The organism is Collinsella sp. AM10-26 (genome assembly GCF_003472525.1).
GTDB lineage: Bacteria > Actinomycetota > Coriobacteriia > Coriobacteriales > Coriobacteriaceae > Collinsella.
In genome coordinates, this window is sequence record NZ_QRMC01000008.1 from 282 (window position 1) to 57,952 (window position 57,671).

The 57,671-nt window shown below is 59.9% G+C and carries 46 protein-coding genes, 1 tRNA gene and 1 other RNA gene (1 of these 48 only partly in view); 34 read left to right on the plus strand and 14 right to left on the minus strand.

Annotated elements, in window-relative coordinates; genetic code table 11:
* Window positions 1–113 precede the first annotated feature (113 nt).
* The gene (locus tag DW123_RS09505) at window positions 114–581 is read right to left on the minus strand and encodes a hypothetical protein (protein WP_117734835.1); all 468 of its coding nucleotides are present in this window, start codon (window positions 579–581) and stop codon (window positions 114–116) included.
* 275 nt (window positions 582–856) lie between these two features.
* Between DW123_RS09505 and DW123_RS07915 the strand changes: the two genes are divergently transcribed.
* Window positions 857–1,288 carry an Hsp20/alpha crystallin family protein gene (locus tag DW123_RS07915; protein WP_055251783.1) on the plus strand — a complete coding sequence of 144 codons (432 nt, stop codon included), beginning with the start codon at window positions 857–859 and terminating at the stop codon, window positions 1,286–1,288.
* Between the two features lie 81 nt (window positions 1,289–1,369).
* On the opposite strand, the gene DW123_RS07920 is transcribed toward DW123_RS07915, so the two are convergent.
* Entirely contained in the window at window positions 1,370–2,179 is an 810-nt protein-coding gene (locus DW123_RS07920; RefSeq protein ID WP_117734836.1) for an MBL fold metallo-hydrolase, read from the minus strand.
* A gap of 48 nt (window positions 2,180–2,227) precedes the next feature.
* Between DW123_RS07920 and tilS the strand changes: the two genes are divergently transcribed.
* The 5 genes from tilS (at window position 2,228) to DW123_RS07945 (ending at window position 8,975) form a co-directional block, all read left to right on the plus strand.
* A complete protein-coding gene (gene tilS, locus DW123_RS07925) occupies window positions 2,228–3,769 on the plus strand; it encodes a tRNA lysidine(34) synthetase TilS (protein WP_199406605.1) in 1,542 nt (513 codons plus the stop codon).
* Between the two features lie 147 nt (window positions 3,770–3,916).
* Window positions 3,917–4,465 carry a hypoxanthine phosphoribosyltransferase gene (hpt, locus tag DW123_RS07930; RefSeq protein WP_117734837.1) on the plus strand — a complete coding sequence of 183 codons (549 nt, stop codon included), beginning with the start codon at window positions 3,917–3,919 and terminating at the stop codon, window positions 4,463–4,465.
* A gap of 1 nt (window position 4,466) precedes the next feature.
* Entirely contained in the window at window positions 4,467–6,614 is a 2,148-nt protein-coding gene (gene ftsH / locus DW123_RS07935) for an ATP-dependent zinc metalloprotease FtsH (RefSeq protein ID WP_117763830.1), read from the plus strand.
* 189 nt (window positions 6,615–6,803) lie between these two features.
* Window positions 6,804–7,988: a pyridoxal phosphate-dependent aminotransferase gene (locus DW123_RS07940; protein ID WP_117734839.1), complete on the plus strand. Its 1,185-nt coding sequence runs from the start codon at window positions 6,804–6,806 to the stop codon at window positions 7,986–7,988.
* A gap of 165 nt (window positions 7,989–8,153) precedes the next feature.
* On the plus strand, window positions 8,154–8,975 hold the full coding sequence (locus tag DW123_RS07945; protein ID WP_117734840.1) for a phosphatase: 822 nt from the start codon (window positions 8,154–8,156) through the stop codon (window positions 8,973–8,975).
* Between the two features lie 100 nt (window positions 8,976–9,075).
* On the opposite strand, the gene rlmD is transcribed toward DW123_RS07945, so the two are convergent.
* Entirely contained in the window at window positions 9,076–10,524 is a 1,449-nt protein-coding gene (gene rlmD / locus DW123_RS07950) for a 23S rRNA (uracil(1939)-C(5))-methyltransferase RlmD (RefSeq protein WP_117763828.1), read from the minus strand.
* 337 nt (window positions 10,525–10,861) lie between these two features.
* Here rlmD and DW123_RS07955 point away from each other — a divergent pair, with 337 nt between their 5' ends.
* The 4 genes from DW123_RS07955 to DW123_RS07970 all read left to right on the plus strand — a co-directional run bounded on the left by DW123_RS07955 (window position 10,862) and on the right by DW123_RS07970 (window position 15,663).
* Complete coding sequence (locus DW123_RS07955) at window positions 10,862–11,722, plus strand: transporter substrate-binding domain-containing protein (protein ID WP_117763827.1); 861 nt, start codon at window positions 10,862–10,864, stop codon at window positions 11,720–11,722.
* 146 nt (window positions 11,723–11,868) lie between these two features.
* Complete coding sequence (locus DW123_RS07960) at window positions 11,869–12,522, plus strand: amino acid ABC transporter permease (RefSeq protein WP_233505102.1); 654 nt, start codon at window positions 11,869–11,871, stop codon at window positions 12,520–12,522.
* Window positions 12,515–13,279, plus strand: coding sequence for an amino acid ABC transporter ATP-binding protein (locus DW123_RS07965; RefSeq protein ID WP_117743432.1), 765 nt, complete (start codon window positions 12,515–12,517; stop codon window positions 13,277–13,279). Before DW123_RS07960 ends, DW123_RS07965 begins: the two co-directional genes overlap by 8 nt.
* Before the next feature lie 308 nt (window positions 13,280–13,587).
* Complete coding sequence (locus DW123_RS07970; protein ID WP_118273501.1) at window positions 13,588–15,663, plus strand: translation factor GTPase family protein; 2,076 nt, start codon at window positions 13,588–13,590, stop codon at window positions 15,661–15,663.
* A gap of 114 nt (window positions 15,664–15,777) precedes the next feature.
* Here the strand turns inward: DW123_RS07970 and DW123_RS07975 are convergent, their stop codons facing one another.
* Window positions 15,778–16,761, minus strand: coding sequence for a DNA/RNA non-specific endonuclease (locus DW123_RS07975; protein ID WP_117743434.1), 984 nt, complete (start codon window positions 16,759–16,761; stop codon window positions 15,778–15,780).
* Window positions 16,762–16,977: 216 nt separating this feature from the next.
* Between DW123_RS07975 and DW123_RS07980 the strand changes: the two genes are divergently transcribed.
* Both DW123_RS07980 and DW123_RS07985 read left to right on the plus strand, forming a co-directional pair.
* Window positions 16,978–17,628 carry an HAD family phosphatase gene (locus tag DW123_RS07980; protein ID WP_117734855.1) on the plus strand — a complete coding sequence of 217 codons (651 nt, stop codon included), beginning with the start codon at window positions 16,978–16,980 and terminating at the stop codon, window positions 17,626–17,628.
* A gap of 369 nt (window positions 17,629–17,997) precedes the next feature.
* Complete coding sequence (locus DW123_RS07985; protein ID WP_158553155.1) at window positions 17,998–19,692, plus strand: ATP-binding protein; 1,695 nt, start codon at window positions 17,998–18,000, stop codon at window positions 19,690–19,692.
* A gap of 295 nt (window positions 19,693–19,987) precedes the next feature.
* Here the strand turns inward: DW123_RS07985 and DW123_RS07990 are convergent, their stop codons facing one another.
* The gene (locus DW123_RS07990) at window positions 19,988–20,866 is read right to left on the minus strand and encodes an ATP-dependent sacrificial sulfur transferase LarE (RefSeq protein WP_117743436.1); all 879 of its coding nucleotides are present in this window, start codon (window positions 20,864–20,866) and stop codon (window positions 19,988–19,990) included.
* A gap of 167 nt (window positions 20,867–21,033) precedes the next feature.
* Here DW123_RS07990 and DW123_RS07995 point away from each other — a divergent pair, with 167 nt between their 5' ends.
* A complete protein-coding gene (locus DW123_RS07995) occupies window positions 21,034–21,684 on the plus strand; it encodes an HAD family phosphatase (RefSeq protein WP_158570740.1) in 651 nt (216 codons plus the stop codon).
* Window positions 21,685–21,885: 201 nt separating this feature from the next.
* Here the strand turns inward: DW123_RS07995 and DW123_RS08000 are convergent, their stop codons facing one another.
* Both DW123_RS08000 and DW123_RS08005 read right to left on the minus strand, forming a co-directional pair.
* Window positions 21,886–23,091 carry an ATP-binding protein gene (locus tag DW123_RS08000; protein WP_118273503.1) on the minus strand — a complete coding sequence of 402 codons (1,206 nt, stop codon included), beginning with the start codon at window positions 23,089–23,091 and terminating at the stop codon, window positions 21,886–21,888.
* A gap of 215 nt (window positions 23,092–23,306) precedes the next feature.
* A complete protein-coding gene (locus DW123_RS08005; protein ID WP_233540172.1) occupies window positions 23,307–24,440 on the minus strand; it encodes a LacI family DNA-binding transcriptional regulator in 1,134 nt (377 codons plus the stop codon).
* Window positions 24,441–25,000: 560 nt separating this feature from the next.
* Between DW123_RS08005 and glmS the strand changes: the two genes are divergently transcribed.
* Window positions 25,001–26,848, plus strand: a complete 1,848-nt coding sequence (gene glmS / locus DW123_RS08010) for a glutamine--fructose-6-phosphate transaminase (isomerizing) (protein WP_117763820.1) — start codon at window positions 25,001–25,003, stop codon at window positions 26,846–26,848.
* Between the two features lie 120 nt (window positions 26,849–26,968).
* On the opposite strand, the gene DW123_RS08015 is transcribed toward glmS, so the two are convergent.
* Entirely contained in the window at window positions 26,969–27,670 is a 702-nt protein-coding gene (locus tag DW123_RS08015; RefSeq protein WP_233502147.1) for a GntR family transcriptional regulator, read from the minus strand.
* Window positions 27,671–27,863: 193 nt separating this feature from the next.
* Here DW123_RS08015 and DW123_RS08020 point away from each other — a divergent pair, with 193 nt between their 5' ends.
* The 3 genes from DW123_RS08020 to DW123_RS08030 all read left to right on the plus strand — a co-directional run bounded on the left by DW123_RS08020 (window position 27,864) and on the right by DW123_RS08030 (window position 31,042).
* Entirely contained in the window at window positions 27,864–28,898 is a 1,035-nt protein-coding gene (locus DW123_RS08020) for a YeiH family protein (protein ID WP_117734862.1), read from the plus strand.
* Between the two features lie 266 nt (window positions 28,899–29,164).
* The gene (locus tag DW123_RS08025; protein WP_118273504.1) at window positions 29,165–30,382 is read left to right on the plus strand and encodes a helix-turn-helix domain-containing protein; all 1,218 of its coding nucleotides are present in this window, start codon (window positions 29,165–29,167) and stop codon (window positions 30,380–30,382) included.
* An 84-nt stretch (window positions 30,383–30,466) separates the two neighbouring features.
* Window positions 30,467–31,042 carry a hypothetical protein gene (locus DW123_RS08030; RefSeq protein ID WP_147351609.1) on the plus strand — a complete coding sequence of 192 codons (576 nt, stop codon included), beginning with the start codon at window positions 30,467–30,469 and terminating at the stop codon, window positions 31,040–31,042.
* A 63-nt stretch (window positions 31,043–31,105) separates the two neighbouring features.
* On the opposite strand, the gene DW123_RS08035 is transcribed toward DW123_RS08030, so the two are convergent.
* A complete protein-coding gene (locus DW123_RS08035) occupies window positions 31,106–31,627 on the minus strand; it encodes a nitroreductase (RefSeq protein ID WP_117763818.1) in 522 nt (173 codons plus the stop codon).
* A gap of 295 nt (window positions 31,628–31,922) precedes the next feature.
* Between DW123_RS08035 and DW123_RS08040 the strand changes: the two genes are divergently transcribed.
* The 4 genes from DW123_RS08040 to DW123_RS08055 all read left to right on the plus strand — a co-directional run bounded on the left by DW123_RS08040 (window position 31,923) and on the right by DW123_RS08055 (window position 36,627).
* Complete coding sequence (locus tag DW123_RS08040; RefSeq protein ID WP_006235631.1) at window positions 31,923–32,213, plus strand: hypothetical protein; 291 nt, start codon at window positions 31,923–31,925, stop codon at window positions 32,211–32,213.
* Window positions 32,214–32,394: 181 nt separating this feature from the next.
* A complete protein-coding gene (locus tag DW123_RS08045; RefSeq protein ID WP_117734866.1) occupies window positions 32,395–32,895 on the plus strand; it encodes a MarR family winged helix-turn-helix transcriptional regulator in 501 nt (166 codons plus the stop codon).
* Window positions 32,895–34,619, plus strand: coding sequence for an ABC transporter ATP-binding protein (locus tag DW123_RS08050; RefSeq protein ID WP_117734867.1), 1,725 nt, complete (start codon window positions 32,895–32,897; stop codon window positions 34,617–34,619). Before DW123_RS08045 ends, DW123_RS08050 begins: the two co-directional genes overlap by 1 nt.
* Window position 34,620: 1 nt before the next feature.
* The gene (locus DW123_RS08055; RefSeq protein WP_199407130.1) at window positions 34,621–36,627 is read left to right on the plus strand and encodes an ABC transporter ATP-binding protein; all 2,007 of its coding nucleotides are present in this window, start codon (window positions 34,621–34,623) and stop codon (window positions 36,625–36,627) included.
* A 107-nt stretch (window positions 36,628–36,734) separates the two neighbouring features.
* On the opposite strand, the gene cysE is transcribed toward DW123_RS08055, so the two are convergent.
* Window positions 36,735–37,439: a serine O-acetyltransferase gene (gene cysE, locus DW123_RS08060; protein WP_117717063.1), complete on the minus strand. Its 705-nt coding sequence runs from the start codon at window positions 37,437–37,439 to the stop codon at window positions 36,735–36,737.
* Window positions 37,440–37,662: 223 nt separating this feature from the next.
* Here cysE and DW123_RS08065 point away from each other — a divergent pair, with 223 nt between their 5' ends.
* Both DW123_RS08065 and DW123_RS08070 read left to right on the plus strand, forming a co-directional pair.
* Window positions 37,663–38,310 carry a DedA family protein gene (locus tag DW123_RS08065; RefSeq protein ID WP_117734868.1) on the plus strand — a complete coding sequence of 216 codons (648 nt, stop codon included), beginning with the start codon at window positions 37,663–37,665 and terminating at the stop codon, window positions 38,308–38,310.
* A 287-nt stretch (window positions 38,311–38,597) separates the two neighbouring features.
* Window positions 38,598–39,650 carry a branched-chain amino acid aminotransferase gene (locus DW123_RS08070; protein ID WP_118273506.1) on the plus strand — a complete coding sequence of 351 codons (1,053 nt, stop codon included), beginning with the start codon at window positions 38,598–38,600 and terminating at the stop codon, window positions 39,648–39,650.
* 299 nt (window positions 39,651–39,949) lie between these two features.
* On the opposite strand, the gene DW123_RS08075 is transcribed toward DW123_RS08070, so the two are convergent.
* Window positions 39,950–40,501 (minus strand): LemA family protein, encoded by a 552-nt coding sequence (locus DW123_RS08075; protein WP_199406608.1) that lies wholly within the window; start codon window positions 40,499–40,501, stop codon window positions 39,950–39,952.
* Window positions 40,502–40,712: 211 nt separating this feature from the next.
* On the opposite strand from DW123_RS08075, the gene DW123_RS08080 reads away from it, so the two are divergent.
* On the plus strand, window positions 40,713–41,297 hold the full coding sequence (locus tag DW123_RS08080; RefSeq protein ID WP_117734871.1) for a TetR/AcrR family transcriptional regulator: 585 nt from the start codon (window positions 40,713–40,715) through the stop codon (window positions 41,295–41,297).
* A gap of 3 nt (window positions 41,298–41,300) precedes the next feature.
* On the opposite strand, the gene DW123_RS08085 is transcribed toward DW123_RS08080, so the two are convergent.
* A tRNA-Ser gene (locus DW123_RS08085) sits at window positions 41,301–41,390 on the minus strand.
* 51 nt (window positions 41,391–41,441) lie between these two features.
* On the opposite strand from DW123_RS08085, the gene tadA reads away from it, so the two are divergent.
* Window positions 41,442–43,223, plus strand: coding sequence for a tRNA adenosine(34) deaminase TadA (gene tadA / locus DW123_RS08090; RefSeq protein WP_118273507.1), 1,782 nt, complete (start codon window positions 41,442–41,444; stop codon window positions 43,221–43,223).
* A 134-nt stretch (window positions 43,224–43,357) separates the two neighbouring features.
* Window positions 43,358–43,453: signal recognition particle sRNA small type (gene ffs, locus DW123_RS08095), an RNA gene on the plus strand.
* Window positions 43,454–43,768: 315 nt separating this feature from the next.
* Here ffs and DW123_RS08100 read toward each other — a convergent pair.
* Window positions 43,769–44,722, minus strand: coding sequence for an LPXTG cell wall anchor domain-containing protein (locus tag DW123_RS08100; protein WP_118273508.1), 954 nt, complete (start codon window positions 44,720–44,722; stop codon window positions 43,769–43,771).
* Between the two features lie 210 nt (window positions 44,723–44,932).
* On the opposite strand from DW123_RS08100, the gene DW123_RS08105 reads away from it, so the two are divergent.
* The 3 genes from DW123_RS08105 (at window position 44,933) to bilS (ending at window position 49,309) form a co-directional block, all read left to right on the plus strand.
* A complete protein-coding gene (locus DW123_RS08105; RefSeq protein ID WP_118273509.1) occupies window positions 44,933–46,786 on the plus strand; it encodes an ABC transporter ATP-binding protein in 1,854 nt (617 codons plus the stop codon).
* Entirely contained in the window at window positions 46,787–48,646 is a 1,860-nt protein-coding gene (locus DW123_RS08110; protein WP_118273510.1) for an ABC transporter ATP-binding protein, read from the plus strand. It begins immediately after the preceding gene.
* A gap of 105 nt (window positions 48,647–48,751) precedes the next feature.
* On the plus strand, window positions 48,752–49,309 hold the full coding sequence (gene bilS / locus DW123_RS08115) for a flavodoxin family protein BilS (protein ID WP_233505103.1): 558 nt from the start codon (window positions 48,752–48,754) through the stop codon (window positions 49,307–49,309).
* 305 nt (window positions 49,310–49,614) lie between these two features.
* On the opposite strand, the gene DW123_RS08120 is transcribed toward bilS, so the two are convergent.
* On the minus strand, window positions 49,615–51,915 hold the full coding sequence (locus tag DW123_RS08120) for an LTA synthase family protein (RefSeq protein WP_118273511.1): 2,301 nt from the start codon (window positions 51,913–51,915) through the stop codon (window positions 49,615–49,617).
* Window positions 51,916–52,126: 211 nt separating this feature from the next.
* Between DW123_RS08120 and DW123_RS08125 the strand changes: the two genes are divergently transcribed.
* From DW123_RS08125 to DW123_RS08145, 5 genes are all read left to right on the plus strand, one after another.
* On the plus strand, window positions 52,127–53,002 hold the full coding sequence (locus DW123_RS08125) for a nitroreductase family protein (RefSeq protein ID WP_117799143.1): 876 nt from the start codon (window positions 52,127–52,129) through the stop codon (window positions 53,000–53,002).
* Between the two features lie 167 nt (window positions 53,003–53,169).
* Window positions 53,170–55,197: a KUP/HAK/KT family potassium transporter gene (locus DW123_RS08130; protein ID WP_117743449.1), complete on the plus strand. Its 2,028-nt coding sequence runs from the start codon at window positions 53,170–53,172 to the stop codon at window positions 55,195–55,197.
* A gap of 69 nt (window positions 55,198–55,266) precedes the next feature.
* Entirely contained in the window at window positions 55,267–55,461 is a 195-nt protein-coding gene (locus DW123_RS08135; RefSeq protein WP_117734879.1) for a hypothetical protein, read from the plus strand.
* A 113-nt stretch (window positions 55,462–55,574) separates the two neighbouring features.
* Complete coding sequence (locus DW123_RS08140; RefSeq protein ID WP_118273512.1) at window positions 55,575–57,200, plus strand: ATP-binding protein; 1,626 nt, start codon at window positions 55,575–55,577, stop codon at window positions 57,198–57,200.
* 4 nt (window positions 57,201–57,204) lie between these two features.
* Window positions 57,205–57,671, plus strand: the 5' portion of a protein-coding gene (locus tag DW123_RS08145) for a response regulator (protein ID WP_199407131.1). 247 nt of this gene lie beyond the right edge of the window; 467 of the gene's 714 nt are visible here — the first part of the coding sequence; its start codon is at window positions 57,205–57,207; the stop codon falls past the right edge of the window.

Consider the following 57,671-nt stretch of genomic DNA (forward strand, 5'->3'; position numbering starts at 1 on the left):
GCCGTCAGCGAACTTAGAAGGGGGAGGCCTCGCGGCCTCCCCCTTTTTTGCGTTTACGAGGCGTAAATGACTCAATTACCCCAGATGATCTTATCGTTTTTGGTACTAAGCTTTTATTTAAAGATAATAAATCGAATAACGAGGGCAACTGCTATGGCCACAATGATCAAAAGCAGGATTGTCAGTCGATGCTGCTTGCGTCGTTTACTTGACGAAACGAAGATCGATTTTCCCTGTTTTGGCGTTTCGAGATAGCGAGCCGAGTGCGTCAAGGTTTGCTTGGGTCGAGGACCTCTTTGTTGATGAGCGGCGGATGCTTTCAGTGGCCCATCACTAGCTGCGCTGTTGTTAGATAATGGTGCGTCTTTCAGATATACAGGGTCTCCCGAGGCGACGCCCATATGTTTACGTCCCGTTTGGGCATCCTCGAGTGTTTGATATCGGTTTCTCGTCACATACTCGGGCTCTGGATCATTAATGGGCTCTTGCGAGATGTGGGGGCGATGGAATCGAATCGGTTGCGGGCTGGAAACTTCGTCCTGCTCCGGCATAAGCGTGTTGTACTGTTTTTGATCGTCCATGATGCCCTTAGTTCGCCATCAATATCGTTTATGCGCCCATTGTAAGTCAGCCGTCTAGTTTTGATGAGATTGCATACATTATTTAAGTCTTAGTTCAAATTCCGCTAATCAGACAAAACCTTAGTCAATAAGACTTAGATATACTTATATTACTAGACTCAAAAAACTTTATAGTCGATGTATATATAAGAAGCGGCTGGGCATATATAAGAGCGTCAAAAGAAGTCCCAGTCACTTAGAAGATGGCTTGGCAGTCCTTAAAAGGAGTGGTAAACATGGCAAGCATGGTTCCTTATCGTTCGGTTTTTGGCGTTCGTCCTTCTGCTAGCTCGCTGTTCGATCTGTTTGATGACATGACCGACCTTGCAAACAACTCGATTGCTTCCAAGGCGTTTCCCGTTGATGTCGAGGACAAGGGCGATGGTTATGAGGTCAAGGCGTATCTGACCGGCGTGGCTAAGGATGACATCGATGTTGAGCTTAATGAAGGCCGTCTGTCCATTAGCGTGAACGTTGTGGAGGACGAGGAGAACGAGGGCAAGAACTTCCTGCAGAAGGAGTTCAGCTCGTACAGCGCGACGCGTGGCGTGTATCTCAAGGACGCTTCGAGCGAGGGCCTCTCGGCTAAGTATGCTGACGGCATCCTGACCGTAACGGTTCCCAAGATCGTCGAGAAGAAGAACGTTACGAAGATCTCCATCGACTAACTTCGTTGGTGCTCCGCGCTATTAAAAGACAACAAAAGGGGCTGGGAAGCGATTCCCGGCCCTTTTTGCTGTCTGGGACGACTATTGAATGGTTGCTGGTCGATGCTGGCTTGCGGGGCGTATCGAGAGTTTTCGCGATCCTTGGAGAAGGGTGGCGGAACTGCCGACCTCGTCATCCAGGGTTGCGGCTAGAGCTTTGGCATAGCTTTTGACGGTAAGGCTCGGGCGATTGTTATCTTGGCTGATATGCATCGCAATGAGCTGTTCGGTGCGATCGGTGACGAGCCCACGCGCTGCGCCGGCGGCTTGGTCGTTAGAGAGATGGCCTTTTGCAGATAAAATTCGATCTTGGAGGAAGCGGGGGTAATCTCCTTGGCGCAGCATGGCCACATCGTGGTTGCTCTCGAGTGCAAGAACTCGGCAGTCTTCGAGGGTGTCTATAGCTTGTTTGGTTAGCTCTCCGGTGTCGGTGGCAAAGCCAATGGAGTCATCGAAAGTGTCGAATCGATAACCGACAGGATTGATGACATCATGCGATGTTGGGTAGGTTCGTACGCGGATGCCGGCAATGGAAAGCGTGTCGCCGGGGTCAAATTCCTCTACGGGTAGATGTGCGAGGGTTTCTTTGCACGAAAGCGTGCCCCTGCTGGCAAAGAGGGGACCATGCCAGTGCTTGCACCATACATCGAGCCCTTTGATGTGGTCGGTGTGCTCATGGGTAATTACAAGCGCGGCAACGTCGTCTGCCGAGAGGCCGAGCTCCGCCATGCGTTTAAGTGTCTCGCGGCGGGACAGGCCATCATCGATCATGATGAGACCTTGCGGCCCCTCGATGAGCGCGCAGTTGCCTTTTGAGCCGCTGCCGAGGATATGAAGGTGCAGGCGAGACATAAGATTCCAAAGGATACAATGGGTGCGGACGAATAGAGGAGGAAGCGAATGCCAACGGTATCTCAGCACTATGGACATCATGCTGCGTCGAGGGCGGATGATTACGCCCTGGCGACGCGGCAGACGGCTGCTCCTGTGGTGCTCATGGTATCAGGTGGTGCGGACTCGACGGCCTTGCTTCTTATGGCATGCACATCAAAGTTGGATATCATGGACGGGCGCGGCGTCGCTTCCATTGCGCGCGAGCGTCTGCACGTACTGCATGTAAATCATCACCTGCGTGGTGAGGCGTCCGATGGCGACGAGGCCTTTGTGCGCGAGCTCTGCGCGCAATATGGCTTGCCGCTGTGTGTTGAGCATGCCTATTTTGATGATGAATCGGGCAATATCGAGGCGGCTGCCCGCGAGGTACGCTATGCCGCGGCACGGAGATACGTTCGTGAGCTCTGCGCCCAGACGGGCGCACCGCGGACGGCGGCCCGCATCTGTACGGCGCACACCTCATCGGACCGCGCGGAAACGTTTTTGATGAATGCGATTAAGGGGTCGGGGCCCGCTGGTCTATCGAGCATTCCACGCCGTCGGAACATCGTGGTACGCCCCTTGCTCGACCTCACGCATGATGAGCTCGTGAACTATCTGCAGGTGCATGGCCAGCTGTGGCGGGAGGATGAGAGCAACGAGGACGTTTCGTACCTGCGCAACTATGTGCGCCACCGGGTGATGCCGGTGGTGGCACAGCGCAACGCGAACGTCTGCAAGACGATTGGTGCCGCTTGCGAGATCCTGGGCGACGAGGATGCGTTTTTGTCTCAGCTTTCGGCTCAGGCGTTTCGAAGCTGCCTGCGCAAGGAAGTGGCGGGTGCGCTGGTCCTCGACGCGCGCCGCCTTGCCGCGGCCGAGGTGGTGATTGCCCGGCGCATCGTACGACTGGCAATTAAGCGCATCGACCCCGATGCTCGGCCGGAGATGCGGCATGTGGAGCGCGTGCTCGCCTGTGTTGCCGAGGGTGCGGGCTCGGTCACACTCCCGGCGGGAATTGATGCGCGCGTGGAGTTTGGAATGCTGGCACTCAAGGCCCCGGTGGCGCGCGAGGGCTTAGTTGCCGACTGGATCTCCGTTCCCGGGCGCCTGTCTTTGGGGGCGGGGCGTATGCTGGTGGCCGAGCCGATGGCCGTTGAGCCGGGATACGATGTCGTGCATCGAGCCCGCGAGCTTGTGGCTGCCGGAGAGGTGGCCGCTATCGTGGATGCGGCGGCCTTGGGCTTTGCCGACCGCGATAGCGATCGGATGCTCGCTGGCTCGTGCGGAGAGATTCCCGCTGAGGCTCGATCGGCGCGCTTGTGGGTGGATAACCCTGTGCCGGGGGATGTGATGTGCCCGCTGGGAATGAGTGGTCGAAGCAAGAAAGTGTCCGACCTGCTCAACGAGGCGCGCATTCCCGTTTCCGAACGCTCTGGCGTGCCCGTGGTAAGAACGGCTCCGGGGGGAGCCGTGGTGTGGGTTGCGGGCGTTCGGGCCGACGAGCGTTTTAAATGCACGGCCGCAACGCGCGTGGCATATCTGCTCCGCGTAGTCGATGCGGAATAGCGCCTTGCGCCTACTATTCTGTGCGACGTTGACGGTATTCCCGCGCTGATGGCGCACGGGCTGGTAAATATACCCCGTGCGCTGCTAGAATGTGTAGTTCGCGTCCATACGGCGGTGTGTGGGCGATAAGCACAAGAAAGGGTTGTCATGGCTTCTCAACATCCGGATATCGAGAAGGTTCTGTTTACGCAGGAGGATATCGACGGTATCGTTTCTCGCCTAGGCGAGCAGATTACTCGCGACTACGTGGGTAAGGATCTGGTGCTGATCGCGGTCCTACGCGGCGCCGTGGTCTTTATGGGCGACCTGATGCGCAAGATCGAGCTGCCGACCAACATCGATTTCATGGCTGTTTCGAGCTACGGCGACGGCGTGAAGTCCTCCGGCATCGTGCGTATCATCAAGGACCTGGATATCGACATCCGTGGCCGCGACGTGCTGATCGTCGAGGACATTCTGGACTCGGGCCTGACGCTCAAGTATCTGATGAAGAACCTCGAGAGCCGCAAGCCCGCTTCTCTGGAGGTCGCCGCCTTCCTGTGGAAGGACGTTGAGGACCGTGCCTCGGCCGTCACGCCCAAGTATGTTGGAACCCATTGCCCCGATGCCTTTGTGGTGGGCTACGGCCTCGACTATGCCGAGCGCTATCGTAACCTTCCGTATCTGGGCATTTTGAAACCGGAGGTTTATTCGTAAGATGCCCGACGACCGTAACGATAACAATTCCCAGACTCCCCGGGAGCCTAAGATCCCGGGGATGCCCGGAGGCAAGAAGCCCACGCGTACGGGCTGGCTGTATTTTATTTTGGCTTGCGCGCTTCTGGGCTACGCCTTCTTTAACATGGGCTCCGGCTTTGCCAATTCCAGCAATACCGTAAAGCTCGCGACGAGCGAGATGGTCAACGCCATTAAGCAGGATCGCGTCGAAGATTTGACCTATACGGTTCAAGACGGAAGCGTGGCGGGTCATTACTGGAAGACAAAAAAGGACAAGGGCGACACGAGCGAGCTCAAGAGCTTCTCCTCGACCTATGTCGGCTCCGATTCTCTTGCCGAGCTTATGGCGGAGCACCCCGATACCAAGTACATCGTCAACACCAATGACCCCGATTTTTGGGGCGACCTGGCGATGAGCGCGCTGCCGACGATCGCCCTGATCGCCATCATGTTCTACTTTATGCGCCAGATGATGGGCGCCAACAACAGGAACATGCAGTTTGGCAAGACCAACGCCAAGACCAACGAGGCAACGCGCCCCAAGGTCAAGTTTGAGGATGTTGCCGGTGTGGACGAGGCGGTCGAGGAGCTCGAGGAGATTCGCGACTTTTTGAGCGATCCGGATCGCTATCGAAAGCTGGGCGCCAAGATTCCGCGCGGCGTGTTGCTGGTTGGCCCTCCGGGTACTGGTAAGACCCTGCTGGCCAAGGCCGTTGCCGGCGAGGCGGGCGTGCCGTTCTTTAGCATCTCGGGTTCCGACTTTGTCGAGATGTTCGTGGGCGTCGGCGCCAGCCGCGTGCGCGACCTCTTTAAGGAGGCCAAGTCCCAGGCCCCGTCGATCATCTTCATCGATGAGATCGATGCCGTGGGACGTCAGCGCGGAGCCGGCTTGGGCGGCGGTCACGACGAGCGCGAGCAGACGCTCAACCAGCTGCTGGTCGAGATGGACGGTTTTGAGGAGAGCGAGTCGGTCATCCTGATCGCCGCCACCAACCGCCCCGACATTCTGGATCCGGCGCTGCTGCGTCCCGGCCGTTTTGACCGCCAGGTTACGGTCGACCGTCCGGACGTGAAGGGCCGCGAGCAGATCTTGCGCGTGCATGCCGAGAACAAGCCGATGGACGAGGACGTTAAGTTTGAGAAGCTCGCCCAGATGACCGTTGGCTTTACCGGCGCCGACCTGGCGAACTTGCTCAATGAGTCTGCACTGTTGGCTGCCCGCCGTCATCGTTCCGTGATCTCGATGGACGAGGTCGAGGAATCGATGGAGCGCGTGATTGCCGGACCGCAGCGCAAGGGTCGCGTGATGACCGAAGCCGAGCGCACCACGATTGCCTACCACGAGAGCGGTCATGCCCTGGTGGGCCACATCCTGGAGCACTCCGATCCGGTCCACAAGATCTCGATCGTCAGCCGCGGTCAGGCTCTGGGCTACACGCTGCAGCTTCCGCAGGAGGACCACTTCCTCAAAACCAAGAACGAGATGCTCGACGAGCTCGCCGTGTTCTTGGGCGGCCGCGTTGCCGAGGAGCTCATGTGCGACGACATCACGTCGGGCGCGAGCAACGATCTGGAGCGCGCGACCAAGATGGCGCGCGAGATGGTCACGCGCCTGGGCATGAGCGAGGAGCTGGGCACGCAAGTGTTTGGCGAGGCGCAGCATCAGGTGTTCCTTGGTCGCGATTACGCTGATCACCAGGATTACTCCGAGGAGACGGCGCGTCGCATCGATATCGAGGTTCAGCGCATCATGCGCGAAGCCCATCGCCGTGCGGTCGAGATTTTGGATGCCCGTCGCGATCAGCTCGATCTGATGGCGAACGTGCTGCTCGAGCGCGAGACCGTCGAAGGTGACGCCGTGAACGCCCTGCTCGACAACGAGTGGGATGCCTACCTTGAGCGCGAGGGCGATATCCTGGCGGCCAAGGAAGAGCGCAATGCCAAGGCGGCCGGCATGCCGACCAAGAAGCGCGCGCCTCGTATGAGCGAGGAGGAGCTGGCGGCTGATGCCGCGGCGTTTGCGCAGGCGGCCATGCAGGAGGATGCCGACGTCGCATCTGAGGATGCTGACGATGTCGAGACTGCTGACGCAAAGAAGGCCGACGGCAATACTGACGTCGACGAGTAATCGTTGTCACGAAAGCCTCCGCGGGGAAACCTGCGGAGGCTTTTTCTTTTGAGTGATATGGAGCCATCTGTTGATTGGGGACAGACTTAAATGAGCGTTTTCACGCATTTAAGTCTGTCCCCAATCAACATTGCTGCGGCACTTTGCTCGGCTAAAGCGTACAATAGCGCCTATGCGAAAGGGGAACAGATGATCAACGATATTATGTATGCGCGCGGTGCGGAGAGCTCCATCATCCGCGAGATCTTTAGCTACGGCCTTGAGCGCAAGGCACAGATCGGCGCGGAAAACGTGTTCGATTTCTCACTGGGTAACCCGAGCGTTCCGGCACCTGCCGCCGTGGCTGAGTCCATTAAGAAGGCCTTGGAGCTGCCGAGCGACCAGCTGCATGGATACACGCCTGCACCGGGTCTGCCGCAGTGCCGTACCGCCGTGGCCGAATCGCTCAACCGCCGCTTTGGCACGAGCTATGAGGGCAAGGATGTCTTTATGACGGTGGGTGCGGCGGCTTCGCTCACCTGTACGCTCAACGCGATTACCAATCCGGGCGACGAGGTCATCGTTATCGCTCCGTACTTTCCGGAGTATCGCGTGTGGATTGAGAAGGCCGGCTGTACGTGTGTCGAGGCGCTCGCCGATGAAGATACGTTCCAGCTGAGCGTGGATAACGTGCTCAAGGCGATTACCGATAAGACGGCTGCCGTCATTATCGACTCACCCAACAACCCGACCGGCGCTGTGTATACGCGCGATACCTTGACGCGCCTGGCTAAAGTTTTGTGCGAGGTCAACGCCAAGCGCGATCCCGAGAATCCGATCATGCTGATCTCGGACGAACCGTATCGCGAGATTGTATACGGCGCCGAGGTGCCTTGGGTACCCTCGATTTACGAGCACACCGTCGTGTGCTATTCGTACTCCAAGTCGCTGTCGCTGCCGGGCGAGCGCGTGGGGTGGATCCTGGTTCCCAATACGAATCCTCAGGCAGCTCGTCTAATGCCCACCGTTGCCGGTGCCGCCCGTACGCTGGGCTTCGTGTGCGCTCCGGCGCTCTTCCAGCGCGTGATTATCGACTGCATTGATGAACCGAGCGATGTCGAGGCCTATGCGCGCAACCGCACCGCGCTTACCGATGCACTGGCGGAGTACGGCTACACCTATGTTGAGCCGAATGGCGCGTTCTACCTATGGGTGAAGGCGCTGGAGCCCGATGCGAACGCTTTTTGTGAGCGCGCGAAGAAGTATGAGCTGCTTGCGGTTCCCTCGGACAGCTTTGGCATGCCGGGCTGGTTCCGCTTGGGCTACTGCGTGAGCTACGAGACCATCGTCAATTCGTTGCCTGCCTGGAAGCAACTGGCCGACGAATATCTTTGAAAGTAAAGCGCTCTGCTTACAATGTTTTACGTGAAACGGGGTTTGGTTTTAAGCCAGACCCCGTTGTCTATGCCGTTGTGTGATTGGGATGAAGCAGTTTTACGACTATCGAAGGCTATGCGTACAATGAATATACGCGACGGCCATGCCGGATAAGGAGATCCGATGCCCTACCTGCTTTCTTGTGATATCCATACTCATACGATGTTCTCTGCGCATGCATATTCGACCATTGAGGAGAATGTGTACTGGGCGGCAGAGCGTGGCCTGCAGGTGCTCGGATCTGCCGACCATCTGAGCTCTATGGTTTCGCCTTGCCCCAATGACCTGCGTAGCTACCAGTTCTTTATCAACCAGGATGTCTGGCCTCGCATTTGGAGTGGCGTGCTGGTGTTGCGCGGTGCCGAGGCCGATATCGTTTCGTTGGACGGAAGCCTGTTTGGCGAGGACACTCCTGTCACGCTCGATATTGCCGGCGATCCGTTCAGCCGCCAGCATTCGCTGTTCGATTTGGTTACGCGCAATTTGGATTATTTGGTGGCAAGCGTGCATAATTCACAGATTGCTGAAGGCGCGACGCTGGCCCAGACGACCGAGATGTATATCAATGCCCTGGAGCACCCCAAGGTGTTCATGCTGGGCCACACGGGTCGCGCCGGTGTTCCCTTTGATATCGATGAGGTGCTGTTGGCGGCCAAGGCCAAGCACAAGATTATCGAGATTAACAACCATAGTCTTGAACATGGTACCGATGCCGAGCATTGGGGTGTGTGCCGCAAGATTGCCGAGCGCTGCGCCGAGCTGGGCGTGGGGATTGGCATCTCGACCGACGCGCACATTGGTATGGCGATTGGCAAGCTCGAGCAGGCGCGCAAGATGCTCGACGAGATTCATTTCCCGCTGGACCTGATTGTGACGCGCGATCGCGAGACGCTGCTGCGCGAGATGGCGGCAGCCGGCGTGTGCGACCTGCGCAAGAGCATGTAACGGGCTCATATAGCCAACGAAAGGGGGCGGTCCAGACGGGCCGCCCCCTTTCTTGTGCCGGTAGATTTTAAGGCATGTCCCAAAAATCTACTGGGGTGGGCTAGCGGCGCCCGAGGATCGCTACGGTTTCGGTGTGGTCGGTATGGGGGAACATGTCGACCGGCGTGATCTTGAGCAGGCGATAGCCTCCGTCGAGGAGCTGGTGCAGGTCACGCTCTTGGGTCACGGGGTTGCAGCTGATATAGGTGATGCGGCGCGGCTTGAGTGCGCAGGCGGCTTCGAGGAACTCGGGGGTGGAGCCGGCGCGCGGCGGGTCGATGGAAAGGACGTCGACGCGTTCGTTGTTGTCGGCGGCATCGAGGATGTAGTCGGTGGCGTCGTCGGCCATAAACCAAGCGCTGCGGGTGAGACCGTTGAGCTCGGCATTGCGGCGCGCGTCGGCAATGCCCGCGGGGTTTCGCTCCACACCGAGCAGCATGATGCCAATGCCCTTGTCCTGGGCACCCTTTGCGGCGCAAAGGCCGATGGTGCCGCTGCCGCAGTAGGCATCCATAAGCACGTCGCCCTGGCGCAGGTCCATGCCGTCGATGGCGAGCTGGTAGAGCAGCTCGGTCTGTTGCGGGTTGGTCTGATAGAACGCGGTGGGGGAGATGTCGAAGTCGCAGCCGAGCAGCTGGTCGCGCATGCATTCGGCGCCATGCACGATGCGGGTCTCCTCGCCTAGAATGGCGTTGCCGGGGCGTCCGTTGATGTTTTGGGCAACGGTGACGATATGCGGATCGAGTGCGGCGACGGCCTCAAAGAACTCCTGCGCATACGGCAAGTCGCGCTGAGCGGTCACGAGGGTGACCATAATCTGGTCGGTGCGCCAGCCGCAGCGAACGACGGCATAGCGAAGCAGCCCCAGATGCTTGTCTTCGTTAAAGGCGGGAATGTGCAGACGTTCGGCCTCGCGAGCGATACCGTTGAGAATCTGACGAGCACCCGGCGCCTCGACAGGACACTCGGGTACGGCAACGATCTTGTGCGTGCCGCGCTCAAAGAAACCGCAGCGGACAGCGCCCTCCTTACCGGGAGCAAACGGAGTGGCAGCCTTATGACGAAAACCGCGCGGCGCAGGATATTTGCCCGGGTCGCCTAGGGTGACGCCCATACCGCGAATGGGATCGACGGTTATGCCCTCGCGCTCACAGAGCTCAGCAAACAGTTCCTCCATAGCAGTCTGCTTGGCCGCCAACTGCTTCTTATAAGGACGATTGAGCGCCGTGCACCCACCGCAAGCTTTCATGATCGAACAGGGAGACTTGGGGTCCACAGTCTTGCACGCAGCCGAAGCCGGATCTTTATGCGAGTGCTTGGGGCGAGTCTGAGATGCCTTATCCCCGCCCCGACGAGAGCCAGAACGCTTGGCCTTAGCCTTGCCCTTGGCCGACTTACCCTTCGCATCCTGAGACGCCTTGGATTTCTTAGAAGATTTTTTCTCCCCCGACCCCTCAGCCGCCTCGATCAAAGCACGACGAGCCTTACGCTCCGCACGAGATTCTGCCATGAATTAACCCCACTATTTAATAAAAGAAAAGTCCGAAGCAATTGTACCGTGCATTCAACGTGCCCGTTTGGAGAGGAGGCTATTTAAGGTTCCGAGCAGGTTGTCTCCCGGCTGAGTGGCGCCCGGCGCGGAGTTTAATTTGTCGCGAGTTCCGCACGAACAGGAGGCCACTTAATGTGGCCTCCGTCGTGAGCAGGACTGTAGAGCAGCAAACTTAACCCCTGCCCCGGCACCCGGCGGGCAAATCCTCCCTTGTACTCTATCAAGGTAAAGTGTATGATTCTGAACGTTACACGACTCACTTTACTTAACTAAAGTGCCAGCAAGGGGGAATACCATGAATACCGATATGTCTCGTCGTCAGTTTGTTGGTCTAGCCGGCTCGCTCGCCACGGTGCTCGGCCTTGGTCTTGTCGGTTGTGGCGGCGGTGCCGGTAAGGGCTCTGCTGCCGGCTCTGCCGCGGCCAAAGATACGAAGGGTGCCGCGGAGTCCAAGAAGCTCGTGGTGGGCTTTGACAAGTCCTATCCTCCGTACGGCTTTGTGGGCGACGATGGCGAATATACGGGTTTTGACCTCGACCTTGCCAAGGCCGTTGCCGACAAGCAAGGCTGGGAGGTCAAATACGAGGCCATCGACTGGGATGCCAAGGATACGCTGCTCAACTCGGGTGCCATCAACTGCATCTGGAACGGCTTTACCATGGAGGGTCGCGAGGACGACTACACGTTCTCCGAGCCGTACATGCTCAACGAGCAGGTGCTCGTGGTCAAGAAGGATGCGGGCATCAAGAGCTGGGACGATCTTGCCGGCAAGACCGTGATCACCCAGACCGATTCCGCTGCGCAGGATGTGCTCGAGGGCGACCAGAAGGATCTGGCCGCGACGTTTGCCACGCTCGATACCATCGGTGAGTACAACACGGCGTTTATGCAGCTCGAGAGCGGCGCGGTCGATGCCGTGGCTTGCGACCTTTCGATTGCCCAGTATCAGCTCGCCGCCAAGCCCGATGCCTATACGCAGCTCGACAAGCCGCTGTCCAGCGAGCACTACGCCGTTGGCTTTAAGAAGGGCGACACCAAGTCGGCCGATGCTGTAACCGAGTCGCTCAAGGCGCTCTACGAGGACGGCACGGTTAAGGACCTCTGCGACAAGTATGCAGATTACGGTCTTTCCTTCGATAATTGGGTGCTCAAATAACGGCTTTCCCAGGAACCCGATCTTGCCGCTCAAACCCTCCTCGCGTACCAAAGTACGCTTCGTCGGGCTTGTCGCTCGCAATCTTGGGCACTGCGCCTATTTGAGAATAAGATCCGCTGTTCTGCTGTTGCGAAAGAGAGGGTAGGTTGTCTATCCAAGTCATGATGCAGATGCTTGGCCAGGGATTCTTGGTCAGCTTGCAGCTGTTTGTGCTGACGCTGCTCGGGTCGATTCCACTGGGAATCCCCGTGGCGTTTATGCGCATGAGCAAAATCGCGCCGCTTCGCTGGATTGCGCGCATCTACATTTCGGTCATGCGTGGCACGCCGCTCATGCTGCAGATGTTTGCCATCTACTTTGCCCCGTACTACGTGTTTGGCATCTCGCTCACACCCGATTCCAAATGGACGGCGTGCGTTGTGGCGTTCATCATCAACTACGCCGGCTACTTTGCCGAGATCTATCGATCGGGCCTGCAGTCCATTCCGCGCGGTCAATACGAGGCTGCCGAGGTGCTGGGCTATTCGCGCCTGCAGACGTTTTTGTACATTGTGATGCCGCAGGTCGCTAAGCGCATTTTGCCGGCGATGGGCAACGAGATTATCACGCTGGTCAAGGATACGTCGCTGGCATTTGCCATTGGCGTGGGCGAGATGTTCTCGACGGCCAAGGCGCTGGTTGCCTCGCAAGTGAACATGGTGCCGTTTGCAATCGCGGCGCTGATCTACTGGGTCTTTAACTTTGTGGTCGAGATGCTGCTGGGCGCCGCCGAAAAGAAGCTGGACTATTACCATGACTAACTCAGTGATGAAGATCGAAGGCGCGCGCAAGGCGTTTGGCGGCAATGAGGTTCTCAAGGATATCTCGCTTGAGGTGAAGCGTGGCGAGGTCGTGGCGATTATCGGGCCTTCGGGTGGCGGCAAGTCCACGCTGCTGCGTTGCGCCACACTGCTCGAGACGCTCGACGGAGGCTCGCTCTCGTTTGGCGGCCTTGCCGTCGCGACGGATGCGGGTTCGGGCGCGGTGTATGCGAAGGGCGATGTGCCCAAGCAGGCGCGCTCGCGATTCGGCCTGGTGTTCCAGAACTACAATCTGTTTCCGCACTATACGGTGATGAAAAACATCACCGACGCGCCGATCCGCGTGCTTAAGCGCCCGCGCGAGCAGGCGGAAGCTCGTGCGCACGAGCTGATTGCTCAGATGGGGCTTGTGGGCAACGAGAACAAGGTGCCGTGCGAGCTTTCGGGCGGCCAGCAGCAGCGCGTGAGTATTGCCCGCGCCCTGGCGCTCGACCCGGAAATCTTGTTCTTTGATGAGCCGACCTCGGCGCTCGATCCAGAGCTGACGGCCGAGGTGCTGCGTGTCATTAAAGACCTTGCGGCGCAGAACATGACGATGGTGATCGTGACCCACGCGATGCAGTTTGCGCGCGATGTTGCCGACCGCGTGGTCTTTATGGACGGCGGCCGTATTGTCGAGGAAGGTCCTGCCGAGCAGGTCATCGACCATCCACGCGAGCAGCGTACCCGCGAGTTCTTGAGCCGTATCGAGGGGTAGGCTCAGCTATTTACTCAACTTTTTAATTGAGGCGAAGCCGCCAGGTCTTACGGCCTGCGGCGGCTTTTATTTGTATCGATGGGGTTTAATAATCGCCTCGCACGTTTGCTCTGGCCTCTCGCCGTCTGTATTCATACGTGCGCCGAAAGGTGTGCATGGACAGGCGGATGCAAGGGTAGGGTGGTGGCATAGGACATTTGGAGGGTGAGTCGGCTCGGCTGCCGACCATGCTGCTCCCGGGACGGCACCGACCGCGAACTCTCCCCGTTGGCGTCGCGCATTGCGCGCGGCCCTGCAAGGAGGTCATCATGGGTGCTCCCAAGACCGGTAACGTAAGGAACGTGGTGCTCGTAGGCCAAGGCGGGGTGGGCAAGACTTCACTCGCCGAGGCCATGCTCCACCTTTCCGGCAAGACCGCCCGCCTGGGCGGCCACGACGGCACCAAGCCCACGCTTGACTATGACCCCGAAGAGGTCAAGCGTGCATTTTCCATCTCGACGACCATTGCGCCGATCGACTGGAAGGGCGCGCGCATCAACGTGCTCGATGCCCCGTGCTATCCCGATTTTATCGGCGACGCCTATGCCGCGATGAGCGTCTGCGAGACGGCTCTGTTTGTTGTCGACGCCGAGGCCGGCCCGCAGCCTACGACGGTTAAGCTCTGGTATGCCGCCGAGGACCTGCGTCTGGCGCGTGCGGTGTTCGTAAACCGCCTGTCGCGCTCCGAGGCCAGCTTTGCGACCACGATGGACCTGCTGCAGGAGCGCTTTGGTACGCGCCTGGGTGCCGTGACCCTTCCCTGGGGCGAGGGCGAGGACTTTGACGGCATCATCGACCTGGTGCGCATGAAGGCGCGCCATTGCAACGGCGCTGAAGCCGTTGAGTCGGAGATTCCCGAGGAGTATCGTACCCAGGCCGAGGAGGCCCACGACCATCTGTGCGAGCTGGTGGCCGAGGCCGACGACGAGCTGATGATGAAATACCTGGAAGGCGAGGAGACGCTGACGCAGGAAGAGCTCGAGGGCCTGCTGTCGAAGGCGATCGCCGAGCGCATCTTTGTGCCGGTCTTTGCGGGCGATTGCATTAAGGAGCAGGGCGTCAACTCGCTGATGGACGATATTGCCACGTACTTCCCGGCGCCGACGGACTACGGCGAGATGCCGCTTATCGATGGCGATTCGCTCAAGATCTCGAGCGACGATGACCGCCCGGTGGCGTTTGTGTTTAAGACCCTGGCCGATCCGCAGCAGGGTCGCATCAGCTTTATCAAGGTGCTGACGGGTACGCTTGAGCCGGGCCTTGAGCTGGTCAATGCGCGCACGCGCAAGGGCGAGCGTCTGGCTCACCTGTATGTGATGTGCGGCCGCGACATGACCGAGGTCGGGCACGCGTATGCCGGCGATATCATCGTGGCGCCCAAGCTGGCTGCCGAGACGGGCGATACACTCTCGATTACCGGTAAGGTCGAGGCTGCGGCGTTTAAGTTCCCCAACTCGCAGTACCGTATCGCCATCGAAGCCGAGAACCGCGGCGACGAAGAGAAGCTCTACACGTTTATCGAGAAGGCTTGCAAGGCCGATCCGACCATGAGCATCGACCGCGACGAGGAGACCGGCCAGACCATTATCTCCGCCGTGGGTGAGGCGCAGGTTTCGGTCCTGCTCAATCGTCTGGAGGACCGCACCAAGGTCGCTGCCAAGAGCGTGCCGATCCGTATCCCGTATCGCGAGACCATCCGCCGCACGGCAAGTGCCCAGGGTCGTCATAAGAAGCAGACTGGTGGTGCCGGTCAGTATGGTGACTGCTGGCTGCGTGTGGAGCCGATGATTACCGCCGACGGTACGAGCGACGGTTATGAGTTTGTGGACGAGGTCGTGGGCGGCCGCATTCCGCGCTCGCTGATCCCTGCCGTGGATAAGGGTGTTCAGGAGACTATGAAGGACGGCATCATCGCCGGCTACCCGCTCACGGGCATTCGCGTGGCTGTGTACGACGGCTCGTATCACAGCGTCGACTCCAACGAGATGGCGTTCCGCGCGGCGGCCCGCATCGGCCTGCGCAAGGCGTGCGCCGATGCCGACCCGGTGGTGCTGGAGCCCATCGAGGAAATCACGGTGACGATCCCCGAGAGCTACGCCGGCGCCGTGATGGGCGACATCTCGGCCTCGCGTGGTCGCGTGACGGGCATGGAGACCGATGAGCGCGGAGACACCGTGGTCATCGCCCAGGCGCCGCTGGCCGAGCTGACGGATTACTCGACGCGCCTGCGCTCTATCACGCGCGGCACGGGCGACTTTACCATGAAGCCCGCGGGCTATGAGCAGGTGCCTTATGACGTTCAGGCCAAGCTGGTCGAGCGCTATGAGGAGGGCCGCGCCAAGTAGCGTGTGACGTTGCCTGTAACATACGTGCCGATGCAAGGGCCGCTCTGGGTGATCCGGAGCGGCCCTTTTTGATCCCCGGTGGGGTTGCAAATCGGTTCTTGTCGTGGCTCGGGGCTAATCCCCCGAGGCCTGGTTGCGGCCGGTGGCGTAGTCGATCTGCACATGCGGCTGCAGGTTGTAGCAGTACACGTGGAAGCACAGTGTCTTGCCGTGGTCCTCGACCGACTGCGCCTCGAGGCGGACACCGCGGCAGACGAGTTCCTCTTCGTTGTACATGGGCGTGACGCGGTAGAGCACGTGGTTGCCCGTGTCGCGGATATAGCCGAGGATCTGCTCTTCGAAGGGCAACATGCCCGTCTCGTTGAGATAGCGCGTGCCGGTCAGGAGATTTTTGCGGTTGGCGTTTTCGCCGCAGAGCGACCAAGCGATAAGGTGGCAACGGTTATAGAGGCTCTGGCTCGGAATAAAGTCGTAGCGCTGCTGGTGCCATCCGGCGGGGTGGATACGCGAGATATCGCCGCGCTTGCCCTGACCGAGCGATTCGGGTCCTATGCAGGCGAGTGCTTTGCGGGTACGGCCCAGGCTGTCGAGCTTTGAGAACCTCTTAAAGCATCCTTCTTCGGTGGCCCGTTCGTATTCATCGAGCGTGAACGACGGTGTGCCGAGCGGATGCGTGCCGTCGGCGCGAAGGGTAACGTAGGGGTTGCCGGCGTAGTCGGGGATGCTGCTGAGATATACGCCGCGGGCGCGGTCGAGATCGGGGTTTTCGACCTCGTCGATGGGGGTGGCGGCGCTGTCCGCGGAAGCGCCGTCGCCGGTGTCGGTTGCGGCGGAATCGGAGCCATCGCCAGAGTCCTGGCTGTTTTGAGGGTCCGGGGAGCTCGCCGTTCCCGATTCGAGCCGGGCGACCAAGTCCGCTTCGTCGTCGGTGCGGTTGGGGCTCTCGCTTTGCTTCTCGGCCAGAGCCGCCGCCTGCTCATCGCTTTGCGGCGACAACAGCTTGGGCGCTCCGTCGATCGATCCCGTAAACAGCGCAAACCCCAGCACCACGGCGGTGCCGATGGAAAGTACTTGCTTGTAGGCGGACTTGCGCGACATGGGGGCTCCTGGTTAGTCGGTTGCGAATCTACCAGTCTAGCAGGAGACGCCGCAGGTCGTTTCCCAGATAAAACCTGCCAAAATAAACCTGCCCCTTTTTGGTAGGCTATTGATTCATGTAGCGAAAGCCAAATATGATATATACGTTATATACAAGCTGTAAAGCGCGGTAGAGTGACGGTAACGAAGGCCGTGCAAGCCGATGAAGGGACCGATATGATCAAGGCTGTCATTTTTGACATGGACGGAACGCTGGTCGATACCGAGCGTTTGGACGTGAGGGCATGGAAGGTGGGCGCTGCCGAGCTGGGGATTGCGATTGATGATGCGCTGGTCCATCAGTTTATCGGTCGCTCGATGCCTGATGTCAGGGACATCCTTGAGGAGCATTACGGCAGCCGCGAAATCGTCGAGACGGTCGAAGCCCACTACAGGGATGCTCTCGACGAGATGGTCAAGACCGATCTGGAGCTTAAGGCCGGCGCCGCCGAGTGCCTGGACGAACTGCTGGCTGCGGGCTATCACGTGGGCCTTGCGACGTCGTCGCGCCGCGTTGCGGCCGAGCGCAACCTTAAGACGGTCGGCCTCTTTGATAGGTTTGAGACGGTGACCTGCAACGAGGATACCCTGAACGGCAAGCCCGATCCCGAGATCTACCTGCTCGCCTGCGATCGCGCGGGCTTTGCTCCCGAGGAATGCGCCGTGGTCGAGGACTCACGCAACGGCTGCGTCTCAGGCATCACGGCCGGCTGCCATGTCTTTGCCGTTCCCGATATCGTGCCGTTGCCGCAGGACGTGGCGGACGGCTGCGAGGCCGTGCTCGATACGCTGTTCGATCTGACGGCGGCGGTCAGGGCCGTGCGCTAAAGGTATGCGCCGAGGCTGATGACGGTGGCTTCGGCGTGGCCCCGCTTGCGTTTTCCCAGATAAAACCTGCCAAAATAAACCCGTCCTCTTTTGGCGGGTTGGCGGGGTAATGCCCGCCGCAACTTATGGCACGGTTGGGATGTGTACGCTTTAAAGAGCGGAGCCCATGGTTAGAGAGATGCGCTCGTCTCTCTAAACGTCTCTCTAAAGAGAACGTCGGTTAGAGAGATGGCCTTAGGTAATCTAGCAGTGAATTCGATACATCTCTCTAAATTTCTCTCTAAAAGAAGGTGCTCATCTCTCTAAAGTTAGAGAGATATACTAAGCTTTAGAGAGATAAATCTATTGTTTTAGAGAGACGGAATGCCAATGCTGTTGGATGAACCTCTTGGCCTTATCGTTGAGCGCCTTCGCAGGCGGGGGACCGATGACGCATCGGTAGAAGTTAAAGCCTGCACGAATAAATTGAGTGCAGACGTATGGGAGACAGTGAGTGCTTTTGCGAACACTGCGGGCGGGCTCATTATTTTGGGCCTGAACGAAGCCGAAGGATTTGTTCCTTCTGCCAACTTTGCTATCGACAGGGTGCGCGACCAGTTTGTTTCGGGTATCGGAGACGGAGGCTCAGCGGCGGTGGTGACCCATGCGCCACGGTATGAGCTTGATCGAGGCGAGGTCGACGGGCTCCAGGTACTTCTGGTGCGCATCTTTGAACTTGAGCTCAAAGCGAAGCCATGCTATATCGGCGCGCGCGGCGTGCAGAACGGTAGCTACAAGCGCGTGGATGATAAAGATATCAAGATGTCGCCCGCTGAGCTATATGAGCTACAGAGTGCGTTGCTTCCGAGCGATGCAGACGGTACGGTGGTTTCGGAGGCAACAGTCGAGGATTTGGATCCAGATGTCGTGCGGTCCATTATCGCAAATCGCCGGCTGCAGACCCCGCGCGTTTTGCGCGGGGCCGATACGCTGGAAAAGCAGCTGGCCAGACTCAATATCACTACAAAGGATGGAGCTGTGAAGCTCGCGGGGCTGCTGTCGGCGGGAATCTACCCCCAGCAGTTCTATCCTAAGCTGATGATCGATGTCGCCGTTCATTCCGATGTGGAAAAATCTGCTCCTGGGCAACCCCGGTTTATTGACCGCCAGTTGTGCGATGGCCCGATTCCGGCCTGCATCGAAGATGCCCTCGCTGCGATCGGACGAAACTTGCGCAAAGCGGCGATAGTGCGAGGCGCTGGTAGAAGGGAAGATTGGGAAGTACCCCAGGAGGTTTTGCGCGAGGCCTTGGCGAATGCCTGCATCCATCGAGAGTATTCGCCCATGTTTGTGGGGCAGGCCGTGAGCGTCGATATCTACCCAGACAGAATAGAGATCAAAAACCCCGGCGGGCTTTGGGGCGGAAAGACGGTGGACAATCTTGCGGACGGGGAATCGCGCTGCCGAAACCCAAAGCTCATGAGTCTGATGGGGGCGACGCCGTTAGAGCATGCTGAGGGGGCTGTTGCGGAAAGTCAGGGATCTGGCATCCCGGCTATGATTCGCGAGATGGAGTCTCGTTCGCTTGGCAGGCCGAAATTTATCGTTAAGGCCGATTCGTTTACGGTGCTGCTTTCCCGGCACGGGGCGGAGCTTGCTGAAAACCGCACGTGGATTCAGAACCATGTGGGCACCGAGCTGACGGATCGCGAAGAAACATTGCTCATGTTTATGCGGGAGCATGGGTGCGTATGCGATGTTCAAAAAATACGAGAGGCCCTGAAGTGGGATTCGGATGACATTCGCCTGATCTGCGGGGACCTTGTAGATAAACATGCCCTGTCAAAATGCGGCAAAGACACGTTCGAAATTATCGATAGGAACAGAGAACCGTCAGCTTCGACGGCGGATAGGATCCTGGAGGCTCTCAGCGCCGAAGTGGATATGACGGCGCGAGAAATAGCGGTTGCATCGGGGGTCAGAATTTCGTCTGTCCGTTACCATCTGCCAAAAATGGCGGATAAAGGGCTCATCGAAGTAATGGGTTCATCGACGAGTCGTAACCGCCGATATCGGAAGAAGTAGATGCAGCCGGGTCGCCTCTCTAGTGTCTCTCGAGGCCAGATGGGTGCTGGAGGGGCGATTGTCTCGCGATATTTCCCCAGATAAAACCTGCCAAAATAAACCTGTCCCTTTTGGTAGGTCAGTTAACGCAGTCCAGGTTGAGCATATGCGAGCGAGCAGGCTCCGGGTGCGGTAAGGTGACGTGAAACAAGCGGGCGCTGACCTTTTGGTCGCGCCCGTGAAGTTGAACGTCAGATTGCCGCGCCCGGGGCCTGCGCAGCGCCGAGCAGTTACGCCGTTTGTAAAACGGCGTAACCTAAAGGTTCATGTTGCCGTGGATGTAGGGGGTGACCTCGGGGGAGATATGGCCGCAGCCTAGGTTGCGCAGCGCAGATTCGATGGCGGCGGGAAGCGGGGCCTTGCCCTCGTCGTTGACCGCGGTACTGCCGAGGGCGGCGATCTTGGCGACGTCTGCCGGCGCGGCCTCGATATGCATGCAGCCGCCGACGAGGCGTGCGCGGACCTGGTCCAGGCCAAGGTCGTGCAGGTAGTCCTCACAGGTGCGGATTGCATCGACCTTCTCGCGCGTGAGCTCCTCGCCCGTGGGGACGCGCGTGGCCAGGCAGGCTCCTGCCGGCAGGTTCCAGACGGGGTATCCCCAGGCGCGCAGCAACTCGCGCTCTTCGTCCTTGGTAAAGCCGACCTCCATAAGCGGCGAGCGCACGCCGAGCTCCTGGGCGGCGCGCATGCCGGGGCGGTAGTCGCCGCGGTCGCTTGCGTTGCTGCCGTCGATGACGGTGGGAAAGCCCAGCGACTTGGCGTGGTTGACGATGGCGGTAAAGCCGGCGTGCTTACAGTGGTAGCAGCGATTAGCATCGTTGCAGGCTACTTGGGGGAGCTGTAACTGATCGACCGAAAGATTGAGCACGGGGAGCTTGAAATGCGGCCCCTCATCGGCCTGCCCGTCAACCGCCCGCTCAAACGAAGCCTGCTCGGGCGTGCCGATGAGCGGCGTGGTGAGGTGAACGAGAAGCGTGTCGGCAGGCATGATGCGGGCGCATACGGCGGCCAAAAAGCTGCTGTCAACGCCGCCGGAAAAGCCGATGGTGACGCGTCCATATGCCAAAAGCAGCTGCTCGAGCGCTGCGAGTTTGTCCTGAAGCCCCTCTGCAGGTGCGGTGGTGTCTGAAAGCATGAATCGATCCTTGCCGTTGAGTACTCGGTCGAAAACTATAATCCTACCGAGCCGCTTGTCATAAGACTTCTATCTATGTAACGAAAGCGCAATATGCTATATACGTTATATACAAGTTTGTAAAGTGCGGTAGAGTGGCAGTAATGCAATCCGGTGAGGGGACCGATATGATCAATGCCGTTATTTTTGACATGGACGGAACGCTGGTCGATACCGAGCGTTTGGGTATCAAGGCGTGGAAGGCGGGCGCGGCCGAGCTGGGATTCGCGATTGATGATGCGCTGATCCATCAGTTTATCGGTCGTACGCTGCCCGACGTCATGGGCATCCTTGAGGAGCATTACGACAGCTGCGAAACCGCTGAGGCAATCTATCGTCGCCATAGGGAGATTCGCGACGAGATGGTCAAGACCGACCTGGAGCTTAAGGCCGGCGCCGCCGAGTGCCTCGACGAGCTGCTGGCTGCGGGCTATCACGTGGGCCTCGCGACGTCGTCGCGCCACGTTACGGCCGAGCGCAACCTCAAGACGGTTGGCCTCTTTGACAAGTTTGAGACGGTGACCTGCGGCGAGGACGTCGTGCGCGGCAAGCCCGACCCCGAGATGTACCTGCTCGCCTGCGAGCGCGCGGGCTTTGCCCCCGAGGAGTGCGCCGTGGTCGAGGACTCACGCAACGGTTGCGTCTCGGGCATCACGGCCGGTTGCCATGTGTTTGCCGTTCCCGACATCGTGCCGCTGCCGCAGGACGTGGTGGACGGCTGCGAGGCTGTGCTCGATACGCTGTTCGATCTGCCGGCGGCGGTCAAGGCCGTACGCTAGTGTTCGCACGCGAGTCGCCATGCCCCGCGCCCGATCCCGCGGGACGGTGGCGGCAACGGCGCCTGCGTGGAGGCGCTGACGCAGTCAGCCCCTCTTATCACGCCAAGATTGCTGTTTTGGCCGATAAGAGGGGCATTGTGCTTTAAGCGACTGGGGCTGCGGCCTTGGTAAGGAGCTGGCGGAGGGTTATGACGCTACAAGTTACTCAAGGAGCCAGTCGATCACGTTGCGCTTGCGGACTCCTTCGTAGTTCGCGTCCGCAAACAGCGTGTCGAGCGTAAGAAGCGTCTTGGGGTAGTTGTCTCGGACTTTCTTAAAGGGGGCCAACTCTCGATTGAGGGTGGTTTCGTCGAGCGTTGTGGCTGAAACCTGAAAATAGGCTGTCTCGTCTGAGTTTAGGGCAACAAAATCGATTTCCCCGCCGTCGATATCGCCCACGTAGACGTCGTATCCACGGCGTAGGAGCTCGAGATAAACAACATTTTCGAGGATATGACCGATATCGCTGCTTTGGGTTTTGACAAGAGCGCCTCTAAGTCCAAGGTCAACGGCGTAGTATTTGCCGTTTGTTGAAAGAAGCTGCCGACTGCGCACGTTATAGCGCGGAGCAAAGTACAGCACAAGGCTGTCTGTTAAGCCTTTGAGGTACTTGGCTACGGTTTTCTGGTCGGTTTTGTTGCCGTTGGACGAGAGCGTGTCGGAGATTTTTTTAATCGAGATCCGGTTTCCAATGCTATGGAGTAGGAACTTGGTGATATCGCGCAGGGTCGGGACGTCCGAGACCTTCAGGCGTTCGATAACGTCGCGTATGACGATGGTATCGTAGAGGCTCATAAGATAATCGCGCGCCTGGGGTCCCTGAATACCCGTCTCGGCGATAAAGGGAAAAGAGCCCCGGGTGATGTACTCGTCAAACAACTGCGCGGGAGCCTTTCCGTCATTGGTTTTTGCCGAGCAAAACTCTTTAAAGGATAGGGGCAGCATCTTGAGCTCTACGTAGCGACCGGAGAGCAAAGTAGCCAGCTCGCTCGAGAGCAGATAGGCGTTGGAACCGGTTATGTAGAGGTCGACATTGTCCTTGATAAAAAGACTGTCGACGGCTTTTTCGAAATGCTCGACGTGCTGTATCTCGTCCAGAAAAATGTAGTTCATCTTATCGGGGACGAGTCTGGCGGAAATGTAGTCGTAGAGTGCTCTATATGACGTAAGCGACTCGAACTCCAGGTCTTCAAAGTTGAGGGATATAACCTGGTCACCTGTGATTCCATAATCGCGCAGGTAGCTACGGTAGATTTCGAATAGCTTTGATTTGCCGGACCTTCGCACGCCCGAAACGACCTTGATGACGTGCGAGTCTTTCCACGAAATGAGCCAGTCGAGGTACTGTTTGCGATCAATCAGATTCATGAAACCCCTTTCTTGGCGAGAAAAAACTGGAGCAAAATCAATACTTATAGGAAATATCTAAAAATATGGAATTGAGTCTATTTTAACAAAATAGTTAATGAAAATTGGATTACATTCCATAAATATCCGTAGCCGCAGGTCCGGCTAAACGGGGGGGCGCATGGGGCCAGTAAAAAACGCCGCAGCGGGCCTGTTTCCGTTGCGGCGTTTTTTTGTTACAAGTAGGCGCCCAGGTTTATGTCGGTTGTCGGGACCATGGGTTGGCCCGTCGGGTGCGGCTTGGCATTTTGGGTGCTTACGCGCTCGAGCAAGAAGGGACGCACGAGTTCCTGACGGTTAATGTCCTCGCTGGCCGTGACCGTGGTGACGGTGCGCGCGGCGGAGCCGATGCGGACTCGTTTGGTCTTGGCGACAGGTTTATCCTCGATTTGTTCCATGAGCAGCTGCACGCCCTTGCGGCCGATCTCGTAGCCCGGTGGTGCTACCGTGGTGAGGGGGACCGATCCGCTCCAGGCAAGCGGGTTGCCATCGCAGCCGGCAACAAGAATCTGGTCGGGGACGGAAATGCCCTTGTCGATCAGCGCCGAGATAACGCCCGAGGCCAATACGTCGGTCAAGCCGATGGCAAAATCGGGGCGCTCGTCAGCAGGGCGTTCGGCAATCTGGGTACCGATGCTGTAGCCGTCGGCTGCGGTATTCCACTCTCCGGCATCGATGACCTCAATTTTGATATCGGGATGCAGGGCAAGTGCTTTGTGGATGCCAAGGACGCGCAGGGTGAGCTGCATAAATGCCGCTCTGCCCACAACGGTGATATGGCGTGCGCCGCGGGCGATGGCGAGCTCGGCGATAATGCGCCCCTGTGCCTCGTTGTCGGCGGCCACGTAGTAACCGGGTTCTGAACAATGGACGTCCAGATGGACGATGGGGACGGGAATCTTGGTCATGGCGGGGTGCCAATCGGGGGACGCCATGGGCTGAACCATGACGCCGGACATCTGCGTGCCCATAAAATAGCGCAGGTAATGGTCTTCGAGAATGTCGTCGTTGTCGGCGTTGGCGATGAGCAAGTCATAGCCGTGCTTGCGTGCCTCGTTGTGGGCACCGCTGGCAATTTGGAGCGAGAAGCCGTGGTCGAGGCGGGGGAGAACCAAGCCAAAGGACTTGGTGGTGCCGCCTGCGAGCTGGCGAGCGCTCTGGTTGGGCAGGTAGCCCAGTCGATTGATGGTTTCGTTAATGAGCTTGAGGGTCTCGGGGCGCAGCTTTTCGGGGTGGTTGAGCGCGTTGGATACCGTGCCCAGCGAAACCCCGGCTTCGCGCGCGACGTCGCTGATTTTAACCTTTGCCATAGCGGCCCCTTTGATGCGTTTCAAGTACAAGCCAGATTGTAGCATCGCCCGCCCCCAGGGTGTCAAAACCTGCCAATTAGGGACAGGTTTATTTTGGCAGGTTTTATCTGGGGAAACGCCGCTACTGCCCCGGACCACCACGAAGGGGACAGGCACCTTTGTGGTGGTTTGAGCTGCCCGGGCCTTCAATTGTCTCGATCTGTAACATCTGGACGGCAAAACCGGCTCTACCTGTTACAGATCGAGACATAGTGCAGGGGCCGAACCGTAATGTCTCGATCTGTAACACTAAGCCGGCTTCCGGAGCCGCAGATGTTACAGATCGAGATCTTTCGCCGGGATAAGCCGCCGCCCCGGCCCAAACCACCGTTAAAGGTGCCTGTCCCCATTGTGGTGGTTTGGACCGGCTGGGCATGTGTGCATCGGGTGGTATCTAAGTTGAGATACCACTTCTGGTATATCAGCTTGCGCTTGCGTGAGTACAATACTCGAACGTTATACGTCTCAGCGCCCCCTGTGCGTGGACGTCTTGCAGTCACGCGAACGAAGGGATTTATCCTATGTGCGGAATTGTCGGCTACACCGGCTCTGATATTGCAAAGAACATCCTGGTCACGGGCCTCAAGCGCATGGAATATCGCGGCTATGACTCCTCGGGCGTTGCGCTCGAGGTGGGCGAGGGCGCCGCGGCTCACCTCGACGTCATCCGCCGCGTGGGCAAGGTCGCGGGCCTGGAGAGCGAGCTTTCCAATATCGACAGCGACGCTACCTGCGGCATCGGCCATACCCGCTGGGCTACCCACGGCAAGCCCTCCGTCGTTAACGCCCATCCCCACACCAGCTGCGACGGTCGTATCGCCATCGTCCACAACGGCATCATCGAGAACTTCGCTGAGCTGCGCGAAGAGCTGGAGGGCCGCGGCCACCACTTTAAGAGCGAGACCGATACCGAGGTCTTTGCGCATCTGATCGAAGAGGCCTATGCCGAGACGCACGACCTGATGGCCTCCGTGCGCGAGGCTTGCACCCACGTGGTCGGTGCCTATGGTCTGGCCGCAGTGTGCGCTGACGAGCCCGGCGTGATCGCCGTAGCCCGCAAGGATTCCCCGATTGTGGTAGGCGCAGGCGAGACCGGCGCCTATGTCGCCTCCGACGTCATTGCACTCATCGACGCCACCCGCGATGTCGTGGTGCTCGAGGACGGTCAGTTTGCCAAGCTCACGCCCGCAGGCGTCGAATACACCGACGAGGCCGGCAATGTTATCGAGCCCAAGGTCACTCACATCGACTGGGATCTGGACATGGCCGAAAAGGGCGGTTATCCCGACTTCATGCTCAAGGAAATCCACGAGCAGCCGCGCGTCGTGCGCGACACGCTGGTCGGTCGTATGACGCCAGCCGGCGAGCTCGACATCGACGAGCTGGGCCTTTCGCTCGAGGAGCTCAACGACATCGACCGCGTCTACGTGATCGCTTGCGGCACCAGCTATCACGCTGGCCTCATTGCTAAGAATCTCATTGAGGGCTGGGCTCGTATTCCTACCGAGGTCGAGGCGGCAAGCGAGTTCCGCTACCGCAACCCCATCATCACGCCGACGACGCTTGTTGTGGCCGTGTCCCAGTCGGGCGAGACGGCCGATACCCTTGCCGCCATTCGCGACGCGCGCATCAAGGGTGCCAAGGTCTTCGGCATCACCAATGTGGTGGGCAGCCCGGTGGCGCGCGAGAGCGACGGCGTCATCTATACCAAGGCCAACAAGGAGATCGCGGTCGCCTCGACCAAGAGCTTTATCGGCCAGGTTGTGAGCCTGACGCTGCTGGCGCTGCTGCTGGCGCAGGTCAAGTACCGCCTGACCACCAAGCAGGCGCGCATGCTGTTCCGCGAGCTTTCCGATACGGCCGAGCAGATCCAGTGGATTTTGGATACCCAAACCGAGACCGTTCATGAGGCCGCCCTGCTGTGCAAGGGCGCGCAATCGGCGCTGTTCGTGGGCCGCGGCATGGGCGCCGCCATTTCCTACGAGGGCGCGCTCAAGCTCAAAGAGGTCAGCTACCTGCACGCCGAGGCCTACGCCGCCGGTGAGATGAAGCACGGCCCCATCGCCCTGATCGACCCGGGCTTCCCTGTCATCGCCGTGGCCACCAAGAGCGCCACCTACGACAAGACCGTGTCGAACCTTATGGAGTGCAAGGCGCGGGGTGCCAAGGTCATCGTCGTTGCCACCGAGGGCGACGAGGAGATCAACAAGATCGCCGATTGCATCATCCGCGTGCCGGCAGTCCGCGACGTGTTCAGCCCCATCACGGCGAGCGTCCCGCTGCAGCTGCTCGCCCGCGAGGTCGCCATCCTGCGCGGCTGCGACGTCGACCAACCCCGAAACCTGGCGAAAAGCGTTACTGTCGAGTAGCGGATGTTCCGGCGTTCCAACAGCCAAGGCCCGGCTCCGCGTCATCAGACGGAGCCGGGCCTTTTTGTACGGAGAAACCACCACAAAGGTGCCTGTCCCCTTTGTGGTGGTTTTGGCAGGTTAGCGGAGCTTGCTGGTCTCGAAGTACTCGGGATACTGGTCCAGAATCTCGGTCTGGTTGCGGAACATCATGTGCAGGTGCTTGCTCACCAAAAAGCGCGCCTCGATGGGGTCGCGTCCGGCAATAGCGCGGCGGATTTGCTTGTGCTCGTTAACAATCTCCTGCTTGTCGAGCGTCTGCGTGGCGGCGCGCAGCCAGCGGAAGCGCTCTAGGTCGGCATTGGTCTCCTCGAGCCACGACCACACGGTGCTGCGGCATGCGATGCTAAAGATCATGCGATGCATGAGATTGTCGCTCAAAAAAAAGCCGATGCGATCCTCTTCGGCCATCGCCTTTTCCTGCAGCACGATGGCGCGGTCGAGCTGCTCGATGCCCACCGAGGTGGCACGCGCGCAGCACTCCACGATCACCTGCTTTTCCAGGTGCTCGCGAATGTAGCAGGCACTCTCGGCAAGGGTAAGGTTGATGGGCGAGACATAGGTGCCGCTTTGGGGCACGGTGCGCACCAAGCCCTCTTGCGCCAGACGCACCAACGCTTCGCGCACAGGGGTGCGCCCCATATCCAGGTCGTCGCAAAGCTGTTTAACGCCCAGCTTTTCGCCCGGCTTGTAGTCCAGGTAGACGATTTTGCGTCGAATGGTGTGGTAGGACTGGTCCTGTAGGCTCGCTTCTTGCTCGCCGATGTGCATCGATTCTTCCATAGCGCCTCGCAACCGTTCATTCACACTCATATGTCAGTTGTTTATTATGCCGCGAGTCAGCCCTCCGCGGTGGGTAATTCAATCGCCGCCCGATAACTTTTGCGACATTTTTTCCTGCGTTTGCGCGGGATTGCGCTTAGCGTTGTCGTATCGTAAGTCGTCGCAAACGTGAAATAGGAAGAAGGAATCCCATATGCAACTGGCAAATATCGTACGCGAGCGCTGGAAGGGCGTCTTGTTCTGCCTGATCATCGCCATTCCCGCAACGCTGCTCGGCAAGCAGATCGAGGTGGTTGGCGGGCCGGTATTTGCCATCCTCTTTGGCATGGTCCTGGCTCTCGTCTTTCCCAAGAATCGTCGCGAACCGCTCGCTGCTGGCGTCACCTATACATCCAAAAAGATCTTGCAGTACGCGGTTATCCTGCTTGGCTTTGGCATGAACCTCTCGCAGATTCTGTCCAAGGGCGCCCAGTCGCTGCCGATTATCGTGGCGACGATCTCGACCTCGCTTGTTGCCGCCTTCGTGCTCTGCCGCGTCATGAACGTGCCGAGCAAGATCGCGACGCTTGTGGGTGTGGGTTCGTCGATTTGCGGCGGTTCTGCCATCGCCGCGACCGCACCCGTCATCGATGCCGACGATCGCGAGATTGCCCAGGCTATTTCGGTCATCTTCCTGTTTAACGTTATCGCGGCGCTCGTGTTTCCGACGCTCGGCGGCATGCTCGGGCTGACCAACGAGGGCTTTGGCATGTTTGCCGGCACCGCCATCAACGACACCTCGTCGGTAACGGCTGCGGCGAGCGCCTGGGACAGCATGCATCCCGGTGCCAATGTGCTCGAGAGCGCCACGGTGGTCAAGCTCACCAGGACGCTGGCCATTATTCCCATTACGTTGGTCCTCGCATGCTGGCAGATGCATCTAGCGCGCAAGGCTGGCGGCGACGCCAAAAGCACGTTCTCGCTTAAACGCGCGTTTCCCATGTTTGTGCTGTTCTTCGTGCTGGCGAGCGTGATCACCACGGTGCTTCAGCTTCCCGCGTCCGTTACGGCACCTATCAAGGAGCTTTCGAAGTTCTTTATCGTGATGGCCATGGCGGCTATTGGTTTCAATACCGATATCGTTGAGCTGGTCAAAAAGGGCGGTAAGCCCATTGCGCTGGGCCTTTGCTGCTGGATTGGCATTGCGTGCATGAGCTTGGGAATGCAGTACGTGCTGGGAATCTGGTAGAGAAGTAGCCAGTTTGCGTGTTGGCTGCTGGTGAGCGCATGCCTGCGGTGGAGCGATAGGAGCTCTTGCGGGTATGGCTTGTCCGCAGGTTGATAGGTCCCGAAGAGCTCTTATCGCCCCGCCAGGATGGCGATGCGGGGCAACACCTATACTCGCAGGACGGCGCTTTCTGCCCTATAGTGTTTGGTGAGCAATATCGTTCAATTTTGAAACACTCGGTCGTGCGACCGTCGGCGGTTGCACATCGCCGCGGACAGGGGCAAATCATGGATAGCGATTCCAAGCTGAACATCTTGACCGAGGCCCTGGCTGCTGCCGGGGCCTCGGCATTGGCAATCGATGTGCGGGGGGACGTCGCGATTTCTACCATGAATGACGCGGCTCTTGAGCGGGATGTGGCGGCTTTTGTCGCTGAGCGCCTCGACCGTATAGGAGACGGCGCGCGTCTGGTTATGGGACGTGCGGGTGCGCGCCTGAGCCTGACCGTTCGCCCCACCGACAAAGAGGGCGGGGGGCTTTGGGTCGCCGTGGTCCGCGAGGTGCGCGGCGCCGCGGCACATGCGGGCATCGAATGGCTCAATGCCGACGAAGTTGAGGCCCGCTACGAATCGAGCGCGTACGGCATCGTTGAGGGGGCGGCCTCGATGGCTGCGCCGGTCGCCGAGAGCTACGTGCGCGGAGTGCCCCTTATGCTCGAGGGCGAGCTGGGGGCGGGTCAGGTCGAGATAGCCAAGCGCCTCTATCTGGACGGTCCTTTTGCCGATCAACCCTTTGTTTCCGTCGCGCTCGATGAGCTCACCGATCGGGGTTGGCGCCATGTGCTCAAAAGCTCCGAATCGCCGCTGTTTCAAACAGGGCTGACCCTTTGCATTGAGGGCTGGAATGCGGTTGGTCCCCAGCGCCTCCGCGAGCTCGTTTCCACGATGGCCGACACCGCGTTGGCGACGCGCTGCCATGTGGTGCTGACGGCGAACGACATGCCGGGCGGCAGCGAAAGTGATCAAGCCGCCTTTGTGACCGAGCGCTTCGCCTGTGCGGTGAGCGTGGCGCCGGCGATTGCCGAGCAGGGAGCCGCGTCGACAAAGGTTGCGCGCTATTTGGAATATCTCGCTGATGCATTTGGGACGGCAGCACCCACGCTGTCCGCCGCGGCGACGAAGACGCTCGATGCTTACCGCTGGCCGCGCAATTATCTGCAGCTCCGCGAGGTCTCGGAACGACTGTATATATTGGTGGGGGCGGGCGCGGTGGACCGCGCTGTGGCGGAGGAAGTGCTCGCCCAAGAGGATGTGATTAAGACCGCAACCTTTGGCGCCCCGACACTCGAAAGTGACCTGTATATCCTGCGACCGCTGGCCGATACCGAGCGAGATATCGCGCATCTGGTTGTAGATCATCTACGCGGCAACCGAACCCGTGCGGCGGAGGTGCTGGGCATAAGCCGTACAACGCTGTGGCGCTTGCTGAAGGACGATGACCGTTGAGCGAGGCGCCCGTGACCGCGCGCGACGCGTGTGCTACAGTCCAAAGCGTTATTGTTTCGATTTGGTTACGGCGTGCGAGGGCATATGGCTGAGACTTCAAAACCGAGCCGCAGAAGACGGAGCGCCGCGCCGGTTAACCGACGCACGACATCGGTGACGTGGGGCAAACACGCCTCGGGGTTTGATGGCTCGTTCAAGCGCACTAAATATGGCTATCCTTCGGCAAGCGCTCGCTTGGCCATGCAGGCCGAGTCGTCGCTGTGGGGCCGCAAGCGCGTGGTGGGCTCAAAGCTCAAGCACGACGGCACACTCGGTTACATCAGCCGCGGGGCGGCTCGCCGCAGCGGGCTCAATCCCGCCGGCTGGCATCGCTACGTGCCGATCGTGGTTGTCGTTGCAGCGATCGTCATCGCGCTCGCTGCGCTTGGCTACGCCGGCGGCGGCGCCAACTTGGACGCAATGTTTAAATCGCCCGAGCTCGCGCATGCAGGCACAGAAGTTGTCGAGGGCGCACAGACCCAGACGGGCGTTGTGCCCCAACGCGGTATCGTCGCGGCGGCCACCACCATCGCCGATGCGCAAAAGGACGAGGACGAACAAAGCGGCGAAGCCGAAACGACTCACACGAACGAAACGACGACAACGGCGACGTCAATATAAGTTGCGAGAGGGGTAGCTAAAATAGCCCCGTCCCAAATTAGCTACCCCTATGACGCTCCTGGGTTACCTTACGTAGACCACGTTGCCGCGGCGCGGCTTTGCCTCGGGAAGTGCGTCTTCGGCATAGCCCAGAATGCAGTGACCGACGCCGCGTAGGCTTCCGTCGGCGGGTAGACCCCAGCTGGCCAGTAGCTCCAGACCCTCGGGCGAATCGAAAACCTCATGCGCGCGGTGAATCCAGCACGAATCAACGCCCAGCGCATAGGCGGCGTTGAGCAGGTTACCCATGGCAAGCGAACCGTCTTCCAGATGCGTGGGCACGCTGCGGTCGACCAGCACCACCACAACGGTCTTGGCGCCATAGAAGGGGTCGCTGTTGCTGCCCATGACTTGCGCGTTGAGCTGTGAGAGACGCTCAGCGGTCGCGGGGTCGGTGACGGCGACAAACGTCACCGGCTGGCGGCCCATGCCGCTCGGTGCATATTGGCCGGCTTCGATAATACGTGCAAGCTTTTCGGCCTCGACGGGGCGATCGCTGTATTTGCGACAGCTGCGGCGGTGAATGAGCGCTTCGATAGTCTCCATGGTGTCTCCTTGCGATGGCGTTGCAGATGCCCCGTTCATACCCGTCGGGCTCAAACGATAGACGGTCAATTGCCCGGCCAAAAGGATAGATTCCAATTGGGAAAGTGAGTTTGCATAAAAGTGCCTTCAGAATGTGACAAACAAATGGGATGGTTAAACGTTTTATCCCGTCTACCCTGCGGTTTTTTACCACTTGCCTAAATGATGCGCGTATAAGCTCTGATAAAGGTTTTACTAAAGGAGAACCAACGTTTATCAATGCGCTGTGGTGGCGCCGGGCCAGGAGGTAACTATCATGTTCCAGGCTGGAGATGTCGTCGAGACCGATTTCGAAGGATTTCTGAAGCTGCTGCGTTCCAAGACGCGCGCTTTCGTGTCGATCAACGATCACGAGTACTACATCACGCACACCGATGGCTATTGGCGTGTTCAGGATTGCGAGGCCCTCAACGACAAGGGCCACTTTACTGACTGCTCCGAGCTGGTCAACACGGTCTGCGAGGTCGTCGAGCTGCCGTGGATTGCCGGCAAGAGCCTGCATGATAGCTTCTCGGGCGCTACGGTCTATGAGGCCGTCGCCGCTTAACAGGCAATAAAACCCGAATTTCACGTGACCGCTGGCGCTGCCCCCGCGCCGGCGGTCTTTTTCTGCCGATAGGCCATAAAAGTGCAAACATTTGCGGAGCGCCTGTTGACGATAGTCAAAACTCGGACTAATATAGAGATACAAAATTGGTCAAAAATCGGACAATCGAATGGTGGGATAGATGAATAGTGCGGTTACACTGGTCGATTTCGACCGGTTGCTCAATGGACTCGACCATATCTATTCGGAGTTCTCGCGCGCCTGCGGTCTTTCGGACTGCGCTTACTGGATGCTCGTCGATACCAGCACGGCGGGCGGCAGTGTTGCCGTAAGCCGTCTGACAAGCGAATGGTTCTACAGCAAGCAGACTATCAACTCGGCAATTAAAACCTTGACGGCGCGGGGTTTCGCAACGTTGGAGTTTGCCGAAGGCAGCCGTAAGAACAAGGTTGTGCGTTTGACCGAAGCGGGCATGCGGTTTGCCGAGCAATATGCGCTGCCGGCGCAAGAAGCCGAGCAACAGGCTTTCGAAGTGCTCGAGCCCTGGGAACAGCGCGAAATCATGCGCCTAATCGGAAAATTTTCCCATGCGCTCGGCGATGAGTGCGATGCCTTTAAGCAGCATATCGCTGCCGAGAGCCAGGCCGAGAATCAAGGTGAGGGGGAGTCGTGCGACTCTTAATGAGGTTTATGAAGCCGTATCGCAGGCTTGTCGCGGTGACGTTGTTGGTGCTGCTAATCGACAACGTCGGTACGCTGTTGGTTCCTACGATGCTGGCGAACATGGTCAACACCGGCATCACCACGGGCGATGTCGACTACATCCTGCGCAACGGCCTCTACATGCTTATCGCGACCGGCATGGCCAGCGGCGGCGCGGTGTTGGGCTGCTATCTTTCGGCGCGCTTGGCCGCCAACGTGGCCTGCGATATCCGCAATGCCGTCTACGACAAGTCGCTCGAGCTGTCTGCCAGTGACTTTGAGCGCTTTGGCACGGGCTCGATGATCACGCGCTCGCTCAACGACATCAACGTGATTCAACAGGCGATTCTGCAGACGATCCAGCTGGTGCTGCCGGTGCCGTTCCTGGCGGTGGCAGGCATCATCTTCGCCTGGCTCATCGATTCGGCCATGGGCATGCTTCTGGGCGTCGTGGTTGCGATCGTGCTGGTTGCGGCGGTCTTTACGGTTGCCAACGCGGCTCCGATCTTTATGCGCTTGCAGAGTTTTATCGACCGTATGAACGTGGTGCTGCGCGAAAACATCGTGGGTGTGCGCGTCATCCGTGCGTTTAACAAGGAGCGCCATGAGGAGCAGCGCCTGGACGAGGTGTTTAGCGATTACGCGGACAATGCCATTAAGGTCAACCACCTGTTTGTGGGGCTCGACAGCTCCAGCTTCTTTTTGATGAACATCGCCGAGGTGGCGGTGCTGTGGGTGGGCGGCAACCGCGTGGGCGCCCATGCGATGCAAATCGGCAGCATCTCGGCCGTGCTGGAGTACGCGATCCTGATTCTGTTCTTTGTGATGATGGCGCAGATGGTGGTGCTGACACTCCCGCGCGCCGCCGCATGTCTGAACCGTGCGCAGCAGGTGCTGGAGATTGAGCCGAGTATCGTGGATGGCGAACGCACGCTCGACGCGAGCGCGTCCGACTCAAAGGACGGATCGGATGCGGTCGCCGTGTTCGATCACATGTCGTTTCGTTTTGACGATGCCGACGAGGACACGCTGTGCGATCTGAACTTTGCCTGTCGCCGCGGTCAGACGACTGCGATTGTCGGCTCGACGGGATCGGGCAAGTCAACGGTGGCCAAGCTCTTGCTTCGCTTCCACGATGCCACGAAGGGCGCCATTCGCCTGAACGGCGTCGATCTGCGCGAACTTTCGCAAGACGACATCCGCGGGCGTATTGCCTATGTGCCGCAGAAGGCGTGGCTGTTCTCGGGCACCGTGGCAAGCAACCTGCGCTTTGGCAACGAAGACGCGACTGAGGCAGACATGCTTCATGCGCTCCAGGTTGCCCAGAGCACCTTTGTGCTCGATCAGCCGCAGGGGCTCGATACCCCGGTGGCGCAGGGCGGCACGAACTTTTCGGGCGGCCAGCGCCAACGTCTGGCCATCGCCCGTGCGCTCATGAAGCATGCCGATCTATATATCTTCGACGATAGTTTTTCGGCCCTGGACTTTAAGACTGATGCCGCCCTGCGCCATGCGTTGCAAGACGAGACGCGCGACGCTGCGGTGCTCATCATCGCGCAGCGCATCTCGACGATCTTGCATGCCAACCAGATCGTGGTGCTCAAGGACGGCGAGGTCGTGGGCCTAGGCACGCACGACGAGCTCATGGAGACCTGCGAGGTGTACCGCGCTATCGCGGAATCGCAGATGAAGGGAGGTGAGTAGCATGACCGAGGAGCTCAAGAAGCAGGGCGGCGTTGATGACGCCGCTGCCGCGGGATTGGTTGAGGAAACGGCTGCCGCGGTACCCGAGCTGGACGATGCCGCCAAGGCAGCGGCCGAGCGCGAGGCTCGTCGCCAAGCGCTGTACGAGGAAAACGAACGAGCCGAGGACGAGCGCGCCCGTGCCGAGGCAGAGCGTATGCGCGACGTGGATGACGAAGACGAGGACGAGACGCCTCGGGATACCTGGGCGACGGTGCGCCGTTTGTGGAACGAGGCTACCGGCGACCATTGGCGCTTCTATATCGTGTTCGTGAGCATTGTGTTCTACGTCATCTTTAACACCGCCGCGCCGGCATATAGCGCTCATGTTATCGACGAGCTGTGGGGCCATATACAGGTGGCGTTTGCCAACGACACCACCTTCAACATCACCTGGGAGAGCTGCGGCAGAACCATCTTCATCTACTTTTTAATCTGGACGGCCGCCGGATCGTTCTATGCACTGCAGAGTTTTTTGATGTCGAGTGTTGCTGAGCGCCTCAACCTGCGCCTGCGCAACCGCATCGCGCAAAAGCTCAGCCGTCTGCCGCTCGCTTACTTTGATGCGCATCGCCCCGGTGAGGTAGTCAGCCGCGCGACCAACGACCTGGACAAGATGTCCGAGAGCATGCAGCGCGGATTGCTGCAGCTGCTGATGTCGATCGGCACCGTGACGGGCGCCATCATCATGATGTTCGTCTATAGCGTTAGGCTCACGTTGATCTTTTTGGGTTTTACGGCGGTATCGCTGCTGGTGACCAAGGTGGTCTCGCACCGCACGCATGACGTAACCGGTGAGCGCCAGGAATGGGTCTCCAAGATTACGAGCGCGGTTGAGGAGGGTTACTCGGGCCGTCTGGTGATTCGCGCGTTCAACCGCGAACGCCAGAGTTCTGCCGAGGTGCACGAAGCCTCGGGCGAGCTGGCGCGCGTGAGTGCCAAGGCCGACTTTATGATTAACGCCGTCGGCCCTGCGGTGCGCTTTATCGGCCGTTTGGCGCAGATCGTGATCGCGCTGGTGGGCTGCAGTATGCTGGTTGCCGGTCACATGACCGTCGGCGTGTTCCAGGCGTTCTTCCAGTTTATCTACGAGGCGTCCGAACCCATGACGCAGTTGTCGTTTACCTTTAACTCGCTGCAGAGCGCGCTGGCGAGCGCAGAGCGCGTGTTCGACCTGCTCGATGAGCCCGAGATGGAGGCCGATCCGCTGCCGGACGAGGCCGCCAAGCTGCCGGGTCGCGTTGAGGGTCGCGTCGCTTTTGAGCATGTACGCTTTGGCTATTCGCCCGACAAGCCGCTTATGCGCGACGTGTCGTTTACCGCCGAGCCGGGCCAGAAGATCGCCGTGGTGGGAACCACGGGCGCGGGCAAGACTACGCTCATCAACCTGCTCATGCGCTTTTACGAGATCGACGGTGGCCGCATTACGCTCGACGGCGTGGACACGAGCCGTATGGACCGCGGCGAGCTGCGCCAGCAGTTTGGCATGGTGCTGCAGGACGCCTGGCTATTTGATGGCACGATTGCGCAGAACATCGCCTACGGCTGTCCCGAGGCGACGCGCGACGAGATCGTGGCGGCTGCGCGCGCCGCGCAGGTCGACTTCTTTGTGCGTACCATGCCGCAGGGTTATGACACGCGGGTGGCCAACGATGCCGAGAGCATTAGTCAGGGCCAGCGCCAGCTGCTGACCATTGCACGCGTGCTGCTCAACAACCCGGCGATTCTCATCCTGGACGAGGCGACGTCGAGCGTGGACACGCGCACCGAACTTGCCATCGGCCGCGCCATGGACGCGCTCATGCGCGGGCGCACCAGTTTTGTGATCGCGCATCGCCTGTCGACGATCGTGGATGCCGACCTGATTCTGGTCATGGATCACGGCAACATTATCGAGCAGGGCACACATAAGGAGCTGCTCGCAGCCGAGGGCGCTTACGCCGACCTCTATCTGAGTCAGTTCGCCTAAGGTGACAAAGGGACAGTCCCCTTGTCACATCGAAAAGAAGGCCCGCCGGGGGATTGATTCCCTGGCGGGCCTTCTTGCGTTGATGCGGGTCTGTACCGTCCGCAGCCCTAGCGTTCGTCCACGAGCTTGGCGACGAGGGCCTTGAGCTCCGCCACCTCTCGCTCGAGTTCTTTGACGCGGCGGGCGTTCTCGGTGATGCCTTGGCGGTTGAGGGCACTCTGCTCGGCGGCGTCATCGGGCATGTACTCGCGATGCTGCTTGGCGTCGAAACTCTCCTCGAACACGCGGCAGCCGTTGCGCTTGATGATGCGTCCCGGCACGCCCACGACGGTGCAGTTGTCGGGCACGTCTTTGACGACGACCGAGTTGCCGCCGATCTTGACGTTGTTGCCGATGCGGATGTTGCCGAGCACCTTGGCGCCCGTGCCCACGGTGACGTTGTTGCCGAGCGTTGGGTGGCGTTTGCCGGTCTCGTTGCCAGTACCGCCGAGCGTGACGCCCTGATAGAGTACGCAGTTGTCGCCCACAATGGCGGTTTCGCCGATGACGACGCCCATGGCATGGTCGATAAAGAAGTGCTTGCCAATCTGCGCGGCAGGGTGAATTTCGACGCCAGTGATATGGCGGGTGATTTGCGAGAGCACGCGGGCGAGCGAGCGATGGCCGTGCTCCCAGAGCCAGTGCTCGGGTACGTGGTTCCACTTGGCGTGTAGGCCGGGATAGGAGAGGAAGATGACCAGGCCGTTTTGCGCAGCGGGATCCTGTGCCTGGACGGTCTTGATGTCCTCGCGAATGGTATTGATAAAGCTCACCGGCCGCCCTCCCTTAGCGCCGCGACAATGCAATTCAATAAAGTATAGCGATTAGCTAGGGATTAGAAAGGGCAATCTTGCCTGCTTTGCGCGACAGGTGTCAATTATGCAAACTTGCTGGTAATGAAGTCACGCTTTTGTAAGGTCGTGTGCGTGGCCGTGTCGTAACCGTATACTGGTCAACTTGGACGTGTCCGCGCCCACAACTGAGAGGTTTTACTTCATGGGTTTCATCAATTTTATCGCCGAGCTGCTTAAGGATCCGCGCACTGCGATCGCCGGCTGGATCGCCGCCGGCCCGCTTATGGCGTACGGCTGCGTGTTCCTGATTATCTTTATCGAGACGGGCGTGGTGTTCTTCCCGTTCCTTCCCGGCGACTCGCTGCTGTTTGCCTCGGGTTTCTTTGCCCACAACGGCGGCTTTAACATCGTGGCTCTGTTGGCCGTCGCATGGACGGCTGCCATCTTGGGCGATCAGTGCAACTTTATGATCGGTCATTTCTTTGGCCAAAAGATCATCGCCTCGGGCAAGGTGAAGGCCATGACGCCCGAGCGTATCAAAAAGTCCGAGGACTTCCTGGACAAGTGGGGCCACCTGGCCATCTTCCTGGGTCGCTTCTTCCCGTTTATCCGCACCTTTGTGCCCTTCATCGCCGGTATGGGCGGCATGCACTGGCGTAACTTTGTCATCTATAACGTGCTGGGCGGTATCACCTGGTCGACGGTCTTTACGCTGCTGGGTTACTTCTTTGGCGGCATTCCCTTTGTGCAGGAGCACTTTGAGCTGCTAATCGTTGGTATCGTTGCCGTGTCGATCATCCCGACTGTGGTCGGTCTGGTTAAGGCTAAGCTGGGCAAAAAGAACGCGTAGCTCGAGCCAGCGCGCAAACCGTGCCGTTGAAGCCCGTCACCGTTTACGGTGGCGGGCCCTTTGCTTCGGTCAAATGAAAATACTTTAGTTAGTTAAAGAAAAACGTTTTATCCAACGCATGCGGGGAGTACAATCTCGTGCATGCGAACCGACGTGCCATCGGCTTTGATGCTGTTCGCGTGTCCCGTCCGGCTCTACGCTCCGGGCGTGCGACGTTGCGACGCGGTCGGCCTCGGTCCTTGCGTGCGGGTTCGCGAGTATGCAACTGTGTATGTAAGGAGCGACATATGGCTGTCGAGAAGAAGGATATCGATTGGGGTAGCCTTGGCTTTGGCTACATGAAGACCGATTACAGCTACGAGGCTCATTGGAAGGATGGCGAGTGGGACGAGGGTGGCCTGACCACCGACCACACCCTGCATGTCTCCGAGTGCGGCGGCATCTTCCATTACTGCCAGGAGGTCTTTGAGGGCCTGAAGGCCTATACCGCCGAGGACGGCAGCATCGTCTGCTTCCGTCCCGACATGAACGCCGAGCGTATGTATAACTCTGCCCAGCGCCTCGAGATGCCCCCGTTCCCCAAGGACAAGTTTGTTGAGGCCGTCAAGCAGGTCGTTTCTGCCAACGCCGCCTGGGTTCCGTCTTTCGGCTCCGGTGCAACCCTGTACGTGCGTCCATTTATGATCGGCTCCGGTGACGTGATCGGCGTGGCTCCCGCTCCTGAGTACACGTTCCGTATTCTCGTGACCCCGGTCGGTCCGTACTTTAAGGGTGGCCTTAAGCCCGTCAAGCTGCGCGTTTCCGAGTACGACCGCGCCGCACCGCACGGCACCGGCAACATCAAGGCCGGCCTTAACTATGCCATGTCCCTCAAGCCCACGATGGAGGCCCATCGCGGGGGCTATGCCGAGAACCTGTATCTCGACTCCGAGTCCCGCACCTATGTCGAGGAGACCGGCGGCGCGAACGTCCTGTTCGTGAAGGAGGACGGCACCCTCGTCGTTCCGCAGTCGCACACCGACTCCATCCTGCCCTCCATCACCCGTCGCTCGCTCGTTCAGGTTGCCGAGGATCTGGGCATGACCGTCGACCAGCGTCCCGTCGAGTGGGCCGAGGTCAAGGCCGGCACCTTCGTTGAGTGCGGTCTGTGCGGCACCGCTGCCGTCATCTCTCCGGTCGGCGAGATCGACAACAAGGTTTACGGCGCCGACGAGACCGTGACCTTCCCGGCTGGCTACACCGAGATCGGCCCTGTGATGAAGAAGCTCCGCGAGACCCTGACGGGCATCCAGTCTGGTGCTGTTGAGGATAAGCACGACTGGGTTTACACCGTCGCGTAATTATCCTTTCCTGTTCGGGCGGAGAGCAAGTTCCCTCCCGGCGCGTCCTCGGACATGCAAGAAGCCCTCGCTGCGCACTTCGTGCGGCGAGGGCTTCTTGCGTTCTGCGGAGTGCGCCGGGAGGGAACTTGCTCTCCGCTCTGCGGGAACGACGTTGTCGCAACAGGCAACAATTAATCTGAATAAAGATGGCGTCCGGCCTTTTGGCCGCGCGTTGTGCGTGGATACGAAAAGGGCCCAAGGTTTGCGCCTTGGGTCCCAAAGGGTTGATGAACTGGCTTAAGACTCTGCCTTGTTGTTTAGAACTTGACGGTCGGGGTCTGGCGGGCGGCCTCAGCTGCCTCGAAGCCCTGGCGCTCCTTAAACTGGAAGATGCCGGCAAAGATGACAGCCGGGAACGTCTGAATGGCGTTGTTGTAGCTGAGCACGCAGTCGTTGTAGCTCTGGCGTGCATAGCTAATCTTGTTCTCGGTATCCTCGAGCGACGCCTGCAGCTGCGTAAAGTTGGTGTTTGCCTTAAGGTCGGGATAGGCCTCGGCTACGGCGAAGAGCTGGCGCAGCGCACCGGTCAGCACGTTGTCGGCTTCCATCTTGGCCTCGGGCGTGGTGGCCTTGACGGCGGTGTTACGCGCGCTGATCACGGCGGAGAGCGTCTCCTGCTCGTGCTTGGCGTAGCCCTTGACGGTCTCGACTAGGTTGGGGATCAGGTCGTTGCGGCGCTGCAGCTGCGTATCGATGTTCTGCCATGCGTTATCGATGCGGTTGCGCTTGGTGACCATGTTGTTGTAGATGCCGGCGATGGCGCAGACAATCACAATAACAACAACGATGCCGATGATGACGGGAAGCATGATGTCTCCGTTTCGAATGGCCGCGGCGGCATGCGCCAGCTGCCGTTGGTATAACGCTACTAGTATACCCGCAACGTTTTGTCGTGCCGAACTTTCCGGTAAGCGTTATGTTTTCGGCGGGGTTGGCACCGGGGCAAAGCGCGCGAGGTACAGGTGTAAGATATGCGACAGATTGACGAGTGTTGTCTTTACCCTGAGGATGGCGATACCAGTGGACCTTCGCATTAAGAAAACCTACCGCGCCCTGTTCGATGCCTTCACCGAGCTTCTCGAGGAGCATCGATTTGAGGACCTGACGGTTGCCATGCTGTGCGACCGCGCCATGATTCGCCGCACGACGTTCTACAAGCACTTTCGCGACAAGAACGATTACTTTGCCTTTTATATCGATGAGCTTATGTCGGGTTTGCCGCAAAAGCGGGCTGGCGAGGGCGGCACGGTGTCGGCCGACGACGTGCGCGTGCTTCGCCACGAGGTGTTCACCGACGCCATGGACCTGATTCTGGCCCATGAGCAGCTCATGGACAACATTTTGGCGAGCAGCATGTCGGGCATGCTGACCAGCATGATTTGCGATCGCATTGCCCGCTCTATCCGCGAGCGTGTGATGAGTGCGCTAGACGAGGACGCGCTTGCGCCCGTGCCGCTCGACACGACGGCTGAGTTTGTCGCCGGCGGCATTATTCGGCTCTTTACTATGTGGTGGGAATCGGGTCACGATCTGGAGCGTCGCTCCGAGATGGCTGACGTTGTCGATGCGCTGTTCGAGCGGACCATGACGCCGGTGCATCGCTAAAAGTGGCGGAGAGAGGGGGATTCGAACCCCCGGAACGCTCTCGCGCTCAACGGTTTTCAAGACCGCCGCATTCAACCGCTCTGCCATCTCTCCGTGAGTCGTAATGATAGCATCGTTTTGAATCTGCAACAGGGAAGGCGAACGATGACGATCACCGAAATCGACGAGAAGTTCATGCGCGAGGCGCTGGCGGAGGCTCGCGCCGCCGCTGCGGTGGGCGAGGTGCCCATCGGAGCCGTGGTAGTGCGCGACGGCGAGATCGTCGCGAGGGCGCATAATCGTCGCGAGCTCGACCAGGACCCTTCGGCGCATGCAGAGTTCGCGGCCCTGTGCGCTGCCGCTCAGTCGCTCGGTCGCTGGCGTCTTTCCGATTGCGCGGTCTACGTGACGCTCGAGCCTTGCTGCATGTGTGCGGGGCTTATGGTCAACGCGCGCGTGGGGCGCTGCGTGTATGGCGCGGCTGATGCCAAGGCGGGCGCCTTGGGTTCGCTGTACGACCTGAATGCCGATTCGCGCCTGAATCATCGGTTTACCGTGGCGGCTGGGGTCCTGGTAGACGAGTGTCGTGAGGTGTTGAGCAGCTATTTTAGTGGGCTGCGTGGCACCGATGGTGCTGGCTGCGGTTGTGGGGGCGATCTCGAGGCGCATGCCGCTCATGCCGAGGCACTCGCGTGTGCCGAAGATATTGCCGTTGAGGCGGTCGATTTTGGTGTCGCATGCCGCCGGCCCCGCCGTGTGCTGCTGGCGATTGATTCCTTTAAGGGTAGCGTGTCGAGTGCGCAGGCAGAGGAGGCCGTTGCCGAAGGCATGCGCCGCGTTTGGCCCGATGCCGAGGTGTGCACATTGCTGCTGGCAGATGGTGGCGAGGGAACGCTCGATGCTATCGCCGCATGCGGTGGTGAGCTCTCGACCTGCGAGGTGGCAGGTCCCTTGGGCGAACGCGTGTCTGCTCGGATGCTGGTGGACGGCGAGCGCGAGTCGGCTGTTATTGAGATGGCCGAGGCGGCGGGTATTGGGTATTCGCCCTGTACGGAGTCGGCGGCGTTGGCGGCTTCGACCTATGGCGTGGGCGAGCTCATGCTTCGCGCAGTCCGTGCTGGGGCAAAGACTATCTATATTGGTCTGGGCGGCAGTGCCACCAACGACGGTGGGGCCGGCATGCTGCAGGCGCTGGGCGCGCGTGTGGTCGATGACCAGGGCTGCGATGTCGCCCCCGGTCTTGCCGGCCTTGAGCAGGTGGCGAGCGTTGATTTGGCGCCAGCGCTGCAGGCTTTGGATGGCGCTCGTATCGTTGTGCTTTCGGATGTCGAGAATCCGCTCGTAGGGCGTCGGGGCGCGCTTGCGGTGTTTGGCGGGCAGAAAGGCTTGCCGACGGGTGACGCCGAGGCGCTGAGCAGGTGCGACAGCTGGATGGTCGGCTACGGTCGTCTGCTCGATACGGCAATTGTCGAGGCTCGAGCCCAGGGGTTGTTGCGCGCACCCGAGGGCGCACGGACATTTGGCTCGGTGCTTGGCGTGCCCGGCGCAGGTGCCGCCGGCGGCCTGGGTGCCGCGCTGCTGGCGCTCGGTGCGGAGCTACGCTCGGGCGTGGAGACGGTGCTCGATCTCGTGGGGTTTGACGAGCGTGTACGCGATGTCGACCTGGTCATAACGGGCGAGGGCAATATGGACGAGCAATCCGCCGCCGGTAAGGCGCCGGTGGGCGTGGCCCGCCGTGCCAAGCGCTATGGCAAGCCGGTTGTTGCCGTCGTGGGCGGTCGTGCCGACAACCTGGATGCGGTGTACGAGCAGGGTATCGACCTTGTCCTGCCGATCTGTCGCAAGCCCATGGACCTGGAGCGGGCACTCGATCCGCAAGAAGCCGCAACCAACCTCATCTGCGCCGGCGAGTCTGCCGCGCGAGCCTACGACCTCGGCCGCCTCTAGAAAAGTAGTCATTTTGGGACGGGGCTTTTTTGACTACCCATCAGTCAAAAAGTAGTCAAAAAAGCCCCGTCCCAAATTAGCTGTCTTGCCCCATCGGGCGGGAGCGGGTAAGATATACCGAGCGCCTAGCGCGTTCGATGGGTTCGGATGACGACATGTTCCGAATCTGGTCAGGTCCGGAAGGAAGCAGCCATAAGGAGCCTCTGTCGGGCATCCGGATCCATCGAGCGCACGGGCTTTCTTTTTGCGCGGTTTTACCAAACCGCGCAATGCTCGACGCTGCGCGCCACCCAGAGCGACAATTTGTCATTCAAAAGGCAAGGCATGACCAGAAGGTCTATGCCTTGCCTTTTTCATGCCAACTTGTTCGCTCTGGATGGCGCTCGCTGACTGCGCCAAGACATCAATGGCTACGTGGTTCAAGAGACGGCGGCGTTGCCATCTGTTTTTACAAGTAAGGAGGCCCGTTTCCCTGGTTTTGGTTGGGGAAACGGGCCTCTTTGTCTATGGGCTTGTAGATTGGTGGGAGCGATATGCTCTGGCAGCTACTTTGAGTTCTTGATGCGACGTACACCCGCGGTGGCTATTCCGAACCCTGCGGCGGCGATTCCTGCGAGTGTGATTGCGCTCGGCGCTGCGTCGCCCGTGTTCGCGAGCTTGCCGTCGGTCGTATCTGCTTGCTTGGTGGAGCTCGATGGAGCGTATTTGCCGGTCGCGGGCGAGCTGGCGGGCTGTGCCGTTTCGGCCGGCTGCGCTGAGCTGGAGGGTTTTGTCGTCTCGGCGGGTTTCGTTATCTCGGGCGAGGTGGCCTTGTCTGCCGCGGCCTTTGCCTCTTCGTATGCCTTGCAGGCGTCGTCATAGGCCGCTTGCGCCTTTTCCAAATCGCCGAGGAGTGCATTTCGCTTGGCTATGTCCTCGTCGATGTGGGCTTTAGCTTCCTCTGCCTCACTTTCGAAATACTGAACCTGTTTTTCCTGGCTTTCGAGCCGGCGTTGGTAGCGGTGAAGATCATCTTCACAAGATTCTTCTCGCCTTTCTGCCGCCATGATCTCACTGCGCAACTGCTTAATATGCTCCTTAATAGCTGTGCTGGGCGCCTCGTCGCCGAGCTCCTTGAGTACCTTATCTAATTCTGCCTGAAGGCCGCTTGTCCGGTTGTGGGCCTCATCGTATTTGGCTTGGGCTGCATCGACGTTCGCTTGCATGGCGGGAAGGGGTTCCCTCCGTTTGGCGGCTTCCGTCACCACCATGTCGTGGATCTCTTGAAAACTGGCAATGTCATCATCGATTTCCGCAAGTTTCTCGGGACTTGCGGCGTCTTTTGCGGCTTCGAGGTTTTTGAGCGCTTCCTGCATGGCTGCATACGCTTTTTCTTTTGCGGTGGGGGAACTGGTTTCTGCCGCGATCGCCGTTGCGGGGGCGATTCCCGCGACAAGTGCCGCGGAAAGGGCGATGCCCACAGTTGCTCGTCTTGCTCTTCTTGCGAGAATGTCGTTCATCTCGGCACCTCATTTCCAGAGTCGGCGACTAACTTGGTAGCACTAATGTAAGTATACCAAGCTAGTTGACCCGACACTGGCTGGGTGTGCGCGTATACCCCTCTGAAAACCGAATCCCATTAGAAATGACGAGTTGTTTACGCTTCTTTTGGGCTCACCGTACTATCATGGTTCGAATTGAGTGTGAATGATGATGGGGAGCGCCTTTTTATGATTGAGCTGCTCAGGCGTTTTGGTGGAAAGTTTCGCCGCTATATGGTGATCGGCCCTGCGTGCAAGTTGATTGAAGTGATCTTTGACCTGCTTACGCCGCTGGTGATTGCCCAGATGATCGATAAGGGCATTGGGGCGCACGATGTGAACGCTGTCGTCCGTTACGGCGTGGTGCTCGCCGCCATGGCTGTGATCGGCATCTCGTTTACGCTCGTCTGCCAAAAGATGGCGGCGCTCACCTCGCAGGGCATGGGCACCGACATTCGCGGCGCGCTCTACGAGCACATCAATAAGCTGAGCTACGCCGAGCTCGATCGCTTTGGCACGCCGTCGCTCATCACCCGCATCACCAACGACGTTAACCAGGTGCAGCTCGCTGTGGCTCTGGGCGTACGCATGCTCATCCGCTGGCCCTTCTTGGCCGCGGGCTCCATGGTCGCGGCCCTTGCCATCGACCTTAAGCTCGGCATGATCTTTTTGATTTGCACGCCCGCCATCGGCTTGGTGTTTTGGTTTGTCATGGCGCGCTGCATCCCGTACTACAAGCAGCTGCAGGCAAAGCTCGATCGCATCGCGCTTATCTGCCGCGAAGGTCTTTCGGGCGTCCGCGTGGTTCGCGCCTTCGTGCGCGAGGACCACGAGCGTGAGCGCTTTGCCCAAGCCGCCGATGACCAGGCCAATACTGCCATCGCGGTGGGCAAGCTCTCATCGATTCTCAACCCCGTCACGTTTTTGGTGATGAACCTAGGCGTGTGCGCCATCCTGTGGGTGGGCGGCATCCAGGTCAACGTGGGCGAGCTCACGCAGGGTCAGGTTATGGCGTTTGTAAACTACATGACGCAGACCCTCACCTCCATCGTGTACGTTGCCAACCTGGTCGTGGTCTTTACCAAGGCGAGCGCCAGTGCGTCGCGTATCAACGAGGTGCTCAATTGCGTGCCGAGCGTTACCGACGAGGACAACGAGCCGGTCGCACTGCCCAAGCCGGGCGCGACGGGCAATGCCGCCCCGGCCCCCGCGCTGAGCTTTGACCATGCGAGTTTTTCGTTTGGCGCGGGCGCGGCAAATGCCGTCGACGATGTGACCCTGGAGCTGCCGCTGGGCAAGACGCTCGGAATCATCGGCGGCACGGGCAGCGGCAAGTCCACGCTCGTCTCGCTTATTCCGCGCCTGTATGATGCGGGCACCGGCAGTGTGAGCGTGATGGGTACCGACGTGCGCATTTGGCCACTCGATCAGCTGCGCCATGTGGTTGCGACCGTACCGCAGCGCGCGTCGCTGGTGAGCGGCACCATCCGCAGCAACCTGACCTGGCGCGACGAGGCGGCAACCGACGAGGAGCTCTGGGCGGCGCTCGATATGGCGCAGGCCAGCGAGTTCGTGCGCAACAAGCCACAGGGGCTCGATGCCCCGGTCGAGGCGGGCGGCAAGAACTTCAGCGGCGGTCAGCGCCAGCGCCTGACCATTGCGCGTGCTCTGGTGGGCTCGCCGCAGATCCTGATTATGGACGACTCCGCCTCGGCGCTCGACTTTAAGACCGACGCGGCGCTTCGCCATGCCATCCGCGAGCGCAGCGTGCGCGGTGCCGCCGAGGGCGGGCTGCCGCTGACGACCGTCATCGTGAGTCAGCGCGTCTCGACCGTGCGCGACGCCGACATGATCTGCGTACTCGATCACGGCTCGGTTGCGGGCCTGGGCACACATGACGAGCTGTATGCAAGCTGCCAGCTCTACCGCGAGATTTGCCAGTCGCAGCTGCGCCGCGAGGAGCTCGAGGGCCAGCAGGGGAGCGCGGCGTCCGCGTCCGCCCCGACTGCCCCCGCATCCGTCTGCACAAAGGAGGGCTATTAGATGAATCCGTATACTTCCTCCGGTTCGGTCGCCACGATGACGGCCAACGTGTCCGGCAACGATAACCTCAACGACCTGGGCGACGGTCCGCGCCAGCCCGGCGATCCCGAGCGCTATCCCGTGGGTGCGGTGACTCGCCGCCTGTTGGGCTACGTCCGTCCGCATCGCATTTCGTTTGCGGCGTCGTTTGTGAGCGCCGCCATCTCCGTTATCTTGCAGCTCTACACACCTATTCTCATTGGCGAGGGCATCGACCTGATTGTTGCCGCGGGCCAGGTGGATTTCGACGCACTGCTGCCGCTCGTCACCAAACTCTCGCTCGTCGTGGTGGGAGCCGCGGCCTTCCAGTGGCTGCAGGGCTACTGCGTTAACCGCCTATCCTACGAGACGGTGCGTGACATGCGCGTGGAGGCGAGTGATAAGCTCAGCCGCATGCCGCTCGGCTTTATCGACAGCCATGCCCACGGCGACCTCATGAGCCGCGTGGTCAACGATGTCGATCAGGTGGGCGACGGTCTGCTGCAGGGCTTCACGCAGCTCTTTACCGGCGTTATTACCATCGTGGGCACGCTCGCGTTTATGTTCTCCATCAATCTGACCATGACGCTCGTGGTGGTGCTCGTCACGCCGCTTTCCATCTTTGCCGCCGGCGCCATCGCCAAGCTCTCCAACAAAAGCTTTACGGCTCAACAGCGCATTCAGGGTCAGCTTGGCGGCCATATCGAGGAATACGTGGGCGAGCAGAAGCTTGTCGACGCCTTTGCCTACGGCCCGCGCGCTCAGCAGCGCTTCGATGCCCTCAATGCCGAGCTCTACACCGCGGGCGAGCGCGCGCAGTTTATGGGTTCGCTCTCCAACCCCGGCACGCGCTTTATCAACAACATCATCTATGCCGTGGTCGCTGTGATCGGCTGCGTGGGCGTGATCACGGGCGTGCCCGCGGCGCTCACGGTGGGCGGCGTGCAAATCTTCCTGTCCTATGCTAACCAGTACACCAAGCCGTTCAACGAGGTCACCAACGTCATTACGCAGATCCAGACGGCGTATGCCTCGGCGCGCCGCATGTTCGCGCTGCTCGATGCGCGCGAGCAGGAGCCCGATGCGGCGGATGCCGTGGAACTTGCTGCCCCGCAGGGTGAGGTGACTTTTGAGCATGTGGACTTTAGCTACGTGCCCGACCGCAAGCTGCTGCAGGACATTTGCATCGAGGCCAAACCCGGCATGCGCTTTGCCCTGGTCGGCCCCACAGGCTGCGGCAAGACGACGCTCATCAACCTGCTGCTGCGGTTTTACGATATCGATGCCGGACGCATCATGGTCGATGGCCAGTCTTCGCGTGACTACACGCGCGCAAGCCTGCGCCGCGCCTTTGGTATGGTGCTGCAGGACACCTGGCTGTTCGAGGGCACGGTGGCGGATAACATCGCGTACGGTTGTCCCGACGCCACGCGCGAGCAGGTCATCGAAGCCGCCAAGCGTGCGCATGCGCACAAGTTTATCGTGCAGCTGCCCGACGGCTACGATACGGTGATCGGCGAGGACGGCGGCACATTTAGCCAGGGCCAAAAGCAGCTGCTGTGCATCGCGCGCGTCATGCTCACCGACCCGGCGATCTTGCTGCTGGACGAGGCGACCTCGAGCATCGATACGCGCACCGAGCTGCAGGTGCAGGCGGCATTCGACGAGCTCATGGCTGGCCGTACAAGCTTTGTGGTGGCGCACCGCCTGTCGACGATCCGCAACGCTGACTGCATTCTGGTCATGCGCGACGGCCAGATTATCGAGCGTGGCACACACGACGAGCTGATAGCGGCAGGCGTCTTCTATGCCGAGCTCTACCGCAGCCAATTCGCCCAGTAGGGAATACCGATTAGCGGCAGATGGTTTACATCTGTCACGTTAGTACTAAGATATTCATCTAATAAATTGCATTAATGGCTCGAGTTTCGGGGGAAACGAGGCAACGTGACTACGACGTGCTCTTTGGTGGTTAACAGCAAGAGCGGTAATACCAGGATGGTTTCGGGTGCGATCAAGCGCACTCTGCAGGCTGCGGGCGTTGAGTTTGTCCACGCTGCGGCGTTGAGCGACGATGCGGACGCAGATCAGGTTGAGCTCGAGGCGCAGGGCGCCTGCGCGGCCGACACGGTGCTCGTCGGTTTTTGGTGCGACAAGGGCGCGTGCACGCCTTCGGTCGCGGCGTTGCTCTCCGCCTTGCACGGTAAGCGCGTCTTCCTGTTTGGCACCTGCGGTTTTGGCGCCGACCAGAGCTATTACCAGCAGATTATTGATCGCGTAACTTCCAATTTGGCTGGGGATGCCGAGCTTGCGGGCTGGGCGATGTGCCAGGGCAAGATGGGCCCCGCGGTCAAGCAGCGCTACGAGGCCATGCTCGAGCAAGATCCCGATAACGTCCGATTTAAGATGCTGCTCGACAACTGGGTTGCCGCGAAGGACCATCCCACCAAGGAAGACCTGGACAACATGGCTGCAGCCGCCAAGAAGGCCGTGCTGGGAGAGTAGCTTCGCCGTTCGCGGTCCTTCGTGCAAAACAATACAAATGTGAAAGCCTCGAGATTCTCGAGGCTTTTTCTTGACACTTGTGGACGCAACCACTGCAAGCGTTTGGGGCGACATTTTCCATCACCCCGATGACAAGCCGCGTTCCAGCAACAGGGCGTCTGTCCGGGCGGAGGCATATAAGGTTCATCGCGAGTTCCGCACGCAAAGGAGGCCACTTAATGTGGCCTCCGTCTTGCGCAGGACTGTCCGAGCAGGGAACCTTATATGCCTCCGTCCGGACAGACGTTTCAGTTATGAGCGACCCGCTACTTAATCTTGGTTGTTCCCGGTGCCAGGTTGGGGTCGGTCTCGTTGGCCTCGGTCTGGAAGTGCTCGGTGTACACGTTCTTGCCGTCGCGGAACATCTCGTAGTACTGCATCTTCGCGTAATCCTCGCGCGCCTTGGTGGCGGCTGCGGCAGCGGCGTCGTCACCGGTGACGTTGGAGGAAAGCGCCCAACGCAGGCTGGCGTCCTCGTAGCCCACGGAGTTGATAGCGGGCAGCGACTCGCGCAGCGTCATGTGCGCCTTCTGGTAGTCGGTCAGCGGGGCGCCGATCAGCTGCATCAGCTGGGTAGACAGGTAGTTGGTGGACAGGTCGTCGACCTCGCTCGTCTGGTCGCAGCCGGCAACGTCGTAGTTGGCCCAAATGATGTAATCGGTCTGCCACAAGCGCTCCTGGTGCGTGGCGTCGTCCTCGTCGGTAAACCACTTATCGTTGAACTTGGACGGGAAGAACGGCTGATGGTCGCCCCAGAACACCACGACCACCTTGCGGTCGAGCTTGCTCAAGGCGTTAAGGAAGTAGCGCAGCGCCTGGTCGGACTGCTCAATGCACGAAACATACTCGTCGACATCGGAGAGCGTACCGTCCTCGACGGTCTTGGTGTCCAGGTCGGTCGTGTCGATGTTCAGGTGCAGCTGCTTGTCGACCGGCAGCAGGCCCGTGTCGTAGCCCGAGTGGTTCTGCATGGTCACGTCGAAGATAAACTGCGGATCGGCGTTCTGGTCGAGCAGCTCAAGAATCTTGTCGTAGGTAGCCTGGTCGGTCACCATGCCGCGTAGGGTATCGGCGCCCTGGAAGTCGTTGATGGACAGGAACTGGTCAAAGCCAAAGTCCTTGTAGACGTTCTCGCGGTTCCAGTTAGTCGCGTGGTTGGGGTGCATGGCCGTGGTGGAATATCCGAGCGACTTGAACTGCTCTGCCAGGTTCCCAGTCGTTTCCATGTTGTAGATGGTGTAGGGGTACACGCCCGAGCCCAGGTTGGCCATGGAGTTGCCGGTCATAAACTCAAACTCGGTATTGGCGGTACCGCCGCCGTAGGCGCTTACATAGAGCTTGCCGCGGCTGAGGCAGTTGGACAGGCTCTTAAAGTACTGCGGACCCTCGTAGCCGGCGCGCATGTTCTGATAGATCGACAGGTCCGAGAAGGTCTCGTTCATGATGGCGATGACCGTGGGCTTCTCGCTGTCGAACTGCTCCTCTGCGGCGGCGCGCTCGTCGCTCTTGGCCGCGTTGGACTTGTCGTAGGCCTTGGCGTACTTTTTGAGCGTGGCCTTGGCATCGTCGACGGAGTAGTCGGCGGGTTTGGGCGGCTTAATGGACTGTGCCGCACTAATAAAGGCAGGCAGGTAGCCCTCGCGCCAGTAGCTCTCGAGCGGGCGCCAGGTGTAGACGGTGATGCCGAGGGTGTTGTAGTAGTCGATGAGCGTGACGTGTGCGGTCACGCCGCCCAGGCACAGTACCGCCACGAGCAGGTTGGTGAGCAGCATGCGCTTGGCGTTGGCGGCACCCTTCTGACGGTGCGGTGCCACCAGGCCGGCGTACTCGCATAGCAGCATGGCGATGGCGGTAAAGCCCATGGACAGCACGCAGAACAGCGAGATGGAGAAGGTGTAGCCGTTGCCGGCGACTGCGGCGGCAGTGGAGATGGCCGAAAGGTCGCCCGGCTGGATGGGCATGGATTTAAACGTGATGACGAAGAACTCGGCAATGCCCAGGATAAAGAGGGCAAAGGCCAGGACGGCCGGAGCTGCGCCATGGCGCTGGAACAGGAAGAACAGGCCGACCATGAGCACGGTGATGATGGCCCACTCGAGCAGGATGCATAGGGGGTAGACCCAGGTAAAGTCGTGGTTGGACGAGACCTCCATGCCCAGCAGCGCAAAGACGCCGGCGAGCAGCAGGCACAGGACGGCGGCGACGAGCGGTTTGCCCACAAAGGCGCCGCGCAGGCGGGCGAGCTTGCCGGTGGGGGCGGGGGCGTCGGGCCCGGCGAACGCAAAGACGCGCGGGGCGATGCGGTCGCGGGCGATGCTGGCCCAGGCGCAGCCGGTAAGGATGGCGTTGGTCAGGATGAGCATCACAAAGGCGAGCGGCTCGTTTTGGGCGACGAGGCCAATGGCGCCCCAAATGGTCAAAAAGAGCTGGAACAGGCCGAAGACGCCGCTCCACCCAAGAGCGCTTTTGGCAACGGTGCCCGACTGAGCGCGAATGGCCTTGGCCTCGCGCAAGACAAGGTAGATGGTCGCCGCAAGACCGACGAGCGAGATGGCGGCTGCGAACATGCTGAGACTCCTCACAAACTTAAAACCTACGAAAGCGGGGGTTTACCCGATTGTTAGCAAGATATGCGCTGCAATTGGTGGCTGCGCACAACCAGCCATATTAACGCGCACGTGTGGCGGTGTGGCGCAATGTAGTGGCGACCTGCGCGATAATGGACGGGAATTACACGGAAACGTAAAGGCTTCTTAAAGAAATGGCGAGGGTAGGGCGATGAGCGAGCAGGTTTGTATGACAGGCGCCGAGTACTGCGGCGGAGCTGCGGGCGTGGATACGTGCGGCTATCCGGTCGAGACTACGGGCAACACAGTGCTGGACATCTTGGAGCATCGCTCGTCTACGCGTGCCTTCGCGCGTGATGACGACGACCGTCCCGTGGCGGTGACTGACGAGCAGCGGGCGGCGATTTTGCATGCGGCGAGTCGCGCGCCGTCGGCGGGCGCCATGATGATGTATTCCATCGTGAGCATTCGCGAGCAGGCCACATTGGACCGCCTCGCCGACCTGTGCGATCATCAGCCCATGATCGCCAAGGCGCCCTGGGCACTCATATTTGTGGTCGATTATGCCAAGTGGATCGATCTGTTTGAGCACGTGGGCTGCTTTAAGCCCGAGTTTGTCGAGCGCACGGGCAAGGCGCCCCGTCGTGCACCGGGTCTGGGTGACTTTGCCATCGCGGCGCAGGACGCCGTGATCGCCGCGCAAAATGCCGTGGTCGCCGCCGAGGCCCTGGGGCTGGGGAGCTGCTACATCGGTGATATCGTCGAGAATGCCGAGGAAGTCGCCTCGCTGCTGGACTTGCCTCCCTATACCATGCCGCTGTCGATGCTCATCATCGGCACGCCCCGCAAGGAGCGTCCGGCAATCGCGCATCCCGTGGTGAACCTGGTGCACGAGGAGCGCTACCGCCGCGCCGATACCGCGACCATGGACGCGCAGGTGGCCGAGATGGATGCGATGTTTCGCCCGCACGCCCGCGAGGTGGGCGAGCGCGTGGTGGATATCTACACCCGCAAGCACACGAGCCCCTTTATGGCCGAGATGAGCCGTTCCATGGAGTGGTGGTTCAAAAACTGGCTCGGCAAGTAACGAATGCGGCGATGTGACAAAGGGAAAGTCCCTCTGTCACATTCCATATCGCCGTGGTGGCCTAAAGGCCGTATAAATGTTTATCTAGCTGGGAAAACGGCGCCATTCAAACATGGGCCGATTACCTATAATCCCTTCGAACATTAAAGTTGGGAGGAAACCGGCTTATGGAACAAAAGGCCAAGGAGGCAGCTTCTCACGCTGCGATTCCTGTGAGCATCTCGGCGATGCTCGTCACGCTGGGCGTGGTGTACGGCGATATCGGCACCAGCCCCATGTATGTAACCAAGGCGCTCGTTGCCGGCAACGGCGGCATCGGAAGCGTCACGCAGGAGTTCGTGCTCGGCGCGCTCTCCCTTGTTGTGTGGACGGTCACGCTGCTGACGACCGTCAAGTACGTGCTGATCTCGCTGCGCGCCGACAACCACGGCGAGGGCGGTATCTTTGCCCTGTACAGCCTGGTCAAGCGTTGCGGCAAGTGGCTCATCATCCCCGCCATGCTGGGTGGCGCGGCACTGCTCGCCGACGGCATCCTGACGCCTGCCGTTACCGTGACCACTGCCATCGAGGGCCTGCGCACCATCCCGGCGGTCCACGCCGTGCTCGGTGACGACCAGGGTCGCGTTGTCGCGATCACGCTTGCCATTATCATTGCGCTCTTCTTGGTGCAGCGCATCGGCACGGCCAAGATCGGTCACGCCTTTGGCCCCATCATGACGCTGTGGTTTTTGTTCCTGGGCGGTACGGGCCTGTTCTTTGTCTTCCAGCATCCCGCGGTGCTGCTGTGCCTCAACCCGCTGCGCGGCATCGGCTTTCTGCTGAGCCCCAACAACCATGCGGGCATCATGATCCTAGGCAGCTGCTTCCTCGCCACCACCGGTGCCGAGGCGCTCTATTCCGACATGGGCCATGTGGGCCGCGGCAACATCTACGCCACCTGGCCGTTCGTTAAGTGCTGCCTGCTGCTGTCCTACATGGGTCAGGGCGCGTGGCTTATCAACAACGCTGCCAACCCCGAGCTCATGGGCATCGCCGACCTCAACCCCTTCTACCAGATGCTCACCCCGAGCCTGCGTCCCTTTGCCGTCGGCCTTTCCACCATCGCCGCCATCATTGCCTCGCAGGCGCTCATCACCGGCGCATTCTCGCTGGTGTCCGAGGCCAGCCGCCTGGACCTCATGCCTCATATGCAGGTCTTCTATCCTGCCGAGACCAAGGGTCAGCTCTACATCCCCATGGTCAACAACGTCATGCTCGTGGGCTGCGTTATCGTGGTGCTGCTGTTCCAGAACTCGGCGCACATGGAGGCTGCGTACGGCTTGGCTATTACCCTGACCATGATGTGCACGACGCTGCTGCTCTTCTTCTATCTGCACGTGGAGCGCAAGCTCAAGGTTGCGCCGTGGATCTTTGCCGTCTTCTTCCTCATGCTCGAGGGCTTCTTCTTTGTGAGCTCGCTCACCAAGTTCTTCCACGGCGGCTATTTCACCATCCTTATGGCCGCGCTCATCATGAGCATTATGGTGTGCTGGTACAACGGCACGGCGGTCGAGCAGCGCCAGTTTACGCTGCTGCCGCTGCGCAGCTACCTGCCGCAGCTCAAGCGCCTGCGCGACGACGACCGCTACGAGCTCATGAGCGACAATATCGTGTACCTGACCAAGGACACCAACACCGACTATATCGACCGCGATATCGTCTACTCCATCCTGGATAAGCACCCCAAGCGCGCTCGCGCCTGGTGGTTCGTGAATGTCGAGACCATGGACGAGCCGCATACCTTTGCCTACTCGGTCGAGACGTTCGGCACCGACTACGTGTTCCGCGTGCATCTGTACCTGGGCTACAAGATCAACCAGCGCGTTAACGCCTATCTGCGCCAGGTTGTTCAGGATCTGGCAGCCAGCGGCGAGCTGCCGCCGCAGACGCATGACTACTCGGTCTACAAGGATCCGGGCAACATCGGTACGTTCAAGTTCGTTATGATCCGCAAGCTTCTGGCGCCCGAAAGCGACGTGGAGCCGAGCGAGCGTACGGCCATTACGCTCAAGTACATCATCCGCCGCGCCGCTGGCACGCCTGCGCGCTGGTACGGCCTGGAGAACTCCAACGTGAACTTTGAGTACGTGCCGCTGTTCACCAAGTTTAAGGCCGTGAGCAAGATGCAGCGTCTGGCTCCCAACGAGCGCCCGTAATCGACACCTGAGATTTGACTGTGAACGGGCAGGTTTGCAATGACGGGAAATGAGTCTGGGGAGAAAACCATGGACGCTAAGACGCTTGACGGTCGCGATCTTGCGGCCGAGCTGGTGCGCGAGGCACGCGTCGACGCCGCCGAAGATCGGTTCTTTACGAATCGGGCCAACATGGACATGGCCGATCGTGTGATTTCGGTCGTGGCGCTGGTGTTTGTCGCGGCGTGCGTGTGCGCACTGCTCGCGCACGTGCTGTTTGTCTAGCGACCGCAGGTTGCAAAGGCTATACACTTGGAACCACCACGAGGGGAAACCACCACAAAGGTGCCTGTCCCCTTTGTGGTGGTTTTTGTTTTTGAGAGAGGGGCGGGGCGCTGATGGACGTCCATGCGGACGGCGATATTGCCGAGAACTTTTGGTGGCGGCGTACAACGCTGACGCGTCGCAGCCCTCTGTATGACGCCTGCGTATCGGCGGGGCTGCTGGTCGCGGCGACGATTGTGGGCGCGCTGCTCGACCATCCGGGTCTCGCGCCGAGCATCATGATCGTCTATGTGTTCGCCGTGCAGCTGTGCGCATTCTTTACCTGGAGTCGCCTGTATTGCTTGCTGAGCTCGGCTGCCGCCGTGGCGCTCTACAACTTCTTGTTTGTCGACCCGCGCTGCTCGCTGTCGTTTATCGACCGCGTCTATCCCGGCATGTTCTTCATTATGTTTGCGGTCTCGCTCGTGTCGAGCTCGATCGCGCTGGCCCTGCGCCGCGCCTTGGCGCAGGCTGCCGCCAGCGACCGTCGCACGCAGATGGTGCTCGAGACCAACCGTATGCTGCAGCGCTGCGCCGATCAGCAACAGATTGTGCACGCTATGGCAACGCAGCTGGCGCGTCTTTCGGACTGTCCGGTCGTGTGGTATAGCGCCGATGCCGACGACGATGACCTGCTGCCGCGCGCGACGTACACGGCCGTGGGCGATGCCGCGCCGGTGCACCAGTTGGCGCCCCAGATGCCGCCGCGGCTCTCGGCATCCGCTTATGTGGGAACGCCGCTCGATGCCACCTATGGTGGCTCGGCGTTCTACGGCATATACCTGACCGTGCGCTCGGGTGACACCATGGTGCGCGCGGGCGATCCCGCCTCGGTGGTGGGGGTGCTCGCCATTGTCGCCGAGCCCGATGCGCTGACGCCCGAGGAGCGGACGCTTGCCGATGCCATTGTGAGCGAAGGCGAGCTTGCGCTCGATCGCGCCCGCGCCATGGAGGCCCGCGAGGAGGCGGCGGTACTCGCTAAAAACGAGCAGCTGCGTGCCAATTTGCTGCGTTCCATTTCGCACGATCTGCGTACGCCGCTCACCAGTATTTCGGGTAATGCCGACGTGTTGCTCGACCAGGGCTCGACCGGCACGGCCGTGCTCGACGACCAGACACGCCGCGGCATGCTCCTATCCATTCGCTCGGATGCGCTGTGGCTCAACGCTACCGTCGAGAATCTGCTCGCCATCACCAAGCTCGAGGGCGGCGGCATGCACCTGTCGACCACGCTCGAGCTCATGGACGATATCGTCGAGGAGGCGCTGCGTCACGTAAATCCGGCCGTGCGCGAGCACGACCTTAAGGTAGTGGCGTGCGATGAGCCGGCGCTCGTCAACGTCGACGCGCGCCTGATGGTGCAGCTGGTGGTCAATCTGGTGAACAACGCCATCGCCTATACGCCTGCGGGCTCGCATGTCGTAATCTCGATTGGCGTCCATGATGGATGCGTGGCGTGCTCGGTTGCTGATGATGGCCCGGGCATTGCGCCCGAGGACCGCGAGCGAATCTTTGAGTCGTTCTACACCGCCAACCATGGCCTAGCCGACAGTTGCCGCAGCGTGGGCTTGGGGCTTTCGCTCTGTCGCTCCATTGCGCTGGCACATGGCGGTAGCATAGAGGTTGCCGCGGCGGCCTCGCACGGCTCTGTCTTTACGATTGAGCTTCCCGCCGCCGATATTTCGTTTGATAAGGAGTAGCGCTGTGCCGAACTCTGCCGTGAAACCGCTCATCTTGGTCGTTGAGGACGATCCCGCCGTCCGCAACCTTATCGTCGCCGCGCTCGAGGCGCACGGCTTGCGCCATATGGCCGTGGAGACCGCTCACGCCGCCATCGCCGCCGCCTCGTCGCAGGCGCCGAGCATTGTGCTGCTCGATCTGGGCCTGCCCGATATGGACGGCGTCAAGGTGGTGGAGTCGGTGCGCGCGTGGTCGGGCATGCCGATTATCGTGGTTTCGGCACGCAGCGAGGACGTGGACAAGATCCGCGCGCTCGATGCCGGCGCCGACGACTACCTGACTAAGCCGTTTTCGGTCGAGGAGCTGCTCGCGCGCATTCGCACGACGCTCAGGCGCCTTTCGTATGCGCAGGCGGGCGGTGTTGCTTCCGAGGGCTCGTTCGATACCGGCGAGTTGCATATCGATTTTGATGCCGGCATCGCCACGATGGA

What these genes read in the sequence shown, in the direction of transcription:
- DW123_RS09505 (WP_117734835.1), bottom strand. Translation starts at nt 581, where the DNA reads ATGGACGATCAAAAACAGTACAACACGCTTATGCCGGAGCAGGACGAA.
- DW123_RS07915 (WP_055251783.1), top strand. Translation starts at nt 857, where the DNA reads ATGGCAAGCATGGTTCCTTATCGTTCGGTTTTTGGCGTTCGTCCTTCT.
- DW123_RS07920 (WP_117734836.1), bottom strand. Translation starts at nt 2,179, where the DNA reads ATGTCTCGCCTGCACCTTCATATCCTCGGCAGCGGCTCAAAAGGCAAC.
- tilS (WP_199406605.1), top strand. Translation starts at nt 2,228, where the DNA reads ATGCCAACGGTATCTCAGCACTATGGACATCATGCTGCGTCGAGGGCG.
- hpt (WP_117734837.1), top strand. Translation starts at nt 3,917, where the DNA reads ATGGCTTCTCAACATCCGGATATCGAGAAGGTTCTGTTTACGCAGGAG.
- ftsH (WP_117763830.1), top strand. Translation starts at nt 4,467, where the DNA reads ATGCCCGACGACCGTAACGATAACAATTCCCAGACTCCCCGGGAGCCT.
- DW123_RS07940 (WP_117734839.1), top strand. Translation starts at nt 6,804, where the DNA reads ATGATCAACGATATTATGTATGCGCGCGGTGCGGAGAGCTCCATCATC.
- DW123_RS07945 (WP_117734840.1), top strand. Translation starts at nt 8,154, where the DNA reads ATGCCCTACCTGCTTTCTTGTGATATCCATACTCATACGATGTTCTCT.
- rlmD (WP_117763828.1), bottom strand. Translation starts at nt 10,524, where the DNA reads ATGGCAGAATCTCGTGCGGAGCGTAAGGCTCGTCGTGCTTTGATCGAG.
- DW123_RS07955 (WP_117763827.1), top strand. Translation starts at nt 10,862, where the DNA reads ATGAATACCGATATGTCTCGTCGTCAGTTTGTTGGTCTAGCCGGCTCG.
- DW123_RS07965 (WP_117743432.1), top strand. Translation starts at nt 12,515, where the DNA reads ATGACTAACTCAGTGATGAAGATCGAAGGCGCGCGCAAGGCGTTTGGC.
- DW123_RS07970 (WP_118273501.1), top strand. Translation starts at nt 13,588, where the DNA reads ATGGGTGCTCCCAAGACCGGTAACGTAAGGAACGTGGTGCTCGTAGGC.
- DW123_RS07975 (WP_117743434.1), bottom strand. Translation starts at nt 16,761, where the DNA reads ATGTCGCGCAAGTCCGCCTACAAGCAAGTACTTTCCATCGGCACCGCC.
- DW123_RS07980 (WP_117734855.1), top strand. Translation starts at nt 16,978, where the DNA reads ATGATCAAGGCTGTCATTTTTGACATGGACGGAACGCTGGTCGATACC.
- DW123_RS07985 (WP_158553155.1), top strand. Translation starts at nt 17,998, where the DNA reads ATGCTGTTGGATGAACCTCTTGGCCTTATCGTTGAGCGCCTTCGCAGG.
- DW123_RS07990 (WP_117743436.1), bottom strand. Translation starts at nt 20,866, where the DNA reads ATGCTTTCAGACACCACCGCACCTGCAGAGGGGCTTCAGGACAAACTC.
- DW123_RS07995 (WP_158570740.1), top strand. Translation starts at nt 21,034, where the DNA reads ATGATCAATGCCGTTATTTTTGACATGGACGGAACGCTGGTCGATACC.
- DW123_RS08000 (WP_118273503.1), bottom strand. Translation starts at nt 23,091, where the DNA reads ATGAATCTGATTGATCGCAAACAGTACCTCGACTGGCTCATTTCGTGG.
- DW123_RS08005 (WP_233540172.1), bottom strand. Translation starts at nt 24,440, where the DNA reads ATGGCAAAGGTTAAAATCAGCGACGTCGCGCGCGAAGCCGGGGTTTCG.
- glmS (WP_117763820.1), top strand. Translation starts at nt 25,001, where the DNA reads ATGTGCGGAATTGTCGGCTACACCGGCTCTGATATTGCAAAGAACATC.
- DW123_RS08015 (WP_233502147.1), bottom strand. Translation starts at nt 27,670, where the DNA reads ATGGAAGAATCGATGCACATCGGCGAGCAAGAAGCGAGCCTACAGGAC.
- DW123_RS08020 (WP_117734862.1), top strand. Translation starts at nt 27,864, where the DNA reads ATGCAACTGGCAAATATCGTACGCGAGCGCTGGAAGGGCGTCTTGTTC.
- DW123_RS08025 (WP_118273504.1), top strand. Translation starts at nt 29,165, where the DNA reads ATGGATAGCGATTCCAAGCTGAACATCTTGACCGAGGCCCTGGCTGCT.
- DW123_RS08030 (WP_147351609.1), top strand. Translation starts at nt 30,467, where the DNA reads ATGGCTGAGACTTCAAAACCGAGCCGCAGAAGACGGAGCGCCGCGCCG.
- DW123_RS08035 (WP_117763818.1), bottom strand. Translation starts at nt 31,627, where the DNA reads ATGGAGACTATCGAAGCGCTCATTCACCGCCGCAGCTGTCGCAAATAC.
- DW123_RS08040 (WP_006235631.1), top strand. Translation starts at nt 31,923, where the DNA reads ATGTTCCAGGCTGGAGATGTCGTCGAGACCGATTTCGAAGGATTTCTG.
- DW123_RS08045 (WP_117734866.1), top strand. Translation starts at nt 32,395, where the DNA reads ATGAATAGTGCGGTTACACTGGTCGATTTCGACCGGTTGCTCAATGGA.
- DW123_RS08050 (WP_117734867.1), top strand. Translation starts at nt 32,895, where the DNA reads ATGAGGTTTATGAAGCCGTATCGCAGGCTTGTCGCGGTGACGTTGTTG.
- DW123_RS08055 (WP_199407130.1), top strand. Translation starts at nt 34,621, where the DNA reads ATGACCGAGGAGCTCAAGAAGCAGGGCGGCGTTGATGACGCCGCTGCC.
- DW123_RS08065 (WP_117734868.1), top strand. Translation starts at nt 37,663, where the DNA reads ATGGGTTTCATCAATTTTATCGCCGAGCTGCTTAAGGATCCGCGCACT.
- DW123_RS08070 (WP_118273506.1), top strand. Translation starts at nt 38,598, where the DNA reads ATGGCTGTCGAGAAGAAGGATATCGATTGGGGTAGCCTTGGCTTTGGC.
- DW123_RS08075 (WP_199406608.1), bottom strand. Translation starts at nt 40,501, where the DNA reads ATGCTTCCCGTCATCATCGGCATCGTTGTTGTTATTGTGATTGTCTGC.
- tadA (WP_118273507.1), top strand. Translation starts at nt 41,442, where the DNA reads ATGACGATCACCGAAATCGACGAGAAGTTCATGCGCGAGGCGCTGGCG.
- DW123_RS08100 (WP_118273508.1), bottom strand. Translation starts at nt 44,722, where the DNA reads ATGAACGACATTCTCGCAAGAAGAGCAAGACGAGCAACTGTGGGCATC.
- DW123_RS08105 (WP_118273509.1), top strand. Translation starts at nt 44,933, where the DNA reads ATGATTGAGCTGCTCAGGCGTTTTGGTGGAAAGTTTCGCCGCTATATG.
- DW123_RS08110 (WP_118273510.1), top strand. Translation starts at nt 46,787, where the DNA reads ATGAATCCGTATACTTCCTCCGGTTCGGTCGCCACGATGACGGCCAAC.
- DW123_RS08120 (WP_118273511.1), bottom strand. Translation starts at nt 51,915, where the DNA reads ATGTTCGCAGCCGCCATCTCGCTCGTCGGTCTTGCGGCGACCATCTAC.
- DW123_RS08125 (WP_117799143.1), top strand. Translation starts at nt 52,127, where the DNA reads ATGAGCGAGCAGGTTTGTATGACAGGCGCCGAGTACTGCGGCGGAGCT.
- DW123_RS08130 (WP_117743449.1), top strand. Translation starts at nt 53,170, where the DNA reads ATGGAACAAAAGGCCAAGGAGGCAGCTTCTCACGCTGCGATTCCTGTG.
- DW123_RS08135 (WP_117734879.1), top strand. Translation starts at nt 55,267, where the DNA reads ATGGACGCTAAGACGCTTGACGGTCGCGATCTTGCGGCCGAGCTGGTG.
- DW123_RS08140 (WP_118273512.1), top strand. Translation starts at nt 55,575, where the DNA reads ATGGACGTCCATGCGGACGGCGATATTGCCGAGAACTTTTGGTGGCGG.